At 58.2% G+C, this 54,695-nt stretch carries 58 protein-coding genes, 2 tRNA genes, 1 pseudogene and 1 riboswitch (1 of these 62 running past the window's edge); of the genes and pseudogenes, 31 read left to right on the top strand and 30 right to left on the bottom strand.

The features are described 5' to 3' along the window. Positions 1–687, bottom strand: partial view of an RNA-guided endonuclease InsQ/TnpB family protein gene (locus tag ACVWYY_RS06170; RefSeq protein ID WP_457439883.1) — the 5' portion only. The gene continues 507 nt to the left of window position 1, outside the view; only the first 687 of its 1,194 coding nucleotides appear in the window; it begins with the start codon at positions 685–687; its stop codon lies off the left edge, out of view. Between the two features lie 75 nt (positions 688–762). On the opposite strand from ACVWYY_RS06170, the pseudogene ACVWYY_RS06165 reads away from it, so the two are divergent. Next, positions 763–1,338, top strand: a pseudogene (locus ACVWYY_RS06165) (pyruvate kinase); the annotation flags it as partial. A 12-nt stretch (positions 1,339–1,350) separates the two neighbouring features. Here the strand turns inward: ACVWYY_RS06165 and lptB are convergent. Beyond that, the gene (gene lptB, locus ACVWYY_RS06160) at positions 1,351–2,079 is read right to left on the bottom strand and encodes an LPS export ABC transporter ATP-binding protein (protein WP_011433949.1); all 729 of its coding nucleotides are present in this window, start codon (positions 2,077–2,079) and stop codon (positions 1,351–1,353) included. A gap of 265 nt (positions 2,080–2,344) precedes the next feature. On the opposite strand from lptB, the gene ACVWYY_RS06155 reads away from it, so the two are divergent. Both ACVWYY_RS06155 and ACVWYY_RS06150 read left to right on the top strand, forming a co-directional pair. Next, entirely contained in the window at positions 2,345–2,641 is a 297-nt protein-coding gene (locus ACVWYY_RS06155; RefSeq protein WP_457439881.1) for a hypothetical protein, read from the top strand. Positions 2,642–2,808: 167 nt separating this feature from the next. Beyond that, the gene (locus tag ACVWYY_RS06150) at positions 2,809–3,300 is read left to right on the top strand and encodes a pentapeptide repeat-containing protein (protein WP_041436730.1); all 492 of its coding nucleotides are present in this window, start codon (positions 2,809–2,811) and stop codon (positions 3,298–3,300) included. Between the two features lie 76 nt (positions 3,301–3,376). Here the strand turns inward: ACVWYY_RS06150 and ACVWYY_RS06145 are convergent. The 6 genes from ACVWYY_RS06145 to ACVWYY_RS06120 all read right to left on the bottom strand — a co-directional run bounded on the left by ACVWYY_RS06145 (position 3,377) and on the right by ACVWYY_RS06120 (position 6,680). Further along, positions 3,377–3,457 (bottom strand) — tRNA-Leu (locus tag ACVWYY_RS06145). A gap of 90 nt (positions 3,458–3,547) precedes the next feature. Continuing rightward, entirely contained in the window at positions 3,548–4,471 is a 924-nt protein-coding gene (locus tag ACVWYY_RS06140; RefSeq protein WP_011433945.1) for an NAD(+) kinase, read from the bottom strand. 273 nt (positions 4,472–4,744) lie between these two features. Continuing rightward, a complete protein-coding gene (locus tag ACVWYY_RS06135) occupies positions 4,745–5,311 on the bottom strand; it encodes a response regulator (protein WP_457439879.1) in 567 nt (188 codons plus the stop codon). Positions 5,312–5,577: 266 nt separating this feature from the next. Then, complete coding sequence (locus tag ACVWYY_RS06130; protein ID WP_414391043.1) at positions 5,578–5,913, bottom strand: DUF3007 family protein; 336 nt, start codon at positions 5,911–5,913, stop codon at positions 5,578–5,580. A 28-nt stretch (positions 5,914–5,941) separates the two neighbouring features. Continuing rightward, on the bottom strand, positions 5,942–6,163 hold the full coding sequence (ndhL, locus tag ACVWYY_RS06125; protein ID WP_414331907.1) for an NAD(P)H-quinone oxidoreductase subunit L: 222 nt from the start codon (positions 6,161–6,163) through the stop codon (positions 5,942–5,944). 112 nt (positions 6,164–6,275) lie between these two features. Continuing rightward, complete coding sequence (locus ACVWYY_RS06120) at positions 6,276–6,680, bottom strand: NIL domain-containing protein (RefSeq protein ID WP_414331905.1); 405 nt, start codon at positions 6,678–6,680, stop codon at positions 6,276–6,278. Between the two features lie 295 nt (positions 6,681–6,975). On the opposite strand from ACVWYY_RS06120, the gene ACVWYY_RS06115 reads away from it, so the two are divergent. Together ACVWYY_RS06115 and ACVWYY_RS06110 are read left to right on the top strand one after the other, a co-directional pair. After that, positions 6,976–7,146, top strand: coding sequence for a hypothetical protein (locus ACVWYY_RS06115; protein WP_187147233.1), 171 nt, complete (start codon positions 6,976–6,978; stop codon positions 7,144–7,146). Between the two features lie 7 nt (positions 7,147–7,153). After that, a complete protein-coding gene (locus tag ACVWYY_RS06110; RefSeq protein ID WP_457439877.1) occupies positions 7,154–9,589 on the top strand; it encodes an endonuclease MutS2 in 2,436 nt (811 codons plus the stop codon). Between the two features lie 95 nt (positions 9,590–9,684). Here ACVWYY_RS06110 and ACVWYY_RS06105 read toward each other — a convergent pair whose 3' ends face one another. The 3 genes from ACVWYY_RS06105 to ACVWYY_RS06095 all read right to left on the bottom strand — a co-directional run bounded on the left by ACVWYY_RS06105 (position 9,685) and on the right by ACVWYY_RS06095 (position 11,144). Then, positions 9,685–9,939 carry a hypothetical protein gene (locus ACVWYY_RS06105; protein ID WP_011433939.1) on the bottom strand — a complete coding sequence of 85 codons (255 nt, stop codon included), beginning with the start codon at positions 9,937–9,939 and terminating at the stop codon, positions 9,685–9,687. Positions 9,940–10,363: 424 nt separating this feature from the next. Beyond that, positions 10,364–10,792 (bottom strand): urease subunit beta, encoded by a 429-nt coding sequence (locus ACVWYY_RS06100; protein ID WP_457439875.1) that lies wholly within the window; start codon positions 10,790–10,792, stop codon positions 10,364–10,366. 49 nt (positions 10,793–10,841) lie between these two features. Continuing rightward, the gene (locus ACVWYY_RS06095; RefSeq protein ID WP_011433938.1) at positions 10,842–11,144 is read right to left on the bottom strand and encodes an urease subunit gamma; all 303 of its coding nucleotides are present in this window, start codon (positions 11,142–11,144) and stop codon (positions 10,842–10,844) included. 427 nt (positions 11,145–11,571) lie between these two features. Here ACVWYY_RS06095 and hrcA point away from each other — a divergent pair, with 427 nt between their 5' ends. Together hrcA and tilS are read left to right on the top strand one after the other, a co-directional pair. After that, positions 11,572–12,723: a heat-inducible transcriptional repressor HrcA gene (gene hrcA, locus ACVWYY_RS06090; RefSeq protein ID WP_414344420.1), complete on the top strand. Its 1,152-nt coding sequence runs from the start codon at positions 11,572–11,574 to the stop codon at positions 12,721–12,723. A 53-nt stretch (positions 12,724–12,776) separates the two neighbouring features. Beyond that, positions 12,777–13,760, top strand: coding sequence for a tRNA lysidine(34) synthetase TilS (gene tilS, locus ACVWYY_RS06085; protein ID WP_457439873.1), 984 nt, complete (start codon positions 12,777–12,779; stop codon positions 13,758–13,760). A 300-nt stretch (positions 13,761–14,060) separates the two neighbouring features. Here the strand turns inward: tilS and arsB are convergent, their stop codons facing one another. Then, a complete protein-coding gene (gene arsB / locus ACVWYY_RS06080) occupies positions 14,061–15,071 on the bottom strand; it encodes an ACR3 family arsenite efflux transporter (RefSeq protein WP_457439871.1) in 1,011 nt (336 codons plus the stop codon). 450 nt (positions 15,072–15,521) lie between these two features. Between arsB and grxD the strand changes: the two genes are divergently transcribed. From grxD to ACVWYY_RS06050, 6 genes are all read left to right on the top strand, one after another. Then, positions 15,522–15,863: a Grx4 family monothiol glutaredoxin gene (gene grxD / locus ACVWYY_RS06075; protein ID WP_011433932.1), complete on the top strand. Its 342-nt coding sequence runs from the start codon at positions 15,522–15,524 to the stop codon at positions 15,861–15,863. 29 nt (positions 15,864–15,892) lie between these two features. Further along, positions 15,893–16,183 (top strand): BolA family protein, encoded by a 291-nt coding sequence (locus ACVWYY_RS06070; RefSeq protein WP_414329320.1) that lies wholly within the window; start codon positions 15,893–15,895, stop codon positions 16,181–16,183. Between the two features lie 44 nt (positions 16,184–16,227). Then, the gene (locus tag ACVWYY_RS06065) at positions 16,228–16,584 is read left to right on the top strand and encodes a phage holin family protein (protein WP_457439869.1); all 357 of its coding nucleotides are present in this window, start codon (positions 16,228–16,230) and stop codon (positions 16,582–16,584) included. Positions 16,585–16,911: 327 nt separating this feature from the next. Further along, entirely contained in the window at positions 16,912–18,468 is a 1,557-nt protein-coding gene (locus ACVWYY_RS06060) for a B12-binding domain-containing radical SAM protein (protein ID WP_457403309.1), read from the top strand. Positions 18,469–18,510: 42 nt separating this feature from the next. Next, positions 18,511–19,680 (top strand): SpoIID/LytB domain-containing protein, encoded by a 1,170-nt coding sequence (locus ACVWYY_RS06055; RefSeq protein WP_457439867.1) that lies wholly within the window; start codon positions 18,511–18,513, stop codon positions 19,678–19,680. Between the two features lie 37 nt (positions 19,681–19,717). After that, complete coding sequence (locus ACVWYY_RS06050) at positions 19,718–19,885, top strand: hypothetical protein (RefSeq protein ID WP_457403307.1); 168 nt, start codon at positions 19,718–19,720, stop codon at positions 19,883–19,885. A 93-nt stretch (positions 19,886–19,978) separates the two neighbouring features. On the opposite strand, the gene topA is transcribed toward ACVWYY_RS06050, so the two are convergent. Next, the gene (gene topA / locus ACVWYY_RS06045; RefSeq protein WP_457403306.1) at positions 19,979–22,774 is read right to left on the bottom strand and encodes a type I DNA topoisomerase; all 2,796 of its coding nucleotides are present in this window, start codon (positions 22,772–22,774) and stop codon (positions 19,979–19,981) included. A gap of 195 nt (positions 22,775–22,969) precedes the next feature. Between topA and ACVWYY_RS06040 the strand changes: the two genes are divergently transcribed. The 3 genes from ACVWYY_RS06040 (at position 22,970) to ACVWYY_RS06030 (ending at position 25,865) form a co-directional block, all read left to right on the top strand. After that, entirely contained in the window at positions 22,970–23,395 is a 426-nt protein-coding gene (locus ACVWYY_RS06040) for a VOC family protein (protein WP_457403304.1), read from the top strand. A gap of 578 nt (positions 23,396–23,973) precedes the next feature. Then, positions 23,974–24,942, top strand: coding sequence for a CobW family GTP-binding protein (locus ACVWYY_RS06035; protein WP_457403302.1), 969 nt, complete (start codon positions 23,974–23,976; stop codon positions 24,940–24,942). 44 nt (positions 24,943–24,986) lie between these two features. Further along, positions 24,987–25,865, top strand: coding sequence for a hypothetical protein (locus ACVWYY_RS06030; RefSeq protein ID WP_457403300.1), 879 nt, complete (start codon positions 24,987–24,989; stop codon positions 25,863–25,865). Between the two features lie 315 nt (positions 25,866–26,180). Here the strand turns inward: ACVWYY_RS06030 and ACVWYY_RS06025 are convergent, their stop codons facing one another. Next, entirely contained in the window at positions 26,181–27,149 is a 969-nt protein-coding gene (locus ACVWYY_RS06025; RefSeq protein ID WP_011433921.1) for a 30S ribosomal protein S1, read from the bottom strand. A gap of 195 nt (positions 27,150–27,344) precedes the next feature. On the opposite strand from ACVWYY_RS06025, the gene obgE reads away from it, so the two are divergent. The 4 genes from obgE to ACVWYY_RS06005 are packed head-to-tail and all read left to right on the top strand — an operon-like array spanning position 27,345 to position 30,228. After that, positions 27,345–28,388 (top strand): GTPase ObgE, encoded by a 1,044-nt coding sequence (gene obgE, locus ACVWYY_RS06020; protein WP_457439865.1) that lies wholly within the window; start codon positions 27,345–27,347, stop codon positions 28,386–28,388. A 60-nt stretch (positions 28,389–28,448) separates the two neighbouring features. Continuing rightward, positions 28,449–28,823, top strand: coding sequence for a hypothetical protein (locus ACVWYY_RS06015; protein WP_238376778.1), 375 nt, complete (start codon positions 28,449–28,451; stop codon positions 28,821–28,823). Between the two features lie 18 nt (positions 28,824–28,841). Next, entirely contained in the window at positions 28,842–29,555 is a 714-nt protein-coding gene (locus ACVWYY_RS06010) for an L-threonylcarbamoyladenylate synthase (RefSeq protein ID WP_457439862.1), read from the top strand. A 55-nt stretch (positions 29,556–29,610) separates the two neighbouring features. Beyond that, entirely contained in the window at positions 29,611–30,228 is a 618-nt protein-coding gene (locus tag ACVWYY_RS06005; RefSeq protein ID WP_414357585.1) for a PAP/fibrillin family protein, read from the top strand. Between the two features lie 8 nt (positions 30,229–30,236). On the opposite strand, the gene ACVWYY_RS06000 is transcribed toward ACVWYY_RS06005, so the two are convergent. The 6 genes from ACVWYY_RS06000 to trpC form a co-directional block, all read right to left on the bottom strand. Then, positions 30,237–31,130 (bottom strand): hypothetical protein, encoded by an 894-nt coding sequence (locus ACVWYY_RS06000; protein WP_457439860.1) that lies wholly within the window; start codon positions 31,128–31,130, stop codon positions 30,237–30,239. Positions 31,131–31,227: 97 nt separating this feature from the next. Next, the gene (locus ACVWYY_RS05995; RefSeq protein ID WP_457403294.1) at positions 31,228–32,271 is read right to left on the bottom strand and encodes a sirohydrochlorin chelatase; all 1,044 of its coding nucleotides are present in this window, start codon (positions 32,269–32,271) and stop codon (positions 31,228–31,230) included. A gap of 30 nt (positions 32,272–32,301) precedes the next feature. Then, positions 32,302–32,437, bottom strand: a riboswitch (cobalamin riboswitch). Between the two features lie 127 nt (positions 32,438–32,564). Then, a complete protein-coding gene (locus ACVWYY_RS05990) occupies positions 32,565–34,880 on the bottom strand; it encodes a heavy metal translocating P-type ATPase (RefSeq protein WP_457403293.1) in 2,316 nt (771 codons plus the stop codon). Positions 34,881–34,992: 112 nt separating this feature from the next. Further along, entirely contained in the window at positions 34,993–35,187 is a 195-nt protein-coding gene (locus tag ACVWYY_RS05985; protein WP_099813329.1) for a heavy-metal-associated domain-containing protein, read from the bottom strand. Between the two features lie 59 nt (positions 35,188–35,246). Next, complete coding sequence (locus ACVWYY_RS05980) at positions 35,247–35,486, bottom strand: DUF5340 domain-containing protein (protein ID WP_041436722.1); 240 nt, start codon at positions 35,484–35,486, stop codon at positions 35,247–35,249. Between the two features lie 63 nt (positions 35,487–35,549). Continuing rightward, the gene (trpC, locus tag ACVWYY_RS05975; protein ID WP_457403291.1) at positions 35,550–36,470 is read right to left on the bottom strand and encodes an indole-3-glycerol phosphate synthase TrpC; all 921 of its coding nucleotides are present in this window, start codon (positions 36,468–36,470) and stop codon (positions 35,550–35,552) included. A gap of 263 nt (positions 36,471–36,733) precedes the next feature. Between trpC and hmpF the strand changes: the two genes are divergently transcribed. From hmpF to fabD, 4 genes are all read left to right on the top strand, one after another. Then, complete coding sequence (gene hmpF, locus ACVWYY_RS05970; RefSeq protein WP_457403289.1) at positions 36,734–38,461, top strand: pilus motility taxis protein HmpF; 1,728 nt, start codon at positions 36,734–36,736, stop codon at positions 38,459–38,461. Between the two features lie 208 nt (positions 38,462–38,669). Beyond that, on the top strand, positions 38,670–39,794 hold the full coding sequence (plsX, locus tag ACVWYY_RS05965; RefSeq protein WP_457403288.1) for a phosphate acyltransferase PlsX: 1,125 nt from the start codon (positions 38,670–38,672) through the stop codon (positions 39,792–39,794). Further along, positions 39,781–40,782 carry a beta-ketoacyl-ACP synthase III gene (locus ACVWYY_RS05960; protein WP_457403287.1) on the top strand — a complete coding sequence of 334 codons (1,002 nt, stop codon included), beginning with the start codon at positions 39,781–39,783 and terminating at the stop codon, positions 40,780–40,782. Before plsX ends, ACVWYY_RS05960 begins: the two co-directional genes overlap by 14 nt. Positions 40,783–40,786: 4 nt before the next feature. Further along, a complete protein-coding gene (fabD, locus tag ACVWYY_RS05955) occupies positions 40,787–41,653 on the top strand; it encodes an ACP S-malonyltransferase (protein WP_457403286.1) in 867 nt (288 codons plus the stop codon). Between the two features lie 35 nt (positions 41,654–41,688). Here the strand turns inward: fabD and ACVWYY_RS05950 are convergent, their stop codons facing one another. Beyond that, entirely contained in the window at positions 41,689–43,227 is a 1,539-nt protein-coding gene (locus tag ACVWYY_RS05950) for a glycoside hydrolase family 3 protein (RefSeq protein WP_457403285.1), read from the bottom strand. 791 nt (positions 43,228–44,018) lie between these two features. Here ACVWYY_RS05950 and ACVWYY_RS05945 point away from each other — a divergent pair. Then, positions 44,019–44,702, top strand: a complete 684-nt coding sequence (locus ACVWYY_RS05945) for a hypothetical protein (protein WP_457403284.1) — start codon at positions 44,019–44,021, stop codon at positions 44,700–44,702. A 35-nt stretch (positions 44,703–44,737) separates the two neighbouring features. Here the strand turns inward: ACVWYY_RS05945 and ACVWYY_RS05940 are convergent, their stop codons facing one another. The 6 genes from ACVWYY_RS05940 to ACVWYY_RS05915 all read right to left on the bottom strand — a co-directional run bounded on the left by ACVWYY_RS05940 (position 44,738) and on the right by ACVWYY_RS05915 (position 48,239). Next, on the bottom strand, positions 44,738–45,988 hold the full coding sequence (locus ACVWYY_RS05940; RefSeq protein ID WP_457439858.1) for a class I SAM-dependent methyltransferase: 1,251 nt from the start codon (positions 45,986–45,988) through the stop codon (positions 44,738–44,740). 34 nt (positions 45,989–46,022) lie between these two features. Next, positions 46,023–46,196 (bottom strand): hypothetical protein, encoded by a 174-nt coding sequence (locus ACVWYY_RS05935; protein ID WP_414331502.1) that lies wholly within the window; start codon positions 46,194–46,196, stop codon positions 46,023–46,025. A 47-nt stretch (positions 46,197–46,243) separates the two neighbouring features. Continuing rightward, positions 46,244–46,795 carry an NAD(P)H-quinone oxidoreductase subunit J gene (locus ACVWYY_RS05930; RefSeq protein WP_011433902.1) on the bottom strand — a complete coding sequence of 184 codons (552 nt, stop codon included), beginning with the start codon at positions 46,793–46,795 and terminating at the stop codon, positions 46,244–46,246. 1 nt (position 46,796) lies between these two features. After that, a complete protein-coding gene (locus ACVWYY_RS05925; protein ID WP_457384275.1) occupies positions 46,797–47,531 on the bottom strand; it encodes an NADH dehydrogenase subunit K in 735 nt (244 codons plus the stop codon). Next, entirely contained in the window at positions 47,528–47,890 is a 363-nt protein-coding gene (ndhC, locus tag ACVWYY_RS05920; RefSeq protein WP_414331498.1) for a photosynthetic/respiratory NAD(P)H-quinone oxidoreductase subunit C, read from the bottom strand. Before ndhC ends, ACVWYY_RS05925 begins: the two co-directional genes overlap by 4 nt. A gap of 100 nt (positions 47,891–47,990) precedes the next feature. Further along, a complete protein-coding gene (locus tag ACVWYY_RS05915; RefSeq protein WP_011433899.1) occupies positions 47,991–48,239 on the bottom strand; it encodes a hypothetical protein in 249 nt (82 codons plus the stop codon). 642 nt (positions 48,240–48,881) lie between these two features. Here ACVWYY_RS05915 and ACVWYY_RS05910 point away from each other — a divergent pair. The 3 genes from ACVWYY_RS05910 (at position 48,882) to ACVWYY_RS05900 (ending at position 51,113) form a co-directional block, all read left to right on the top strand. Beyond that, complete coding sequence (locus ACVWYY_RS05910; protein WP_457403281.1) at positions 48,882–49,541, top strand: XRE family transcriptional regulator; 660 nt, start codon at positions 48,882–48,884, stop codon at positions 49,539–49,541. Between the two features lie 151 nt (positions 49,542–49,692). Next, positions 49,693–50,508: an OmpA family protein gene (locus ACVWYY_RS05905; RefSeq protein WP_414342005.1), complete on the top strand. Its 816-nt coding sequence runs from the start codon at positions 49,693–49,695 to the stop codon at positions 50,506–50,508. 119 nt (positions 50,509–50,627) lie between these two features. Further along, positions 50,628–51,113: an ATP-binding protein gene (locus ACVWYY_RS05900; RefSeq protein ID WP_457439856.1), complete on the top strand. Its 486-nt coding sequence runs from the start codon at positions 50,628–50,630 to the stop codon at positions 51,111–51,113. Here ACVWYY_RS05900 and ACVWYY_RS05895 read toward each other — a convergent pair. Then, positions 51,110–52,240: a geranylgeranyl reductase family protein gene (locus tag ACVWYY_RS05895; RefSeq protein WP_414352097.1), complete on the bottom strand. Its 1,131-nt coding sequence runs from the start codon at positions 52,238–52,240 to the stop codon at positions 51,110–51,112. The genes ACVWYY_RS05900 and ACVWYY_RS05895 overlap by 4 nt on opposite strands. A 110-nt stretch (positions 52,241–52,350) precedes the next feature. Here ACVWYY_RS05895 and ACVWYY_RS05890 point away from each other — a divergent pair, with 110 nt between their 5' ends. The 3 genes from ACVWYY_RS05890 (at position 52,351) to ACVWYY_RS05880 (ending at position 53,564) form a co-directional block, all read left to right on the top strand. After that, positions 52,351–52,671 (top strand): hypothetical protein, encoded by a 321-nt coding sequence (locus ACVWYY_RS05890; protein ID WP_457439854.1) that lies wholly within the window; start codon positions 52,351–52,353, stop codon positions 52,669–52,671. Positions 52,672–52,782: 111 nt separating this feature from the next. Further along, positions 52,783–53,070 carry a hypothetical protein gene (locus ACVWYY_RS05885; protein ID WP_011433893.1) on the top strand — a complete coding sequence of 96 codons (288 nt, stop codon included), beginning with the start codon at positions 52,783–52,785 and terminating at the stop codon, positions 53,068–53,070. A gap of 182 nt (positions 53,071–53,252) precedes the next feature. Next, positions 53,253–53,564, top strand: coding sequence for a hypothetical protein (locus ACVWYY_RS05880; RefSeq protein ID WP_457403278.1), 312 nt, complete (start codon positions 53,253–53,255; stop codon positions 53,562–53,564). 236 nt (positions 53,565–53,800) lie between these two features. On the opposite strand, the gene ACVWYY_RS05875 is transcribed toward ACVWYY_RS05880, so the two are convergent. Continuing rightward, a tRNA-Ser gene (locus ACVWYY_RS05875) sits at positions 53,801–53,891 on the bottom strand. A gap of 155 nt (positions 53,892–54,046) precedes the next feature. Next, positions 54,047–54,595, bottom strand: a complete 549-nt coding sequence (locus ACVWYY_RS05870; RefSeq protein WP_457439852.1) for a hypothetical protein — start codon at positions 54,593–54,595, stop codon at positions 54,047–54,049. Positions 54,596–54,695 lie beyond the last annotated feature (100 nt).

The following is a 54,695-nucleotide window of genomic DNA, read 5'->3' as shown; positions in this document are numbered from 1 at the left end:
CAGTTCTCTGCATCTGCGCCGCGAACTGCGGGTGCCCTTACTGGCTTTGCGTTGGAGTACCGCCCTCAACCGGGAGTAGTGGTCTCGGACTCGGTTCAACTGTTGTCCATTCCAATTGTCCCCGTCTGACGTATGAGCAATATCCGTCCTTCCCAAGTCCACCCCGATCACCTTGTCGGTATCTTGTTGTTTGGGTGTTTTTTCCTCTACGCAAATCTGGATGTAGTAGGAGCCATCTTTGCGCTTGACCAGGGTGGCAGCTTTGGGGTTGGAACCAGCCAGCATCCCACGCTGGTAGTTGCCAATGGCTAGTTCAAAGCGTTCTCTCCCTTCCACCGTGGTCAGCGACACCGTCCAGTCTTTTTGACGGAACGAAAAGATGCGAGCGTCGTAGGTAGCGAAGCCCCCTTTGAACGCTTTGACGGGGCGGTTTTTCTGTTGGGCAACTTTACGGGCGCCGGCCAGCCGTCTGCAGACCTGCTGAGCCAAGTTACTGGACAAGTCGAACCGGGCTCGAATCTCGTAGTAGCAAAGGGATTGCAGCTTGACCGCGTTGACGATCTTCTCCGGCGTGTTCTGGTTGACCCAATTCAAGGCTTGGCCAAAAGCCTCCATCGTCGCGTCCAATTTGGCGGCTTGCGACTGGGGTACCTTGAGCTTGCAGGAGACGGTCAGGACTTGGGTCATGGTTATATTGTAACCTCGCATTCCTCCCGGCACTGACCCTATGGGTACAGTGCGGGGCTCCTGCGATTTCTAGCTGACAGTCAGCTCCAGATCCGTTCCCTTACCGACAAAGACTGCCAAGACCTGGACTTTGTGGTGCGGCATGCCGACTTGGTGGGCTATTCCTTTGTCCAGCAGCCAGCGGACTTGCAGTTGCTGGTTTCTGAGCTGGAGCGGCGGCAGGCTCGCCCCGATTTGGGCTTGATCCTCAAGATGGAAACGCAGCGGGCGGTAAAAAATCTGCCGGCCTTGATCGCGACCGTTGCCGGCTGCCGGCCCCTGGGGGTGATGATTGCCCGTGGCGATCTGGCTGTGGAGATCGGTTGGCTGCGCTTGGGCGAGATCCAGGAGGAACTGCTGTGGATCTGCGAGGCAGCCCAGGTGCCGGTGGTCTGGGCTACCCAGGTGCTGGATCAGCTCACCAAGGAGGGCTTGCCCTCGCGGCCTGAGCTTTCCGATGCGGTGATGTCTGCCCGCGCCGAATGTGTGATGCTCAACAAGGGCCCCTACCTGCTGGAGGCGGTTGCCCTCCTGGACGAGCTGCTGGCTCGGATGCAGACCCACCAGCACAAGAAAAGCCAACGCCTGCGAGCTCTGTACTCCTGGAGGTGACCTGGAGCTGCCCTAGAGACGGAACTTCTCCCCCAGGTAATACTTGCGCACCAAGGGATCCGCCGCCAGCTCCGCCGCCGTGCCCTTGGCCAAAATGGCCCCGTCGTTGAGGATATAGGCCCGGTCGGTGATCTCCAGCGTCTCCCGCACGTTGTGGTCAGTAATCAAAACACCGATGCCCCGTTGCTTGAGCTTGGCCACCACCTCCTGAATATCCGCCACCGCGATGGGATCCACCCCCGCAAAGGGCTCATCCAGCAGCAGAAATTTCGGCCCGTGGATCCCAGCGGCCAAGGCACGGGCGATCTCCGCTCGGCGACGCTCCCCCCCCGATACCTGCAGGCCCAGGCTGTGGGCCACGTGGGCGATGCGAAACTCCTCCAGCAGTTGGTTGAGCCGCTGCTGCCAGAGGCGGCGAGGCACCCCCGTTTGCTCCATGATCAGCAGCAGGTTGTCTTGGATGCTGAGGCGACGAAAAATACTCGGCTCCTGGGCCAGGTAGCCGATCCCCAATTGGGCCCGGCGATGCATGGGCAGGTGGGTGATGTCTTGGTCATCCAACCAGACATGGCCGCGGTTGGGCTGGATCAGGCCAGTCATGATGTAGAACGTGGTGGTTTTCCCCGCCCCATTGGGGCCCAGGAGCCCCACGATTTCCCCCTGCTGAATGTTCAGGCTAACGTCGCTCACCACCTCACGGCGGCCATAGCGCTTACAGATGTTTTCTAAGTAGATCTGCATAGGGCCGGCACAGGGCTGCTGATCAATGCTTACTGATTCTGTAGGGCTGATTCTCTCCAACCGACAGGGATCCCGGCTGCCGCAGCGCACAGGCTACTTCCTCAAAGATGCCCCAAACCCCGCCCACAATCCAGGGGAGTGTAGGCAAAGTGGATCCCTCTCAAGCCAACCGGAGGGATCCTTAATGGGGTTCTCATATAGCTCACGGCAACTGCTCGCCCCCCTCAAAATGGGATCATTTCACTAGGGGATCCCTGGCCTTCCCATGCTTCGCTGCCCAGCTTGCTACTGGCTCAACTCCAACTCCGATTATCGCTGTCGTCGCTGTGGGCACTTTTTGCGCCATCGCCCGCTTCCTGTTGTCGAGAAACTCAACCCAAGAAGGCCAACAACCAGCCCTGCCGGCTGGCGGGAAATCCGCTGGGATCGCGTCCTGACTTCCTCGGCAATACTCGGGGTTTTGGTGGGGTTGGGGCAACTGTCTTGGCATTGGGTGCAGCCGCTGCTCAAAGATCCACCCCTTCCCAGTGTTGGCAACGGCCCGGCAGCTTCGGGACGATAGGACTCCAAACGTCATCCCGCCCTGAGAGAGCCTGCTATCAGGTGGGCCAGACAGACCTGCGGAGTGGCCGAAGCCAGAAGATGCCACTATCATGTGACCAGCGCAGAACCATCCCCCTCTGCTGTGTCCCTTCACGTAAACCTTCAAAATTGTGAGGCTTGGTAACCATGAACCTCAATCTCAAAGTTCCCGCCATTTGGGCACTACTGGCCACGGCAGCCTTGGCTTCCTCTGCCGCAGCCACAACCTACAACTCTTGTTTTATGCGCTACCTCATGGCTTCCCGCACCTGTCCCAACTGCCGCCTGGGATCCATTGAGCTGAGCAATCTGGATTTGGCGGAGGCCAATTTCAGCGGTTCCGATCTCATCGAGGCCAATCTGGAGCGCACCATCTTGACGGGCGCCGATCTCAGCCAGTCTTACCTGGTGGGGGCCAATTTGCGGCGGGCTCAATTGGGGGGAGCCAACCTGAGTGGCGCTTACCTGGAGGGGGCAGACTTGCGGGGGGCCAACCTGCGGGGGGCCGATCTCTCTTCTGCATCCCTGTACGGCGCCGACTTGCGGGGGGCCGATCTACGCGACGCCAACCTGGTTGGGGCTGACCTGCGCTTTGCTCGCACCTGGGGCGCACGCCTGCAGGGTGCCGTTCGGGAATAGTGCCAAAGGCCGAAGCCAGCTTCCCCTCTCCCTCTCTGGGAGAGGGACTAATGAATAACGCGTACTAATTGCGTAATGCGGATGGCGAGACTCGAACTCGCAAGGCAAAGCCACACGCCCCTCAAACGTGCGCGTATACCAATTCCGCCACATCCGCTTCCGAGCCTAACCATCATAGCGACAGAGGGGTGGAGTTGTTAAGGGCATTGGCCATTTTGCAGCTATGGCTTGTCCTGCCTCGGCAAAGTTAAGGCAACTCCACCGACGTGGGCTTGGAAGCGTGGGGCAGTCCCCACCCCAACTTCTCTCGCATAACCCGGAAAAATTCCGGTCGGCGCAGGCGCATCAAATCTGTCCAATAGGGGGCACGTACCACCCGAATCTGGTCTTCCGGCATGATGTAGCAGCCGGCATTTCCATCTACCACCAAAACCAGTGGCTGAGGGGTAACGGGGCTAATCCATACCTCCTCCGAATCGGGGAAGACCAAGGCCCGCGACGCCATGGAATGGGGGCAGATGGGAATCAGCTGCAAAACCGGCACCCCCGGTGTGATCACCGGCCCACCCGCCGAGAGGGCATAGGCCGTCGAGCCGGTGGGAGTAGCCAAGATGACTCCGTCGGCAGCCACATCCAGAGGTGAGTGATCCCCGATGGTGATCTCGAAGTGGCACATGCTGGTCAAAGGCTCGCGGTGCAACACCATCTCGTTTAAGCTCAAGACCTCCCAGCGCAATTCTTGCCCTCGGTAGGCTTGCACCAGCAACATGCTGCGGCGATCCAGGGTGTATTCCCCGGCAATGGCGGCACTGGCTGCCTCTTCTAGGTGAGGAAGGTAGGTCTCCGTCAGAAAGCCCAGATGGCCCGTATTCACCGCCAACAAGGGGATCCCTTTGGGGGCCAGTTGCCGTGCTGCTGCCAGGACGGTGCCATCTCCCCCCAACACCACCGCAAACTTCATGGTTTGATCAAATCCAGCCGGGGCCAGGCTATCTACTTTGGTCAGGCAGATGGGGCTGTCGGGCTTGGCATAACCGAGGATACCGCCCCAGTTGGGGGCCACACAGACTTCCCAGCCCTGCTCCTGAAACCAGCGGGCTAGGGTTTCGCTGCTGCGTTTGGCGGCGGGTTTGGCGTCGTTGTAGAGGATCCCGGCTTTGGGCTTGGTCATGGGCAATGGGAAGGCAGAGGTGCCAAAACTCTATCAGTTCTGCAGGCCCCTCTGCTGGCCAGGTGATCCATTCCACAATTTCTGCCAGCAGACTTCGCTGATACATTGACGCTGAACAAGACGGGTAGCTTGCACGGCGAGGCCATACACTGCTGCCCGGGGCTGCAGCGATTGCATCCTGCTCGTTGCCAATCGGCAGCTTAACCCTGGCAGGGCAAGAAGCTACGAGAAGCTACGAGGAAAAACGAGTGACGGCAGGTTGGAACGAGTACCTCAATCGACAGGGCGACCCCGGTACATCAGTCGGTACTTCACCTGCGGGGTCAAGTCTTTTTGCCCTGGATCCCCTTCCGCGGTGATGGGTTGTGGAGGGGCGGTGGGAGAGTGGGCGCTCGGCTGCGGGGGAGGGGTGGAAGAAGATGTACGGCTGACCTCCGCCGGCCATAAGCCCGCTTGCTTCAGAGCCCTGTGGAGCGCCTCCGTGTCAATAGGCAAAAACCACCTGGCAGCCTCGTAAATCCGTTCGAGGGAGTGGAGAAGGTCGCCGGCCTCCGCCAAGCCAGGGATCACATCTGCTGCCCCCTGATAAATTGCCCAGCGCCGCTCTGCAGGCTCGATGTGGCGGCGGGGGTGATGAGTCAGGATAACAGGGATGTTGGGCAGCTTACTTTGGCACTCTCGACAAAAGGCATAGGGGTTAAACAGCCCCGTCGTCATGTCCACCACCATCAGATCCAGCGGCTGGCTTGTTGCCGCCTCTAGCAGATCTTCACGTGGGGAAATCGGCACCACAGAGTGCCCCTGAGACTCCAGCCCCAACTGCCAGAGATGAGATTGCAAGGGCTGGCCCTGAGCTAGCAGTATGGTTTTTCTCACAGTGGATGGAGATATGCGAGTAGAAGGAAAGGCAAAGGCTTGCACCACTTAATAATCCGTCGTACGCCAGAATCTTGTGCGGGGCGTAATGTAGCATTCTTAGGGGAAGCAAATGGTAACCGGATATACAGATATACAAGTGTTGCGGTTTAAGCCCGACGCTCCATACCCTTAAACCTGGATCCCCAGCAGCCGACAGCCAATTTCTGGGTGCGGCCTGTCCAATGGCCTCAATGTTTCTCCTGCTCAACCCAATCCGGGATCCCTTCTTTCTCACTTTCCAATTCAGCTTGCAGGGCCTGCAACTCTTCTGGGGAGAGGGAGCGGAGCCTCTCTTGAATCTGCTGGGTCTCGAAGCTGGCCCATTGAGCCTTCAGGGTCATTTCCCCACGCAGCACCCGCTTCAGGTAGCCAAAAGTCCACCCCAAGCAGGCCAATAGAAGCACCACGCTCGATATCTGCTGCGCGGCCCCCGTATCCAAGCCCGCCCAAAGCAGCAGGCCGTAGAGGATCCCTCCCCCCAGCAGCAGGGCCAAGCCTATGCCAAGAACGTCCAATCTGCGCATGGCTCAGTGGATCGACAAACGGCTGACCTTACAGCGACCGAGGCTTGGGCCGAAACGTCATGAAGGGAGCCAAGAGCACCATGCCGGGAAAGAAAAACAAGACCAAGAAAAACATCAGCACCTTTTCCCAAGCACTGCCTGAAGTCCAGCGTTTGTCCACGTACAGCAGAGACAACAGAGGCAGCACCAGCAAATAGAGAACAGCCAAACCGGCATAAGTTAACCCAATCAACGATGTAGTAGAAGCCATGTCGAGTGCGCTCCGCAGCTATTTGACCTGTGTCCAGCAAGTCTAACAGCATTGTTAACGGCATTGTGAAGAGATTTGTCGGCTGAAGGAAGTCGGTAACTCGGCCAACTGACTACAAGCTGGTGCTGATCGCCCCAACGGGGCAGGTGGGTACGCACTGTTCGCACATGACGCAGCGGTTGCGAGAGAACTCCAGCTTCCAGCTGGGAGCAGAAATCTTCAGGGCCTCGGTTGGGCAAACTCCCGTACACAATCCACAGTCCACGCACAAGTCTGGGTCGATTTGAATTTCCTTGGCCCGTTCAGTCACCTCAATGCCCAAAGACTGTACCCATTCCAATCCTGCTTCCACCTGGTCGATATCCCCCGACAGCTCCACCACCAAAGTACCCACTTCGTTGGGGGCTACCCTGGCGCGCACGATATTGGCAGCCACATCGAAGTCTTTGGCCAACCGATAGGTGAGAGGCACATTCACCAAATGGCGGGGGAAAATGAGGGTGACTCGTTTGCGCACGGATCTTGAGTGTTTTGAGTGCAGCAACTTCCTTCAGTATGGCAGGCTTGTGAGGTTCAGTTTGGCCGTGAATGCAGCTCACTTCCACCCTCCACAGGACACCCAAGGCGAACCCCACAGCGGTAGGGCGGGGCTTTGAACCCAGTTTTTCGGTGAGCTCAGCTTCTTGGGAAGATCACCAGAGGCAGCGCGTGAGACAACGGCGCCATTATCAGCGTGCCCCTCTCACCAAAAGCTATCTGTGGAAGCCGACCCAGAGCCTGCCACAATAGGATGGAGAGCGTCCCCGATCCCTATGAACCCATCTTTTGCTCAGCCCCGCCTCAACTCAGAGCAGTACCGCCAGATGCTGGTGCGGGATGGCGAACGTCGCTTCCGCGAGTGGCACACTGCCTTCCTCAAGTATCAACAGCAGTTTTTGCAAGAGATGAAGCAACTGCGTCTCCAGGGTTCTTTGCATCGCTGAATGGTTAATGCCCACTGTCCCCACCTTGCACCCGCTGCCAGTCTTCTCCAAGCCCGATCCCTCCCCAAGGCCTACGGCCTCCCAAGGCGAACGGCAAGAAACCTTGGAATTGCTGGAGTGGCCCCGCCTTTGTCAGCACTTGGCCACCTTTGCGGCCACACCCTTGGGCCGCCGCGCCTGCTTGGAGCTGGATCCCTGGCAGAGCCGCGCCGACAGCGAAGCCTACCTTGAGCAGACGGAAGAGGCGATCCGCCTCGATCGCACACAGGCGGGGGGCCTTTCCATGGCAGGGATCCACAACTTGCTGCCGGCTTTGGAACGGGCCGAACGGGGGGGGATCCTGAGCGGGGAAGAGCTGGTGCAGATCGCTACAACTCTGGGGGCAGCCCGCCGCATCCGCCGCCTGATCGATGATCATGACCATCTGCCCCACCTGCAGGCCTGGGTGAGCAACCTGCGCACCTACCCGGAGCTGGAGCAGGAGATCTTCCGCTGCCTGGAGGAGCATGGTGAGGTGCGGGACAGCGCCAGCCCTACCCTTGCGGATCTGCGCCAGCAGCAGCGGCGGCAACGCAGCCAGATCCAAGAGCAGCTGCAACAATTGATGAGCCAGTATCCCCAGGCGCTGCAGGATACCCTGATTGGCCAGCGGCAGGGACGGTTTGTCCTGATGATCAAGGCCACCCATCGGGATCTCATCCGCGGCCTTGTGCACGACAGCTCTGCCAGTGGAGCCACCCTCTATGTGGAGCCCTACGCTGTGGTGGAACTGGGCAACCGCTGGCGAGAAACCCAAGCTCAGATTCAGGCGGAGGAAGAGCGGATCTTGGCCGCGCTCTCGGCTCAGGTGGCAGCCGTGGCCACCGATCTGGAGCATCTGCAGGGGGTGATGGTGGGGTTGGATGTGGCTCTGGCTCGGGGTCGCTACAGCCTCTGGCTGGAGGGCAATCGTCCCCAGTTTGTCTCGGCAGGATTGCGCCTGCGTCAGGCCAAGCACCCCCTGCTGCTCTGGCAGTCCCGCGCCGCTGCCCCTTCGGAGGGTCAAGGCTCTGCCGTTGTCCCCATCGACTTCACCCTCGCGGACTCCATTCGTGTCGTGGTTATCACCGGCCCCAACACCGGCGGCAAAACCGTTGCCTTGAAAACCCTGGGGCTGTTGGTGCTCATGGCCAAGGCGGGGATCTTCCTGCCGGCTCAGGATCCGCCCCAGCTGCCTTGGTTCGACGGGGTTTACGCCGACATTGGGGACGAGCAGTCGCTGCAACAAAATCTCTCCACCTTTTCGGGGCACATCCGCCGCATCAGCCGCATCGTGCAGGCCCTGCAGTCTGCTCCGGAGCCGGCCCTTGTCCTGTTGGATGAGGTGGGGGCGGGCACGGATCCCACCGAAGGAGCTGCCCTGGCGGCTGGGCTATTGGAGTACCTCTCGGAAAGGGCACTGCTCACCCTGGCTACCACCCACTACGGCGAGCTAAAGGCCCTGAAATACCAACATCCCGGCTTTGAAAATGCCTCGGTGGAGTTCGACGAGGTCACCCTGGCCCCCACCTATCGCCTCTTGTGGGGGATCCCAGGCCGCTCCAACGCCTTGGCCATTGCCCAACGGCTGCAGTTGGATCCAGAGATTCTGCGGCGGGCCCAGCGGCACCTGCAAGGGGAAAGCCAGGTGGATAGGGTCATTGCCGGCCTGGAAGCGCAGCGGGCTCAATTGGAAGAGCGGGCGGCCCAGGTGGGATCCCTGCATCGAGAGCTGGAGAGCCTACATCAACAAATGCAGCAGCGCAGCCGCCAAATCGCCGAGCGAGAAGCCCGGCTGGAGCAGAAGCAAAACCAAGAACTGCAAGCCCTGTTGGCTGCTGCCCGTCAGGAAGTGGCTGCCGCCATCCGCAAATTGCAGCAGGGAGAGGATCCCCAACGCATTACTGCCGAGCTGGCGCAAATCCAGCAGCGCTACTCTCCCCCACCGCCGCCCGTGGATATGGAGTTTGTGCCAGAGGTGGGAGATCGGGTGCGGCTGAGAGGCTTGGGGCAGACGGGAGAGGTGATCGCCATCGAAGGAGATGTATATGTAGTGCGCAGCGGCATCCTCAAATTCACAGTGCCACGGGGACAGTTGGATCCCATCGATGAACACCAGGCCAAGCAACGCCAACGCCCCAAAGCCCCACCTCCCTCCCCTGCAGCCACCGCTCCCCTGAACCTGCGCACCAGCCAGAACACCCTCGATCTGAGGGGGAAAACCGTTGCTGATGCTGAGGCCATTCTGGAACAGCACTTTGCCCAAGCTCCTCCCGGCCCGGTTTGGATCATCCACGGCCACGGCACAGGGCGCCTGAAAGCCGGCGTCCAGGCTTATCTCCAAAATCACCCGCGCGTTCAGCGTTTTTCAGCCGCTGATCCCGAAGACGGCGGTACTGGAGTGACTGTGGCTCATTTACAGTGAGGCTTGTACAGTGAGGCTTGCCAGTGCCAGAAGGGAGTAGGGGTGGTCGCGTTGGCATTCTCGAGTCGGAGACCGGACAAGTGCCGGGCAATGTCTCAAGCTTGACTGTGGAGCACTGCCGCTGCTGAGCTGACGGGCTGGGATCCCTTCTGTTGCCGCTGGCTTTGCCAGAGCCAGTAGCCCCGCACCAGTTGGCTATCCCCAATGAGCTTCAACATCACCGCCACCGTTGCACCTGTCCAACTGAGAGGCCCAAAGGCGGCGCCTGCTGCTGCCAACAGCGCCAACCCAGAAAGATTTAGCCCCAAGCCTTGCACCCACATCCACAAGACAGTCTCGCGCTCTGACATCTGTCAGCTCCTAGAGGAGCATGACTCTAGTCAATAATAAGCTCAACTATACTGAAAGTAATGTATAATATGTTCAGTACGGATTACTACCAGTTGATCTTTCTGTTTACTTTCGAGTCTGCCAACATGGTAGCCAAAGCAAAGCAGAAAATTGGTAGTAAGACGACACGGAAACTGCGCTTTGGGTATTCTACTCAAAGCTTTGCGGGATACCGCCATTCTGTTTGGACTCCGTCCCGCTAACGCGAATGGAAACAAACAGAATGCTATCGCTGCATAGTTGAACAGTGATGTTCAGCAGTGTTCAGCGTAAATGTATCAGAAATAGGATAGCCCTACTGTCCTGAATCTGAGCAGAGACGGGGATGGGGTTGAGCCTTGACACCGCTGCCCAAAGCTGCACACTTGGGGGGGGCGGTACTCCCTAGGGATTGGCTGCTTGACTCATCCACTCCTGCAATCGGGCCAGGGCCAGCCGCTTTTGGGCGGCAGAGCGTACCGTACCCTCCGTGAGCCGATTGAAGCCATGCACCAACCCCTTGCCCCCCAAAGCCACCAGCGTTACCCGATGGGTTTGCCCTGGCTCAAAACGCACTGCGTTGCCGGAAGGGATGTTGAGGCGCATGCCAAAGCTGGCGGCGCGATCGAAAACCAGGGCTCGGTTCACCTCAAAAAAGTGAAAATGGGATCCCACCTGAATGGGCCGATCCCCTCGGTTGGTAACCTCCAGGGTCACGGTGGCCCGTCCGACGTTGGCTTGGATGGGATCCTCTGCCAGCAACAGTTCCCCTGGGATTAGGGCTGGCTCCGCGTTGGCGCCAGGCGTGGTTTTGGATTTGCGGCCAGAGGGCATGGGGACAACCTCCTGAAGTTTTTCGGTCTTTGGAGCATCTGGGGGATCCCTAGCGAATGGGGTGGTGTAGGGTAACCAGCTTGGTTCCGTCGGGGAAAGTAGCCTCCACTTGAATTTCCGGGATCATCTCTGGGATCCCGGGCATCACGTCCTCGCGGGTCAGCCACGTCAGCCCCTCGCTCATCAATTGGGCGACTGTTTTCCCCTCCCGCGCCCCTTCCAAGACTGCTGCGCTCAAGTAGGCCACCGCCTCAGGGTAATTGAGTTTGAGGCCCCGCTGCCGCCGATCCCGAGCCAACTGGGCAGCCAGGTAGATCAACAACTTGTCTTTCTCCTGGGGGGATAAGTACATGGGGCAACCTCAAAGATAAAAAAGGATACAAAGAGGACAGCAGCAGGCCCAGTTGGCCTAGAGTTGACCGAACTCATGCGCAGAAATCCCCAGTCTTGGCGCAGCGGACTGTTGCTACGCAACAAGGTGGCTAGCCGTAGTTCATCTTCTACCACCTCTGGGCAAAAAAGGGGAGCCCAGGCTACAAGAGATTTCACTCTCTCCTGCACAAGCAGCAGTCTCAACCTCTTCCGACATCGGGTTTTGCAGCTTCCTTCCTAGGCAACCCGCTATATAAAGAGTAACAATAGATGCATATAGATTAGAAGATGTAAAAGTCTGTCTGGATTCCTATCTCAGCTCTGAGTTGGTTTATCCTGGAGCAATTTACCGGCTCTGTATTAACAGTTTTCTTTGATAGGCGTTGACTGGGTTCTTTTGATCGGCTATGAAACTCGAACTGACTCCCCGCCAGCGGAAGATTCTCTGGGCGACAGTGCGTAGCTACATTGCTACAGCTGAACCTGTCGGTTCCAAAACCTTGGCCCAGTCCTATAACTTTGGGGTGAGCACGGCCACCATTCGCAACGACTTGGCCACCCTTGAGCAAGTGGGATTGCTGTTTCAGCCTCACACCTCCGCCGGACGGGTTCCTTCCGACTTTGGCTATCGGGTTTATGTCAACGATTTGTTGACCTCTGCCAACAGCGGTGGGATCCCCCACGATGCTCCTCAGCCGGATCCCCATCCCGCTCTGCAACAGTTGATGGATCAGCTTGGCCGTGAGCTGGGAGACGACCTAGACAGCCTCCTGCAAAGGGTAGCTCAGCTTTTGGCCCATCTGAGCGGTTGCATTGCTCTCATCACTCCTCCTCAGGGGCCGGTGGTAGCCATTCATCATGTGCAGTTGGTGTCGGTAGCGCCAGGGCGGGTGATGGTGTTGGTGGTAACCGACTCCTATCAAACCCATTCAGCTCTGGTCAGCCCCCCCGACTGGCCCAGCGACTCCCGAGAGGATTTGGAAGATGAATTGCAATTGCTCAGCAACTTTCTCACCCTGAAGCTGCGGGGCAAAACCTTTGCCGAGTTGCAGGATCTGAGCTGGCTGAAACTGGATGAAGAATTTCGTACCTACGGCCATTGGCTCCAGCAACTGCTGCGCTCGGTGGTGCAACGCTGTCTACAGCCCTCTCTGGGGCAGGTGTTCAGTGCCGGTATGGCCGAGTTGATGCGTCAGCCGGAGTTTTCCCAGGCCCGGCAGGTGCAGGCAGTGATGCAGTTGATCGAGGAGGGAGCCAAGCAACTTCAGGGGATGATTGGGCTCCATTTTGCCGATGGGGGTTTGCCCTCTCTGCCGAGCTCAACGGAGATGGATCAGGAGTCGGGACAGTCTGCCCGCAAGACCCCGGTGATCATCTACATTGGCAGCGAGAATCCACTGGAGTCTCTGCACCACTGTACGGTTATCGCCTCCACTTACCACCGTCGCTCAGCTCCTCTGGGTACGGTCACCTTGCTGGGGCCGACCCGAATGGCCTACGAGCGCAGCATTGCTGCTGTGCAGGCGGTGGCCTCTCATCTGACCCGAGCTCTTGCCTAAGGGATCCCATGAAGGCAGGCAGGGTCTGGGTTGCACCTGAGCAATAGCAAGCTGTGGCCAGGCTCTCTCCTCTCCACCTGCGGGTACAGTGCGCCATTCGGCAGCGGCAACTTCTTCACCCTGGCCAGCGGCTGCTGGTGGCTTTTTCGGGCGGGCAAGATTCTTTTTGCCTGCTCCAGATCTTGCGGGATTTGCAGCCTCGCTGGGGCTGGCAGCTCTTCGTTTTGCATTGCGATCACCGCTGGTCGGCAGATGAAACGGAGTGTGCCCGCTTTTTGCAGGGGTGGCTGCAGCAGCAGGGACTGCCTCATGCTGTTGAGACTGCGGATCCCATCCGCCGAGACGAAGCAGGGGCCAGGGCTTGGCGCTACCAACAACTGGAGAAATGGGCCCGCACCTGGGACTGCAGCGCCGTGGTGATGGGGCATACGGCCAGCGACCGGGCCGAGACATTTTTATGGAACTTGCTGCGAGGGACAGGAGCCGCCGGGCTGAGCAGCCTAGATTGGCAGCGTCGCCTGGACGACCGGGATCCCACCTCTGCCCAGATGGTGCGACCCCTGCTGGGTCTATACCGTTGGGAAACCGAACAATTTTGCCAGCAGCACCAATTGCCGGTCTGGCCGGATCGCAGCAACCAAGATCTGGCCCATTGCCGCAACCGTCTCCGCCTGGAGGTGATGCCCTACTTGAAGCAGCACTTTAATCCGCAACTGGAAGCGGCCCTGAATCGGGCTGCCACGCTGCTCCAAGCAGAACATGAGCTGGTGGTAGCCCAAGCAGCTCAGCTATGGCAGCAGGTGTATGAGCCCGCTTTGCCAGGGCTGCGACGGGATCCCTTGCGGGCTGCCCCCTTGGCTCTGCAGCGGCAGGTGATGTTTCAATTTTTGTCTTTGGTGCTGCCCCACCACCCCACCTTTGACCAGGTAGAAGCCGGGATCCAGCTCTTAAAAGCAGACCGAGGCAGCCGTAGCCCCGATTATCCAGGTGGGCACTGGCTGGAAGTGAAAGGGGATCACTTGGTTTGTTTCCATTAATTTTTCCATTAATTCCACTTCCCCGAAGGGAAGCGACTGATTCATTAATAGTAAGTATCACCACTGATTGTGGCAATACTTGGATACGATTAGCATCTTATGGTAATAATACAGGCCCGAGTCCATTGGCTACAGCACCTGATATGACCACTGCATTTGTACCTACCCCATCACAATGGGCAACCAAGACAATCAAGACAATCAAGACAATAGATTTAAGCCCGTATGCTTCTCAAACCGCCGCCAGAATCAGATTCCAATTGCGAAGTGGATGGGGAAATGTTACTTATCTGGATTTATTTAATACCTCCAACTGTTAGCGATGGCTACCAACGATAACATGATGGGTACTTCTATGAGTACACCAACCACCGTGGCTAACGACGCACCTGAATTAAGACCAAAAAGTGATATGGCCACGGCAACTGCGAGTTCAAAAAAATTACTGGCACCAATCATCGCAGCCGGTGCACAAACCGGATGTGATAAACGGAGCAATTTTCCACCCAGCCAGGTTATAAAAAATATGAAGTAGGTTTGAATGGTCAGTGGTATGGCTATCAACAAAATGGTGTATGGATGATCCAGTATGTGTTCGCCCTGAAAGGCAAAGAGTAAAACCAGGGTTGAAAGCAATGCTAGTATGGAAACAGGACGAAGTGCCGGAAGAAATTTTTGTTCAAACCAATCCTTTCCTTTTCGTTGAGGCAATATCCGATTGGTCAGATAGCCCGTAGTTAGCGGTATAACAACAAAAACAACCACCGAAGTAATCAGTACTTCATACGGTATCTGTATGTTGGTTACTCCCAGCAGCCATTTTACAATGGGTACAAATGCAACCGGCAGAATAAGATCGTTGACTGAAACTTGTATTAACGTATAATTGGCATCGCCTTTTACCAAATAACTCCACACAAAAACCATGGCTGTGCAGGGTGCGGCACCCAGCAGAATGGCGCCTGCCAGGTACTGGTCTGCATCTTCCGGAGTGATCCAGGTAGCATACAGATTTTTAAAGAAAATCCATCCAAACAATGCCATGGTGAAAGGTTTGATCAGCCAGTTTACAGTAACTGTCAGCGCCAGCCCTTTCCAATTTTTTGAAACACCGCCTATCGATGAAAAATCAACCTGTACCATCATCGGGTAGATCATCATCCAAACCAACACCGCTACCGGAATGTTGATGGTATATATCTGCCAGCTTTCAAGCACCGAAACAGAATTCCCCAGTATTTTCCCAAGACCAATGCCTGCAGCAATGCATAGCGAGACCCAAACGGTAAGGTATTTTTCAAAAAACTTCATGGGTTGAAATTTAATTACAGCGTTTCCATTAATTCCACTTCCCCGAAGGGAAGCGACTCCCCCCCATTATAACCCTTGCCCAGAGGTCTTGTTTTCGGCTGCAATTTCCCCTTGTTTTTCTCCGCCGAGGGGCCTGAAACCCTTGCCCAGAGCGGGATCGACCGGGTCAACGGAAGAATCAGGGTTTGAGGTTTGTCGCCGACCCTGTCGCTAACCATGTTGGTGTAGAAATTAACATGGATCCTGGGGTCGCTGCCTGGATAGGTTGGGGGCTTGGGCCAGCCCTGGGCAATGGGGCTTGCTGGTGGCGTCCGTAGAACAGAGTCTATGAGAGAATCTCTCGGCCCAACCGTGGGAAAAGTGTCGAGCATGTTAAAAGTAGACGAAAATGAGATCTCGATAGGATGCCAGTTTGCCTATCGACTGTTGTCGCTATAGTGGCTGAACACCATGCTGGATCCCCTTTTGGAAGAGAAAATCCGTGAGCAAATCCGCACCCACAAGGTGCTCATCTACATGAAGGGCACCCCGGAAATGCCCCAATGTGGGTTTTCCTATGCCGCCGTTCGTGTGCTGGATAGTTTGGGCTTCCCCTACACGGCGATTAACGTACTCGAGGATCCTGAGATCCGCCAGGGGATTAAAGAGTTTTCCAACTGGCCTACTATCCCGCAGATTTATATTGATGGGGAGTTTGTGGGCGGTTGCGACATCATCCAAGAGATGCACGCCCGCAACGAGCTGCGTCCGCTGGTCGAGGCAGCCTTTGCTAAGGCCACGGCTCAATCTTAAGGGATCCCATCTCATCCAGAGGGGTTGCCATGCTTACCCCCGACTACCTTCGGCAGCACCTGATGGAGAAGCTGCAGGCTCTTCATGTGCAGGTGGAGGATGAGTCCCACCTTCACATCGGCCACGGGGGCGGGACAGGAGGGCACTACCGAGTTCAAGTAGTGTCGCCTTCGTTTGTCGGCAAAACGACCCTACAGCGACATCGCCTGGTGTATGCCGCTCTGGCGGAACACATGGGGCGGAGCATTCATGCTTTGGCCCTGCAAACTTACAGCCCTGAAGAGGTTTCTGCGCAAGGGATCCCTGAGGAGATCAGCTAGCATAGAGGGCAAAATCGCGGCCCCATCAGGGCAGAGGAGGGAGCATGGCAACTCTTTTGGCCACCTGGCTGATGTCAGCCTTGAGTGTAATGATCCTGGCTTGGCTTTTGCCCGGGATCCACGTCTCCGGGTTTGGCGGGGCTTTGGTGGCGGCTCTGGCCATTGGTCTGGTCAATGGTTTGGTTAGGCCGATTCTCCGGATGATCACCCTGCCGATTACGGTTCTTACCCTGGGTTTGTTTTGGCTGATTTTGAACGGCATTTGTCTAGCCATTGCCGATAAGCTGGCCGGGAATGCTTTCAACATCGATAATTTCGGCTGGGCGTTTATCGGCGCAATTGTACTTTCCATCGTCAGCGGCTTGGTTCAGCAGGTTTTTGAGCAAGGTGCGCCGAACTGACTTCGTCCCCAGCCGTGAGAGGGCAGGGTTTGGTTCAAGATTGCAGAGGGTACGCTAGGGGAACGTCAACACTCAGCCCGACGATAACCAAAACCAACTTTAAGGGATCCCGATAAGCTTTACTCCATTGGCCCTGCCCGCTAAGTTTTTGCCGCAGAACCATAGGATTCTCCACAGATAGCCTGCACAAGATCTGCCAATGGCTAACATCAGCAGGATATTGCGAGCAGGCGTTTGATCTGTGGCTGCTTTATCTAAGCCTAGCAAATCGATAGGAAACCAGTAGGGGATCAAGTTGGTCGATCTGCAACTCAGGAGCTGGTCGGTATGAAGGCATTGCTGCTCTATCCGCGTTTTCCTCAATCATTCTGGTCTTACAATCGCACCATTGAGATGGTGGGGCTAAAAGCGCTAATGCCACCTCTGGGCTTGATCACCGTTGCTGCTTTGCTGCCCCAACACTGGGAGATTCGCTTTGTGGATCGCAATGTAGCTGATGAAACAGAAGCCGATTGGCAGTGGTGCGATCTGGTGATCTTGTCAGCCATGTTGGTGCAGAAGCAGGATTTCCACGCCCTCATTCGCAAAGCGGTGCAGTTGGGCAAAAAAGTAGCGGTGGGCGGACCCTATCCAACTTCTGTGCCACAGGATGCCCTGGAATCTGGTGCTCACTATTTGGTTTTGGATGAAGGGGAAGTGACCATACCGGCCTTTGTCAAGGCTCTAGAAGCTGGGCAAGAGTCGGGCATTTTTCGGGCTGCGGAAAAACCGGATGTAACCCAAAGTCCTTTGCCAAGGTTTGATCTGCTGCCCATGGATCAATACTTCATGATGTCAGTCCAGTTTTCACGAGGTTGCCCCTTCAATTGCGAGTTTTGCGATATCATCTCTCTTTACGGACGCAAGCCAAGAACCAAAGAGCCAAGTCAAGTGCTAGCTGAGCTACAGGCCCTCTATGACTTGGGCTGGCGGGGTTCGGTATTTGTAGTGGATGACAATTTTATCGGCAATCAGCGCAACGTCAAGCGATTTTTACGAGAGCTGATCCCCTGGAGCCAGAAGCGCAACTATCCATTTACCTTTATGACAGAGGCTTCAGTCAACCTGGCCGAAGATGAAGAACTGATGAGGTTAATGGTAGAGGCGGGTTTCTATGCTGTCTTTTTGGGCATTGAGACCCCAGACCAAGACAGCTTACAGATGACTCAAAAGCTACAAAATACCCGTCACCCTTTGGTGGAGGCCTGTCGCAAGATCAACGAGGCCGGACTGCTGATCTATGCTGGGTTTATTCTGGGCTTTGATGGAGAGCGGCCAGGAGCAGGGGAGCGCATTCAGGCTTTTGTCGAGCAAACCGGTATTCCTCAGCCGATGTTAGGCATTTTACAGGCTTTGCCAAACACGCAACTCTGGAATCGCTTGAAGAAGGAGGAACGTTTGCTGGAAGGGATCGGCGTGACTGAGTTCGGCGATCAAAATACGCTGATGAATTTCATTCCCACCCGTTCTCTATCGGAGATTGCCCGAGAGTATCTGGAAAGTTTTTGGAAACTGTATGATCCTGCACGATATTTGTCTCGCTGCCTGCAACAATGCCTGAATATCGGCATCAAAGATGGCCGGCGGCAAATGATGAAGCTGCCCCTTCGCAAAGGGATCCATCTGCTTCTACAACTCATCTGGCGGCAAGGGATCCTTCATCCCGAAATCCGCGCCCAATTTTGGCGGCAGCTATGGACGATTTGGCGACAGAAACCGAGCCTGCTGAACCTATATTTGGGCCTCTGCGCTGCAGGAGAACACTTTTGGGAATATCGGGAATTGGCCCGCGCCCGGCTTACCCAGCAACTGGGATACGATCCTTTGCTGGCCAGCTCATCTTGACAGTATTTCTGGGGGAATGGTCTATCGATAGAGGATGCCCGGATGGGGCCTATGCGGCGACGACAGTTGGGGGCGATGGTGCTGGGATCCCTGTGGGCTGTTTGGGGAGGCTCTCGGCAGGCCCAAACGTCCGGGCGCGGAGATTGGCTGGCCGTGGAGCTGTTCAGCCGCTGGAGTGCGGATCCCTTGGTCGAGTTGGAGCTGATGGGCCCTTTTGTTTTAAATCAGCAGCCTTTTCCAACAGGCACCTGGAAGTTACAGGTTCGCCGCCAAGAGCTCCTTCTGACCGGGCCGGGACAGCCTCGTCGCTACCAGGGATCCCTTTGGCTACAGGGGGGAGCCCTGCGCCGCTTCGCAGGGGAGGAGCGTCGCTATCGGGGTTGGGTACAGATTTGCCCGGAGGGTTCAGGTCGCCTGCATCTGGTGAACTGGGTCAAGTTGGAAGACTATCTGCTGGCTTTGGTGCCCAGCGAAATGCCTGCCGATTGGCCAGCCGCCGCCTTGCAGGCGCAAGCCATCTTGGCCCGCACTTTGGCCATTCCCCATCTGCACCCCGGCCCCAGAAGAGAATGGCCCTCTGCCCCGATAAGGCCATTGCAAGACTCCACCGCCCACCAGTTCTATGGTGGCCTGGCCTATGAGACGGCGGCGACCACTGCTGCGGTGCGGGCAACCCGAGGGCAGATCCTAACCCATGCCGGCCAGCCGATAGAGGTTCTGTTTCACTCCACCTGTGGGGGCCACACCAGCGCCAATCAGGATATTTTTGCCCCACCCGCCCGCCCCTACCTACAAGGGGTGATCTGTGACGGGTGTCGCGCCTCTCCCTTCTATGGCCCTCACAGCGTCCGGCTCAGCCGACGGGAGTTGGAGCCAGCCTTCGGCAACGGCGATCTGGAGATTGTGCAGTCGGATCCCTGGGGTCGCCCCCTGCGCATCCGCGTTGGATCCCAACTGTTGACTGGCCAAGAGTTTGTGCTGCGCCTTGGCCAAACCCTGGGTTGGGGGATCCTCCCCAGCAACCGCTTCACATGGGAACGTCTCCAGCCAAAGGCCGGCCAGCAGGAAGTGTACCTTTTTACCTATCGCGGAGCCGGGCATGGGGTGGGACTGTGTCAGTGGGGATCCCGCGGCTTGGCCGAGCAGGGCTACACAGCGCCGCAAATCCTCAATCACTACTTCCCCGGCACCCAGGTGATAACGTTGAGCTGAAGGCTGTTGGCCCCGACTCCAACTCTCATTTACTCCCGTGTCCCTTGCACACCCCCATCGTCGCCATCCTGCCTACTGCTACTGCAGTGAGCTGGAACATGCCCAGATTCTCAAGCGCCAGCAGCAGGATCCCTTGCCGTTTGCAGAAGCAATGGGTTGCATTGCCAATCGGGAAGCCGCTGTGGCCGCTGCTTGCGGCCCTTGAAGCAGTTGTGTCGTCAGCAAAACTGTTACATGGCTAACCCCTAAGCCACCTTGAGCAGGCGACCTTGGGCCATCGCACCCCAAGAAGCTGACCTCAGGCGGGGGCTTTGGGGGTGATCTTCACAATGGTGGGACGGGATCCCACCTGGGCTGACCCATTCGCTTGCGGCTCTTTGGCCATCCCGCCGCCGGTGGAAGTGGTTTGTGCTTTACGCCGCTTCTGCGGCACAGCATCTCCAGCCGGCTGGGCTGTAGGGCTGCTGGAGGCAGTTTTGGCTTGGGTTTTACTGACCGAGGAGCCCGCTTTGCCGGTCGAGCGGCTTTTCCCCTTGACCTCTGCAGAAGAGACTTCTTTTTCAGCCAGCACCTGCAGGGCCATTTCCAGGGTAACCGCTTCGGCAGGGATCCCTTTGGGCAAAGAGGCATTGACCTTGCCATGTTTGACATACAGCCCATAGGGGCCGTCGTGCAGATGAACCGGCTCGCCATCCTCAGGATGGGATCCCAGCTCCCGCAAGGGCTTGGCCGAGGCGCGCCCACGGCTTTTCTTGGGCTGGGCCAGCAGCTCCAGCGCCCGCTCCAGGCTGATGGTCAGCACATCCTCCTCGGCGGGCAGAGAGCGAAAATCGCCATCACAGACTACGTAGGGGCCGAAGCGGCCAATACCGGCCTGCACCTTTTTCCCCGATTCCGGGTGTTCCCCCAAGGTGCGAGGCAAGCTCAGCAACCCCAAGGCAATCTCTGGCGTGACCTGATCCGGTTTCAACCCTTTGGGCAGGGAGGTGCGCTTGGGTTTTTTGTTGTCCTCAGAAACTTCCCCCAACTGCACATAGGGGCCATAGGGGCCCTGCGGGATCACGTAGATGGGCTCTTGGGTTTCCGGGTGAAAGGCAATGGGCTTGGGGCCTTCCTGCTTCCGCTGGATTAGCTCCGCAATGTGTTCTGCGCTCAGATCGGCGGGGGGAATATCCTCCGGCAAGTTGGCGCGCACCTCTCCAGACTCAGTTTCAACTGCTACATAGGGGCCATAGGGGCCAATGCCGATCTTGACAGGCAGGTTCTCCAGATGGATGGAGCGGGCCAGGCCGGAATCAATTTCCAGCTCGCGCGCCTTCACCTGTCCCTCGAGACCCTGCTCGCCCAAGAAGAAATGGCGCAGATAGGGCAGCCACTCCGCCTGTCCAGAAGCAATGTCGTCCAGCGTTTGCTCCATCTCGGCGGTGAAGCGGGTATTCACCAGGTTGGGAAAGTATTTTTCCAGTAGCTCGGTGACTGCAAAAGCCGTGTAGGTGGGCACGAGGGCATTCCCCATCGGCCTGACGTAGCCACGGCTCATGATCGTATTCAAGATGGTGGCGTAGGTGCTGGGGCGGCCAATGCCCTCACTTTCCAACACCTTGACCAAGGAGGCTTCCGTATATCGGGCTGGAGGCTGGGTTTCGTGGGCAACGGGTTCCAGCTTCTGGCAGCGGAGGGGATCCCCCTGCCGCAACAGGGGCAGATGCACCTCCCGATCCTCTAGGGCAGCATCGGGGTCGTCGGATCCCTCCACATAGGCGCGGAAAAAGCCGGGAAAATCGATGCGCTTGCCGCTGGCCCGGAACACCGCATCGTCTACGGCGATGAGTACGATGGTGTGGGTCTGCCGCGCCTCAGCCATTTGGCTGGCGACGGTGCGCTTCCAGATCAGGTCGTAGAGGGCCAGCTCCTGGCCGGAGAGGGGGGTTTGGCTGGGCAGGCGAAACTCTGATCCAGCAGGACGAATGGCCTCGTGGGCTTCTTGCGCCCCTTTGGTTTTGGTGGTGTACTGACGGGGCTCGGGGCTGAGATATTCTCTGCCGTACATCGACTCCACGCAGGCGCGGGCAGCGCGGATGGCCTGCTCCGACAGGTGGACCGAATCGGTGCGCATGTAGGTGATGTAGCCCTCTTCGTAGAGCTTTTGGGCAATGCGCATCGTCTGCTGGGCCGACAGGTGCAGCTTGCGGTTGGCCTCCTGCTGCAGGGTGGAGGTGGTAAAGGGAGGGGCAGGTTTGCGGGTGGAGGGGCGCTCTTCCACAGAGCTGACGATCCAGGCTTTTCCCAGCAAGCGATCCCGCAGGGCCTCGGCCTGGGCCTGATCCAACAACACCACATCCCGCCCGGCAATGAGCTGGCCGGTGCTGGGATCGAAGTCTTGCCCATTGGCCAGGCGTTTGCCACCCAAGCTCACCAGCTCTGCTGGAAAGACAGCCTGCTGGCCGGCGACGGTCGTTTTGGGCTGCAGCTCCGCTTTGAGATCCCAGTAGGAGGCTTTTCTGAAGGCGCGCCGCTCCCGCTCTCGATCCACCAAAAGCTTGACCGCCACCGACTGCACCCGCCCTGCCGAGAGTTTGGGGGCAATTTTTTTCCACAGCAGCGGCGACAGGGTATAGCCCACCAGGCGATCCAAGATGCGGCGGGTCTCCTGGGCACGCACCAGTTGTTCATCCACCTCACGGCAGTTTTGCAGCGCCTCCTGAATGGCCTCGCGGGTAATCTCGTGGAACACCATGCGGCGGGTGGGCACTTTGGGTTGCAGCACCTGCTGCAAGTGCCAGCTAATGCTTTCCCCTTCGCGGTCTTCGTCGGTGGCCAGGATCAGCTCGTCCGCCTTCTTGAGCGCTTCCTTCAGCTCCTTGACCACCTTTCTTTTGTCCTTGGGGATGACGTAGAGGGGCTCGAAGTCGGCGTGGACATTGACCCCCAGGCGGCTCCACTCTTCTCCTTTCAATTCTTCTGGAATTTCAGATGCCGAATCGGGGAGATCCCGCACATGTCCCATCGAGGCCTGAACTTCGTACCCTGCGGGCAAGAATCCACGGATGGTACGGGCTTTGGTGGGAGATTCGACAATGACCAGCTTAGGCATAATTGAGGTTGGCAGCAATCGGCTTAGGTTGTCGCATTTCCCGCCCCAAGGATTGGGCGGGCCAGCATACACTGCAAGAGGTGCTTAAGATAGACAGCCTACTTTTCTGGAGCGTAGCAAGTCTACCTGCGCTTGACCAGCCGTCATCGGCGATGATCCGAGCGGTCTGGCCCCATCTGGCTGCTTTGCAGGACGATGAAACTACACCATTTTTCCATTCGCACCGCCGATATCTTCCGCTCCATCGCTTTTTACGAGGGGCTGGGCTTTGCGGTGGAAGAACGCTTTACTGCCGGGATCACGCTGGCCTGCTGGATGCGTGGTCCCTGGGGGCGCTTAGAGCTGATGCAGGTGCCGGATCCCCGGCCTGCCCCGGATCCCTTTGGGGATCCCCACTATGTGGGCTACTACCATCCCGCTTTGGAGATCGAGCCTGCATGGGAATCCTTGGCCGCTTATTTGGAGCATCTGCAGGCGCAAGTGCCGTTCACCCTGCTGCTCCCGCCCCAGCAGCAGCAAATCGGCAATCAAATCTACGAGGTGGCCTTCATTGCCGATCCCGATGGCCTACCCATCGAGTTGCTCCGCCTACAGGGATCCCCAAAATCCGAACGGGGTTAGCAGTCTGCATTCGGCAAGGGGAGTGGTTGAGGCTTTCACCCAGAGAAGTGGCGCCGACGTTTGCTGAGCTGCCGATCCTTCTGTTGGACTTGCCATTGGGTGGAATCCAAAATTATGGTTATGGTTGTTTCAGGTTAAGATGGGGAACCTGAGCTACTGAGAAAAGCCTTCTGGCCCCCTATATTGCTTCGCAACGCTGACGCGACGACGCGACCAACGGTTTAGGTGTGGGCAAAGTGTCCTAGTTTGAATCGAAATGACTGTAAGTCTAAGGCTAAGCTGTTGATATCCCCCCTGCCCGAAGGAAAGGGATTCTGGTTCCTGGTTCTGCGATAGCACTAAAACCTATTTAGTTTAGGTTGGATCCAGTCGCGAGACTGTCGGGTTTTTATAGCGCTCCGCGCCGCCGTAGGCGAGAGCAGTTGACTACCCTGCCCCTGCTAACAAACACATATAACTATAACAAACGTATAAAGTAGTACAAAGCTGCCCTGGAAGGGCGGGGCTTTAAACCCAGTTTTCTTGGTAGAGCCTGTGGGGAACTAGAGAGGATTTGTTGGTTGTAGACCGAATTGGCAATGAAAACTCAGCTTCCGGTTACCCTCTTGACGGGCTTTTTGGGCAGTGGTAAGACTACCCTACTCAAGCGCATCTTGGAGGAGGAGCATGGGTTGCGCATTGGAGTGATCCTCAACGAGTTTGGCGAAATTTCCATCGATGGAGAGCTGATCAATCTGCCCGAAGAGGGGCTGATGCAGCTCAGCAATGGTTGCCTTTGTTGCACGGTGCGAGAAGATTTTGAACAGGCAGCCCGAGAGCTGCTGCAGCGTGCCCAGGCGTTGGATTACCTGGTGGTGGAAACCAGTGGGGTAGCGGATCCCAGGCAGGTGACGGAGCTATTTGTGCAGAGGACTTTTCATGAGGAGTTGCGCCTGGATGGTGTGGTGACGTTGGTGGATGGGGCCGAATACTGGCAGAATTTCCGGCGCTCGCAAACTGCTGCCCACCAGATCAGCAGTGCCGACATTGTGTTGCTCAACAAGGTGGACTTAATCGGCGAAGCCGAACGAGAGCGGATCCTTCTGGATCTGCGCCGCTACAACCCCGATGCCCCTTGCCTGCTCACCACCCATGCCCAGGTGCCCTTGGCCCGCATCTTGGATGTGCATGCCTTTCGTCCGGAATTGTGGGATCCCAGGCTCCCCAATGCAGAGACTGAGGCCCACCATAGCCATCACCTCGAGGAAGACGGGATCCAATCGGTGAGCTTTCAACTGCAGCAGCCGCTGGATTTGGCGGCTTTTCGCGATTGGCTACAAGACATGCCCGAGACCCTTTTTCGCGCCAAGGGGGTGCTGTGGGTTGTGGATGAGCCGCAGCGGGTTATCTTTCATCAGGTGGGCCAGCGGCAAACCCTTTTTCTGGAACGGGACTGGGATCCCGATGAGCCCCGCTTGTCCAAAATTGTGTTGATTGGCAAAGGGCTGGAGCCGGAACAGCTGGCTGCCGGCCTCAGCCGGGTGTGTGGGGCAACCGCCGCTGGCTAAGGATCCTCTTCAGTTTTTTCGGTTTTTGGATTGGGTGACCTGGGATGGCTCGCAGCAAACTTTCAGAGCAAGAACAACAGCAAATTGTTAGCGCCTACCGCGGCTCAGCAGCGACCGCCGTCGAATTGGCGGAGCAATTTCAGGTGAGCATCACCACCATCACCCGCGTGTTGAAGGAAAATATCGCTGCCGATGAGTATCAGCGGTTGATCCATCTCAAACGCTCGGCTGCCCGCCGCAAAGACATGGGGGAAAAAGCTGTTGTTGGCGGGATCCCAGCCCCAGAGCAGCAGATTTTGCCGCTGGAGCCGGAGTTGCCTTCTCCATGTCCCTTGCCGGAGCCCCCCGCAGAGCCGAACGCAAACGAGGAAGGCGAGGATAACACCGCTGGAACAGAGTCTCTGCCAAAACTGCCCCCAGAAGAACTGCCGTTGGCGGCTGGGCTTCGGGAAGATCTGGAGGATGTGGAGGAAGAGACCGAAGAAGACCGTGACCTTGAAGACGAGGACGAAGATGAGGACGACCCTGACTATCTCCTAGAAGATGAAGATGGGCCAGAAGAGGATCCCCTCACCGATCCCAGCTATCAAATTCAGGTATTACCCCTGGAAGAGCTCACCCTACCGGAAACCTGCTATGTCGTTGTTGACCGCTACCAAGAACTGACCACCCGCCCTCTCAAAGAATTCTTTGGCTCGGGATCCCTGCCCATCGAAGGGATCGACAACGCCAATACGCTGCCCATTTTCGACAACCACAAGGTGGCCCGTCGCTTTTCCGAAATGAGCCGTCGGGGCAGCAACACCTACCCGCCCTACCGGGTGATCCAGTTTCCCGGCTACATCCTGGAGATTGTGCGCACCCAACTGCAAAAGAAAGGCATCACCCATCTGCTCATGGATGGGCAGATCTACAGTCTTTGACCATCTCCTCAAGCTCAGGAGCGGGGGATTCCCGTTACTGGCGCAGGTTTGCAGCCCTGCGTGAGCGCCGTCGGCCTACTTCGCCACAGCAGCAGTACCCGTCTCTTCGGACATTTGGACTGCCCCCGCCCCCACGGGCTTATGGATCGCTCCTCAGCTCCCCACTCACACTGATGGAACCAAAGGCTCATGCCGTGACATACTTCCGCACTCATGCTGATGCAAAGCGCTCCGCGCCGCTAAAGCGAGAGAGGGCCGGGCTTCTCGGCGGCCTAGCTAAGCCTTGTAGCAGGCAGAAATACGCAAAGTTTGTGATCATTCCACAGCCGTCGCCGCGTATTCCAGCTCCTCTTCCACCACTTCCGGTGGGGCCTCTGCCGCTTGTCCTTGCTTAGCGGCCAGCAGTTGCTCACGGTACTTGGCTGCCATTTCCTCAGCCTTCTCGTAAACCAGCTTGGGATCCCGAATCATGTCGCCGGGATTGGGCTCCAGTTGCTTGGTGGACAGCGAGATCCGCCCCCGCTCCGCATCCAGATCGATGATCATCACCTTCACTTCGTCGTTGACGTTGAAGACGCTGTGGGGCGTGTCAACATGATCGTGGGAGATCTCGGAAATGTGCAGCAGGCCGGAGACGCCGCCAATATCGATAAAGGCACCATAGGGCTTGATGCCCCGCACCGTGCCAACCACCACCTCGCCCACTTCCAGCTTGTTCATCTTCCGCTCCACCAAGGCGCGGCGATGGCTCAACACCAGGCGGTTGCGGTCTTCGTCCACCTCTAAAAACTTCAGGGGCAGCTCTTCGCCCACCAGCTCTTCTTTTGGCTTGCGGGTGCTGATGTGGGATCCGGGGATAAAGCCCCGCAGCCCCTCAATCCGCACCAGGGCTCCACCTCGGTTGGTAGCAAAAATGGTTGAGCGAACGGTGGCATCTTCTTTCTGGAGCTGCCGTACCCGTTCCCAGGCCCGCATGTACTCGATGCGACGGATGGAAAGAGTGAGTTGTCCCTCTTCGTTTTCTTCGGTGAGGATAAAAAACTCGCGGGTTTCTCCCGGCTGCAGCATCTCGTGCGGGTCTTCCAGGCGGCTAATCGACATCTCCTGGAGCGGCAGAAAGGCAGCCGTTTTGGCCCCAATATCGATCAAAGCACCGCGTGGCTCCACCGAGAATACTGTACCCGCCACAATTTCGCCAGGGCTGAAGTGATAGTCGTACTTATCCAGAAGGGCGGCAAAGTCTTCAGTGGTAAAACCTACATCGGCAGCAGTGAATCGACTCATAGGGGTGCAGTAACAGATCAGTTGCGCGGGATAAAGGGTAGAAGGCCAATCGAGTTTGGCAGGATCCCACTTCCACTTTCCCACCTGGGGAGGATGTGGCTGGGAAATACCATCGTAGCTTAGAGGAGCGTCTTTTGTGGCAAGTTTCCCGGCATCTTGCCAAGCTGAAAGATAGAAGATTCGGAGGAAGAGCAATTGCACTTTATCGACCAAGCCGAAATTGAAGTGCAAGGGGGGAATGGCGGAGATGGCATCGTTGCCTTCCGCCGTGAAAAGTATGTGCCGGCTGGGGGGCCATCCGGCGGCAATGGAGGGCGGGGCGGCTCAGTGATCCTGGTGGCAGATCCTGGCCTGCAAACTCTGTTGGATTTTCGCTTTCAACCGGTGATCAAAGCGGAACACGGGGCCAAAGGGGGGCCCAACCATCGCAGCGGGGCCAGTGGTGCGGATCGGCTGGTGCGGGTGCCCTGCGGTACTGTGGTGTTCAATGCGGAGACGGGGGAATTGTTGGGCGATCTGGTGGGCAAGGGGGATCAATTGCTGGTAGCCCGTGGGGGCAAAGGCGGCTTAGGCAATGCCCATTTTTTGAGCAACCACAATCGCGCCCCCCGCCAATTCACCAAGGGCGAAGCGGGAGAACGGGTGCGCCTGCGCCTGGAGCTGAAGTTGATTGCCGAGGTGGGCATTGTCGGCCTGCCCAATGCGGGCAAGTCCACTCTGATTTCGGTGGTCTCCTCTGCCCGGCCCAAGATTGCTGACTACCCCTTCACCACGTTGCAGCCCAATTTGGGGGTGGTGCCCCATCCATCGGGAGATGGGGTGGTGTTTGCCGATATTCCGGGGCTGATCGAGGGGGCGCACTTGGGGGTGGGGCTGGGCCATGAGTTTTTGCGCCATGTGGAGCGTACCAGGGTACTGATTCATTTGGTGGATGGCACGGCGGCGGATCCCGTCAAGGATTACCAGGTTATTCAGCAGGAGCTGCGCGCCTACGGCCACGGGTTAATCGATAAGCCACAAATCCTGGTTTTGAACAAGATCGATGTTCTGGATCCCCAGCAGGTTGCCGAGCGCGCCCAGAGGCTGTCTGCTGCTGCCGGCACTTCGGTGGTGACCATTTCTGCGATTGCCAAGCAGGGGCTGGATGCCCTCTTGCAGCGGGTGTGGCAGTGCCTGGGTCGGGGATCCCAACAGCCTGCGCGGTTGGATCTTGTGGGGGCAAAATCCATCCAGTCCTAGGGCAGAAGAATCTTAGAATAGGAAAGCCCCTGCCTTCCCAGAACCCAGAGACGAGTGGCCATGTATATCTCGGCGGAGGATCTGCCACCGGATTTGCGTCAGATCATGTTGGCTGTTGAACAGGCGGCTCAGGCGAGGGCGGGAGCGTGTGTGGAGCTGCTGATGCTCCTGCGGCTGCTGGAGGAGTTGCACCGCGCGATCCTGGAAGGTGCCTTTCGGGAGTCTTTGCCCAATACCCGTCAAGCTCTGTATCGGGTGCTTCAAGATTTGGAAGAAGCGGGCGACTGGCCCTATCTGCCCCGTCTGCACATCCAAGCCCTGATGCAACAACTGAAGGACTGGCCCGAATCTCAGGGATCCCCGCCCGCGTCGGTGCCACCGACCCCCCGCCCTCTTGTGGAAAACCCCCTGGGGGGTAGCTGCTCCCAGTCTTGACCTCTTCCCATCTGCCCGATGGCCGAGTACTTTAAGCTGCATCCGCAACAGCCCCAGGCCCGTTCCATCCGGCGGATTGCGGCGGCTTTGCGGGAGGGGGCGGTGATGCTTTACCCCACCGATACAGTCTATGCCATTGGCTGCGACGCGACCCATAAACAAGCAGTGGAGCGGGTACGCCGCATCAAGCACCTCTCCAACGATAAACCCCTCACCTTCTTGTGTCCTTCTCTCTCGCGCATTGCCCAGTATGCCCAGGTCACCGATTCAGCCTATCGACTGATGCGGCGGCTGATCCCCGGCCCGTTTACGTTTCTGTTGCCAGCAACCAAGCTGGTGCCCAAGTTGGTGATGGAGCCCAAACGGAAAACCACCGGCATCCGGGTGCCCGATTCTGCCATTTGTCAGGCTTTGCTGGAAGAGTTGGGCAATCCAATTGTCTCGACCTCTGCCAAGCTGGGGGGGGATCCCGTCGGATCCCTGGGCTTAAGTTTTGGGCAAACCTGGGAATGGGAGAGCGATCCCTGGGATGAGGGTGGGATCTTTGCGGCTGAGGAAATGCGGCAGTTGGAAAAACAGGTGGATCTGGTGCTGGATGACGATGCCCCCCGCCGGGCCAAGGTCTCTACGGTAATCGATTTGACTGGATCCGAGCCGCTGGTGGTGCGGGCCGGGCTAGGGTATGAGCAGGTGGCAGATCTGAACCTGAAACTGGTGGGAGAAGACGGTTAAGGGCAGAGGGATCCCGCGTTCTCTAAAATAGGGTCAGTGCCTTCGGAGTGTGCCCATGTCTGAGGCCCTGGCTCAGCAAAAATCGGCTCTGCTGCACCTACTGGAGGCGACCGACCGGGGCCGGAAAGTTTCCCCTGACCAAAAAGCCCAGATTTTGTCTCAAATTGCCGTCCTAGAAGCGCTCAACCCCACCCCCAAGCCAACATCGGCTCCTGAAGGGTTGGAGGGGAACTGGCTCACCCTATTTACCACGAGCACAGCTCTGCTGCGGCTGGCACAGTTGCCTTTTTTGACCACCGGCGAGATCTACCAGTGTATTCGGGCCAAGGCTGGACGGGTCTTCAACGTGGCGGAGATCCAGGGATCCGGCTGGCTGGGGGCTTGGGTGCCACGGGGAATCTTGGCGGTATCGGCACGCTTTTACCCCGAATCGGAGCGTCGGGTGAGGGTGATTTTCGAGCGATTGGTGTTCGGATCCCAAGCTTTGATGAGCTACGAGATCGAGAGTTTTCTCTATTTGCTCGAGCGGGCTCCGGAGCGGATCCCGGCTATTCAAATCGATATTCGCCGCCGCGAGCCAACGGGCTGGCTGGATATCACCTATTTGGATGAAGATTTGCGGATGGGCCGGGGCAGCGAGGGGAGTGTATTTGTCCTGAAACGGGTGAGTTGAGACTTCGGCTAGCCGGAGGGCTTAGAGGGTTCCGTTTCGGCTATTTTGTGAGATAGGTTTTGGGTTAGGGTGAAGCCTATTTCCTGGAGAACTTGCAAGGCGCGGTAGGACTCCCGCAAAGCTTGCAGCTCTTGCTGAGTTTGCTCCAGTTGCCGGGCTTTTTGCTCCTGTAAGAAGCGCAGCCTTTGATTTTCGGACGCCGTGCGACGCAGAACGTGCTTGAGTTTCTGCTTCTGCTGCTGAAGCCGAGTCCGCCTCACCTCCAACTGCTGCAGTTGGATTTCTTGGAGTTCCAGTTCTATTTTCAGAGTGGCGACCTGCATCTGGAGTTGGCGAAGTTTTTGGTTGAGCTCTGGCTCTGGTGTGGGTTTTGCCGACTCAGGGCTTGGGGAAGAAGGTGATGACAATTCTTGTAGGGGCTGCAACTGTTGGGCCTTGGCCTGCGAAGCTTGATCCTGGTGCTGCTCGCCCTGCAGTCTTACTTGAGTGTGTTCGCTTACTTCGGTTTCAGTTTCCGTCTGCTGCTCAGCTTGATCAAGAATTTGTCGATCGCGGATCTGGGTTTGAGGATCCTCGTCAACCGACTGCAAAGGGAGAGAATCCTCCTCGGGTTGCCGAGGGTTGCCGCCATAATCGGCGGGATCAAAGGGAGACAGAGCCGCTACCAGCGAGGCCCGAAAATCAGTCCAGGAGCCCGACTGCAGACCCATCTGAACCACCCGCCAAACCCCATAGGCAGACCCAATTCCAGCCAGGATCCCAGGGATCCCGGCCAAGGATAAGGAAACCCTGGGCAGGGTTGGCAGGATCTGATCCAACAGCCCCACCACCAGGGCGAAAACAAAGATCCCGCTCCCCGCGGCAGCGGCACCTGAAACCCAAGAGGAGCGGGAGAGCATCATCGTTTTTTCGTCATCACAACCGCTAGAGCGGGAAAACCAGGTTCAAAAATGGCCTGTCTGCACTCAGTTTATCCCGCCAGCAGCCTCTGTTTCCCTCTTAGGGCACCTGCCAAGCCCGTTGGTGGTAGCCCTCTAATTGGGCCCAGGGATCCCCAGCCGCTGCGTGGGTGTGGCCGTGCTGAGGGTGATGGTGAGAATGAGGGTGGTGATGGGATCCGTGCCCGTGATGGTGGTGATGATGCTCGTGAGGATGGTGATGGGTATGCCCAGCTCTGACCTCTGCGCTCACGGCCAGGCGAAACTTGCACAGGTGGCAGTTCATCGGGGTTTGGCCCTGCAGGGCTTCCTGCTCCAGTTGCTGCAGGCTGTGCAGCACCGTATCCACAAGGCCCAATTCCGGCAGCATCAGCCAGTCGATTTCCGGCTGTCGTTGTCGTTGTTTCTCCACTGCCGCCTCGATTTTTTTCACCAACACCCCCGTAAACAGAAAGTAGGGCAGCACGATCACCCGGCGCGGCTGCCAGGACAAGGCCCGCTCCAATCCCACGGGCAGGCGGGGATGGGTAATGCCGATAAAGCAAGTTTCCACAGCGGCAAACCCAGATCCTTCCCAAAGCAACCGGGCCAGTTTACAGGCTTCGGCATTGGCCTCGGGATCGCTGGAGCCGCGACCCACAAACAGGAGCACGGTTTCTGCTTCTGGGATCCGCTGCGGTTGGGCAGCTATCAGAGCAGCCAATCGGTCTCGCAGCAGTTGCAGGATCTCGATGCGGATCCCCAGCGGCCCACCGTAACGAATGCGCAACTGGGGATAGAGGGCCTGCAGGCGATCCAATTCCATCGTCACATCGAACTTGTTGTGGCGGGCCCCAAACAGCAACAGCGGCAGGGCCACGATCTCCTGCCACCCTTGGGCCAAGCACTGCTCTACCCCCTGGGCAATGGTTGGCTGGGTCAGCTCCAGAAAACAAGGGATCACCGGTCGATGGGGAGTGAGGGATTGGTAGACTTGGGCCAACTCCAGAAAGGCTTGCCGCCCTTCAGGGTCGCGGGATCCGTGGCCGATAAGCAATAGGGGCAATGAAGGAGAAGCAAGCTGCCCAACCGAAAGGGGAGGGGAAACACTGAGGGTATTCAACACAAAAAACTCCGTTCCTTGTGAATCGCAAGGGGTACAGGACAACGGCAGGTGGGTGTTCTGGCTGAGGGAGGGATCCCATCACAGTTGCGTCACAGTGGCGGACTTGCACCGCGCTTTCCCCAGTCTGCCTGAGCCTTTTAGGTTAGCTTGCCGCTTGCCATTCACCAAGCTCCCGGGGGGGATGTTCTTGCCTGCCAGAAGATAGCCCTGAGGCATGAGCGGTACGGCAGACTCATGCTCAAAGGGCAGCAAAACTGTTGCCGCGCTAATCCCCCTTGCCCCTGGGAGAGGGCCTAACGCCGGCCCGCTGGTCTGGGGGGCTGAAAGTGTCGCAGGCGCAGGGCATTGGCGACCACCGAAACGGAACTCAGGGCCATGGCTGCCCCCGCCAGCATGGGGTTGAGCAGCCAGCCTGTAAAGGGATAGAGCGCCCCAGCGGCAATCGGGATCCCCAGCGTATTGTAGATAAAGGCGAAGAAGAGGTTCTGGCGGATGTTGTTGAGGGTGGCCCGGCTGAGTTGAATGGCAGTGGCGACTCCCCGCAGATCTCCCGACATGAGGGTAATATCGCTGGCGGCCATTGCCACATCCGTACCCGTAACGATGGCGATCCCCACATCCGCTTCTGCCAGAGCCGGAGCATCGTTAATGCCATCTCCCACCATCGCCACCCGCCGTCGCGGTTGTCTTAGGCTGCGTATGTAAGCGGCCTTCTGATCCGGACGGACTTGGGCAATTACCCGCTGAATGCCTGCCTGCCGGGCAACCGCTTGGGCCGTGGTGGGGTTATCCCCGGTTAGCAGGATCACCTCTAGACCCATCTGTTGCAGCTGTTGCACTGCCTCAGGAGAGGTGGGTTTGAGCGGATCGGCAATGGCCAGCAGCCCCACCAGGCTCTGGGATTGGGCTACGCCGATCACCGTTTTGCCCTGGCTTTCCCAATTCTGAACCCGCTCTGACCAAGAGGGATCCCAAGGGATCCCCATCTCCTGTAGCCAGCTCAGCCGACCGATGCGGATCCACTGGTCTTCCACCCAGGCTTCTGCCCCACTGCCTACCCTTGCCTGAAAGTGCCAGGCAGGAGGGATCACAATTTTTTCGGCTTCGGCTTTCTGCACCACCGCCTGGGCCAAAGGGTGTTCCGAGTGCCGCTCTACTGCCGCTGCCAGGCGCAACACCGTCAGGGGAGAGGAGCCATTAGCCCAAATATCGGTGACGGTAGGGCGACCTTCGGTCAGGGTGCCGGTTTTGTCCAAGACCACCGTGCGCAAGTGGTGGGCCAATTCCAGGCTGTCGGCACTTTTCACCAGGATCCCCAATTCTGCCCCTCGTCCCGTGGCCACCAGGATCGAGGTGGGGGTTGCCAACCCCAGCGCGCAAGGGCAGGCGATGATCAGCACCCCAATCGTGTTCACCAAGGCCAGCGTCAGGTTGTCCGCCAACACCCACCAGAGCACAAAAGTTAGAACTGCCACCCCGATCACTGCCGGCACAAACCAGGCAGTCACCCGATCCGCCACCTGTTGAATTGGGGCTTTGGATCCCTGAGCTTCCTGCACCAGGCGCACGATCTGGGCCAGAACTGTGTCTTTGCCCACCCGCCGCGCCTCCATCACAAAGCTGCCCGTCTGATTCAGCGTTGCCCCAATCACCTCATCCCCCGCCGACTTGAGTACAGGCAGGCTCTCGCCGGTCACCATCGACTCGTCGAGGGTGGAGGATCCCTCTAGGATTACCCCATCCACCGGCACCTTCTCGCCGGGGCGCACCCGGATCCGATCCCCCACCTGCACTTCCCGAATCGGAATATCCTGCTCCACCCCATGGCGAATTACCCTTGCCGTTTTCGGTTGCAGCCCGATCAGCTTGCGAATGGCCTCAGAGGTTTGCCTTTTGGCCCGTTGCTCCATCCACTTACCCACCAGAATCAGGGTGGTGACCACCGCCGACACTTCGTAATACACATCGGGATGCAGTCCCTGCCGATGGAAAGAGTCGGGGAAAACCGTTGGGAAAATGGAATAGAAGAAAGCCGCGCTCGTCCCTAAGGCCACCAGCGTGTTCATATCCGCCGAACGCCGTTGCCAAGCGGCCCAAGCGCCTCGATAAAAATGCTTGCCCACCCAAAACTGCACCGGAGCCGTCAGCAGCAACTGCAACCCAGGATTGTGCAGCCACATGGGAAAGCCCGGGATGTCCATCCCCAGCATCATCGGCAGGGATCCGATCACCAGCACCGTGCTGATGCCCACCCCTATCGCCACCTTGAGCTTCAGTTCCCGTTCTGCGGCCCGTTGGGCGATCCGCTCTGGATCCGACAGATCGTCCAGCTGCCAATCCTCCTGGATAAGGCGCGCCCGATACCCCGCCCGCTCCACCGCCCGAATCAACGCCTGCGGATCCACCAGCCTGGGATCCCCTTTGACGGTGGCCTGCTCGCTGGCAAAATTCACTGATCCGTGGGACACCCCCTGCACCTGAGCGAGGGCCTGTTCGATGCTGCGGGCGCAGGAGGCACAGCTCATCCCTTGCAGGGCCAACTGCCAAGTGCCCTCAGGAGAAGGCGCAGAGGCCGATAGTGCAGCCGATGACTTTTCAGGGGCAGGCATGGCAACACCTTGTTGATGAAACGACAGCTACTCTCCACCCTGGGCAGGGCGAAGGCAGCCATCTGTACAGGAATTCAAAACAGACGCCCGACCGTTCTCGACCCAGCCTTGACTAGGCCGGGGGATATCCCACCTGGGTGAGGGCCTGCCGCAAATCGCCCACAGGCCGCTCAGAAGTAATCCGCACCTGTTTGGTTTTGGGATCCCCTTCCACCTGCGCCTGGGGATCCAGTTGCCGCACCGCTTGCGCAATGGTGTCTATACAGGCCCCACAGGCCAGCTTGGGCACCGTCAAAACAACCTGCATCTTGGAAAACCCCCCCAATGCCACTGAAAGGATGCTAAACCTTACAGTGGGCTGGAAGGTCAAGAGGGAGGCTGAGGCTCGTCCATATTCCAGCGGTAGTCCACCTGATAGCCCCGCTGTCGCCACTCTTCCTCCAGTTGCACCTGTTGGGTGAGGGCTTTGCGCAGGGAGTTGATCAGCTCTTGCGTGCGGCCTCGGTTGCCAAAATCCTGTTCTTCCACTGCCGGAAAGGTTTGCCGCTCCAACACCCGCAGCAGAAATTCGTAGTGGATATGAGCCGGCACAGGAATACGTTTCATCGATCCAAGCAATCCTTAGAGATCAATTGTTCTCGCAGAGATCCATTGATAAATGGTTTTCATTCACTGAGATGACAACAGGTGGCGCACAGCTTGGCCGGGATCCGGCTGGGTCACCAGCGCTTCCCCCACCAGCACAGAGCGCACCCCCCAGGCCCGCAACTGCTGCAGATCGGCGGGGGTATGGATGCCGGACTCGCTGACCACAGGCAGATCGCCAAGGAGCTCCGAGTGGGCGGCCAACAGGTTGCGCGTTGTGTTTAAGTCCACCGCAAAGGTTCTCAGATCGCGATTGTTGATGCCAATGAGCACCTGCCCCCTGGAGTCTTGCAGTTGAGGCAAACGCAACACCCGCTGCAACTCTTGGGAAGTGTGCACCTCCAGCAGAGCCGCCATGCCCAATTGCCGAATCAGCTTGAGAAAGTAGCCCAAATCCGCATCCGAGAGAATGGCGGCAATCAAGAGCACCGCATCTGCCCCCAGGCTGCGGGCCCAGAGGATTTGGTAGGGGTAGAGGATGAACTCCTTGCAGAGGATGGGGATCCCTACTGCCTGACGGATCCGGCGCAGATACTCGCCGCTGCCCTGAAAGAACCGCTCATCTGTGAGCACCGAGAGGCAACTGGCCCCACCGGCTTCATAGCTCTGGGCAATGGCTACCGGGTCAAAGGGATCCCGGAGAACGCCGCGGCTGGGGGAGGCTTTTTTGACCTCGGCAATCAAGGAAACAGGGTGAGGCGACTGGGTAAGAGCCGCCACAAAATCCCGCACCGGCGGGGCTTGATCCAGTTGCCGTTGCAATTGCTTCAGGGGAAGCTGCTCCCGTTGGCGCTCCACCTCCTGTTCTTTGTGCCAGACGATCTCTTCCAAAATGTGGCGCGGCTTGGCTTCCGGCGCTGTTGTCTGGTACACCTGAGAGGCTACGACCACCGGCGGGGCAGGAGAACGCCGACGAATAGAAAGCGGCTCACCTTGCAGCTCCATACAAACCCTGAGCAGAACCCTACACCACACCCTAGACTACCTTAGTGCTCCGCCACCGGTTTGAATAGCTACCCCAGGCATCCCCAAAACTCATCTGGCGAAGGCGTTTTTTTTACCCTATGGTTGAGTCTAGAAAGGTGGTGTAGTCTTTGTGCGCCTCGGCGAGCCATGTTCTGGCGGCCGTCCATTTTTCCCCGGCCAGGGGCAGTGGCTCGGTGGGGTCAAGGCTGGTCCTGTCCATGCTGTTTTAGAGGAGTTCAGGCGTGCTGTACCTAGCAGAGCTATCCAAGCCGATTGGATTTGCCAAGTCGTCTCTGCAATTGCTGGCCAAGCAGCAGCAGGACAATACCTGGGTGGCCGTGAACGAAGAATCCATTACCTTGGAAGGCCGCATCGCCCAGGAGGCTGGGCGCTTCAAGGATGGGTCATTGGTGCTGGCGGAAATCTCCGGCAACCGTCAGGTCGCCCGCATCAGCGAAGCCGCTCGCCAACTGGTGACCTATCTGCAAAACTTCAGCCAACTTCAGCTCAGAGCCCGCAGCCAGGAAGAGGAGATCGAGGTTTGGAAACAGTCCCTCACCTTTCAGGCGCATGAGCTTACCCGCCGCGAGATGGAGCTAGCAGCCCAGGAAGAAGAGGTGCAGCGGCTGTATGAGCAATACAAGAGTGTGGAGGAAGATCGCAAACTTCTGGACAGCCTCAAAGAGGAACTGGCAGCCCAGCAAGCTTACTTGGCTGAACAACAGCGCCTGCTCGGAGAGCAGCGGGAAGCTCTGAATCGGCAGCGGCAAGAGTTGGAAGCCCAGTTGCAAGAAGCTCGCTCCAGCCGCTTGGGGGAGGCAGAAGCAGCGCAGCTACAGGCTTTGGTGCAGCAGCTCCAGGAGACTCTACATCCGGCTGGGGATCCCTTGGCGCTTCTGCAAAGCTTGAAAAGCCACATTCAGCAGCAGCAGGAGCACTTGAATCAACAGATTGCCCAACTGGAAGCAGAACGTCAGCAGGCCCAGGCCCGGCAAGACGAGCTGGATCGAGACTACCGCGCTTGGCAAGAACGCCACACCGCTTGGTGGGGATCCCGACAATCCCTGGAGCAAAGCCAAGCAGAGTGGCAAACTCGACGGGGATCCCTGCGAGCCCATCAAGAGCACCTGCAGAGGATTCTCCAGCAGCTGCAATCTCAAGAGAGCCTATACCAGAAAGCCTCTCGTCTGGTGCAGGAGTACGACTTTATCGTCGATGGCAGCAGCAACGGCAGGGCTGGGGAGCCGGCGATCTCGGTCGAGGAGCTGGCGGCTTTGGTCAGCCAACTGCGCCGAGATTACGAGCAGCGGGCGGCCCAGGTCAGCCAGCAGCGGGCCGAACTGGAGCAAAACCGGCAAACCCTGCGGGAGCTGCAAGAGCGGCTGGCCACCGCCTCTCCAGAGGAGCGGTTTGACATCGAGATGGATATCGACTATGCCCAGTCTGCCTGCAGTGCTTTGGAAGAAGCCCTGCTGCCTCAGGAAAAAAACCTGCAGCGAGAGTATGAAGAGTTGACCCGCCAGGAAGCCCGCCTTAGACAGCTGCAAAATCAAGCTGCTGCCCCGGTTCAGGTCGATATTGGGCCGCTCCTGGAACAGATCGGCAGCCAGAAGCAGGATCTTCTCCAAGAAAAAGGTCGTCTGCAAACCCTCATTCAACAACTGGAATCGTCCTTGCCTTCTCAGCAGGAGCAGCTCGCCCGCCAACGGCAGGAATTGGAGCAGCAGTGGCAACACCTGGAGCAAGAGGAGGGATCCCTGCGGGCGCGCGCCCAGGCCATGGCAGAAACCTGGGGTCGCCTCAATCACCTGCAGGCCACCCTCTACCCAGAGCGGGATCGGTGGGCAGCGTTGGCGGGAGAATTGGCGCAGTTGGAGACGGAGCTGAGCCAACACCAAGCCAGAAACTCCACCGCACGCGACCACGTCCAGCAGGTACACTCTCTCTTGGCTACCCTCGCGCAGGCGTGAGGGAGTTCACGTTTCCTGTGGGGGGTGGGGAGAACCGGCGCAAGCGGAACTACGGCCTTAATTGAGGAAAACAAATCTGGTAAAATTCGCTAGCACCCTGCAGCCACTGGGGCTCCCAATTCTCGGGCGAGGGGACTGCAGAGGTTAGTGCGTTTTGCCCCGCTTCCTGCTTGCAGTTGCCAAGGATATTCCAGTGTGAGGTCAGCTTGTGCGAATTGCGGTCGATGCGATGGGGGGTGACTACGCTCCCGAAGAGATCATCAAGGGCGCCCTGCTGGCCCATCGGCAGCTCCGGGTCGGGATTGCACTAGTCGGTCGTCCAGATTCCCTCAAGCCCTTTCTGCCCCAACCCTTGCCTGCTGGGATCACCATTGTGCCTGCCGAAGAGGATGTGGGCATGGCGGAAGAGCCGCTGATGGTGCGCAAAAAGCCCAAAGCCTCCATCAACATCTCGATGCAACAGGTGCGCTCCAACCAAGCGGATGCCGTGGTGGCCGCCGGGAATACCGGAGCAGCGATGGCTGCGGCCTACCTGAATTTGGGCCGGCTGGCAGGGATCGATCGCCCGGCCATTGGCGCTCTTTTGCCCACTTTGAAAGGCAAGCCGGTGCTGCTGCTGGATGTGGGGGCCAATGTGGATTGCCGGCCCCGCTTTTTGGAGCAGTTTGCCCGCATGGGATCCCTCTACTGCCAGTGCGTGCTGGGGATCGAGCGTCCGCGGGTGGGCCTGCTCAACATCGGCGAGGAGCCCAACAAGGGCAATGATTTGGCTCTGGCCACCCACCAGCGTCTGGCCCAGTTGCCAGGGATCCATTTCGCCGGCAATGCCGAGGGGCGGGATGTGCTGACCGGGGAGTTTGATGTGGTGGTGTGTGACGGCTTTGTGGGCAATGCCCTCCTCAAGTTTGCCGAAAGTGTTGGCCAGGTGATCACCCAGGTGCTGCGGGAGGAGCTGCCCCGCGGCTGGCGCGGCAAGTTGGGCTGCTGGCTGCTCCGGCCCAACCTCAAGCAGGTAAAGCGGCGCATGGACTACGTGGAGTATGGCGGTGCTTTGCTGCTCGGCGTCAACGGCATCTGCGTGATTACCCACGGCAGCTCCAAGGCGCCGATGGTCTACCACGCCATTCGCCTGGCCAAAGAGGCGGCAGAACAGAAAATCCTACAGCGGCTGCAGGCGGAAATGGTTGACCCTCGCGAACCTGAATCCAACCCCAGGCGGCGCACCCGGCCCCTTCAGGTCTACTCTGGCTCTGGCCCGGAAGTCTTGCCGTTGGGATCCCTGGAAAGGACTTCCTCCCGCTGTCCCGAACCCGTGGAAGATGCCCAGCCATAGCCTCCCGACCGTGCGGCTGGTGGGGGCAGGGGCTGCCCTGCCGGATCCCTGCCTGAGCAACGACGATCTCGGCCAGATCGTCGAAACTTCCGACGAATGGATCTGGCCCCGCACCGGCATTCGTCAGCGGCGCATTCTGCCCCCTGAGCTGAGCTTGGTGGATTTGGCGGTCCAGGCAGCCAAGGCCGCTTTGGCTCAGGCCGGGATCTTGCCTCAAGACCTGGATTTGATCCTGCTGGCCACTTCCACCGGTGTCGATCGGTTTGGCTCGGCCCCTCAGGTGCAGGCAGCTCTGGGAGCAACGCGGGCGGTGGCTTTTGATCTGACGGCAGCCTGCACAGGCTTTGTCTTTGCAGTGGCCACGGCAGCGCAGTTTTTGCAAACCGGGCTGTACCGGCGGGCCTTGGTGGTGGCGGCGGATGTGCTCTCCCGCACGGTGGACTGGGCAGATCGCACCACCTGTGTCTTGTTTGGAGATGGGGCCGGGGCGGTGGTTCTGGAGGCGGGGGAAACCGGCGGGATCCTCAGCATTGAGCTGCGCAGCGATGGCAGTGGCAGCCAGCTGCTCAGCTTGTCCATGGCTACAGAGGCCAAGCCCCTGGTGAGATCCCTGCAGGTGGGGCAGTATCGCTGCTGCCCCATCACCATGAATGGCCGCGAGGTGTACAAGTTTGCCGTCCAGGCGGTGCCGGAGATCATCGAGAAGGCTCTCTTTCGGGCTGGGATCCCGGCGGAAGCAGTACAGGGATATTTTATTCATCAGGCCAACCAGCGCATTCTCGATGCGGTAGCCAAGCGTTTGCAACTGGATCCGCAGCGGGTGGCCAGCGTCTTAGAGCATTACGGCAACACCTCGGGCGCTTCGGTGCCGATTGCCTTGGCCACTTGGATCGAGCAGGGACGCTTTGGCGCCGGCGATCTGGGGGTGATGGCGGGCTTTGGCGCCGGCCTTACCTGGGGGGCGATTGTGTTTCGTTGGGGGAAATGAATTGATGACCGTTGCCTGGATCTATCCCGGCCAGGGATCCCAAGCGGTGGGCATGGGAAGGGACTTGCGGAACTGGCAGGGAGCAGCCCAGAAGTTGGCTTTGGCCCGTGAGATGTTGGGATGGGATCCCTTAGCTCTGTCGGAAGACCAGATCCACCAGACCGGCTACACGCAACCGGCTTTGTTCACCGTATCGGCCCTGTTGACGGACTATCTCTACGCCCAGGGACAGGCTCCTGCCTGCACTGCTGGCCACAGTCTGGGCGAATACAGCGCCCTCTACGCTGCCAGCGTGTTTGATTTCGAAACCGGCCTACGGCTGGTGGCGCTGCGGGGCCAACTGATGGAAGCCGCAGGGGATCCCCCGGGCAGCATGGCGGCAGTGATGGGGTTTGACCGCGACAAGCTGGAGCACCTGTGCCAGATGATCCCCGATGTCACCCTTGCCAACGACAACAGCCCGGATCAGGTGGTGATCAGCGGCTCAGTGGAGGGGGTGCGGGCCGTCTGTGAGCAGTTGCAGGCCAAGCGCACCGTTCCCCTCAAGGTAAGTGGCGCCTTTCACTCGCCCTTTATGCAGGCTGCTGCCGAGGAGTTTGCCCACACCTTGCGCGCTGTTGACTTTCAGCCGCCGCGAGTGCCCGTCTACAGCAACTGCACTGCCACCGCCAGCCGGGATCCGCAAGCCCTTAAGCAGGCGCTGCTGGCCCAGATGACTGCCCCTGTCCGCTGGCGAGAGACGGTGCTGCACATGGCTGCCGACGGCATCCAAGAGGTGTGGGAAATCGGCCCCGGAAATGTTCTGACGGGCTTGGTGAAGCGAACGGTGCCGGCCCTGGCACGGCGCACTGTCAGCAGCCTCAGCAGTTAGTGGATCTGTTTTTAACGGGAAAGAGCTCTGTCCCGCTAACGCGACCAGGATCCCTCCAAGTGGGATCCAACCGGCAAGCGACCCTGGGCCGGGATCTGTCCCAACAACACCTGCAGCAACGCCTGTAGAGAGACGGGGGTAGTGCCGTAGCAGGCCAAATAGACCGGGATCTGGGGCAGGGCAAAGGCGTCGTAGGGGGATCCCAAGGCCAACCCAATCACCTTTTCCGGCGGAAGGGATCCCAGTAAGTCCGCCAGCAACTCCTTCTGAAGCGGGTAACGAAACAGATCAAGGGATCCCACCAGCACTTGGTCAGCTCTTGACGCCCCTTGCAGGGTTGTTTGCAAATCCTCAGGGGTAGGCTCTGGGCTGATCTTGAGAACCTGAGCACCGGGCCAGACATTTTGGAAAAGATCCCCCAGAAGAGGCACAGGGGTAATGAGCAGCGGGTCGGGGGCTAAGGGGGGCAGGGATCCCCGTACTAGGGTGATGCTGTCTTGGGCGATTTGGCGGGCCAGTGCCCGGTGGTTTTCCAAGCCGGCAGGGGGGAAAGGGGGGCAGGGGGATCCCAATCCGTAGCGCCGCTTCAAGGTCAAAATTCGCTCCACTGACCGATCCAACTGCTCAACCGACAAACGACCGGCACGGAACTCCCGCAGCAGATGGGCATAGGCTTCTTTTTGGATGGCCGGGCTAAAGCCGGGATCTGCCCCAAACACCAGCACATCGGCCCCTGCCCTAAAGGCCAGTTCTGCCGCTTCGGGAATGCCGTAGGTGCGGGCAATGGCCCCCATGGTCAGGGAATCCGTCAGGACAAGACCCTTGAAACCCAGCTTCTGCCGCAGCCAGCCGGACACCACCTCAGGGGCCAGCGTTGCCGGTTGCAAGGACTTCGTCCCGCTGTCGCCGACGGATCCCAGAGCCGGCATCACCACATGCGCCGTCATCATCGCCTCTGCCCCTGCCCGGATCAAAGCCTGAAACGGGCGCAATTCCGTGGTCTGTAGCGCCTCCAGAGGGCGATCCACCCGCGGCAACCCCAGGTGGGAATCCATATCGGTGTCCCCATGGCCGGGAAAATGTTTGGGCGTACAGAGGATCCCGGCTTGCCGATAGCCGCGCCACAGGGCGAGGCCGTAATCTGTCACCTGTTTCGGGTCTGACCCAAAGGCTCGGATGCCGATGATGGGGTTGTGGGGGTTGCTGTTCACGTCCACAACAGGGGCGAAGTTGAGGTTAAACCCCAAACTTTTCAGCTCCGTTCCCACCGCACGGGCCATAGCTTCCGCCTTTGCCAGGGATCCCGCTGCTGCCACTGCCATGGCGCTGGGGAACACCGTCACCCCCTCGGTAAGGCGCACCACCGGCCCCCCCTCTTGATCAATGGCTATCCACAGGGGGACAAGGGCTTGTGCCTGAGCCGCGGCAATGAGCTGGGCCACCTGAGGCAACGTTTGAATGTTGCCGGCAATCGAATAGAAGATCAGCCCGCCCACGTGGTAGTCCCGGATCATCTCCTCGAGAGCGGAGGAAAACTCAGCTCCCTCAAAATAAACCAGAAACAGTTGCCCCACTTTCTCCTCAAGGCTCCAAGCCCTGGGATCCACTGCGGCAGCGGGACGGGGTCCTTTCGCGTCAGCGGGACGGAGTCCTATCGAGCATGTCAAAGCAGATGTCCTTGGGCGTCGCTGCCAAGAAAGCCGGTCAGGATGAGCGTAAACTACCCGACACCAACCGCTAGGCGGTACGGAGCGGGCTTTTAGTAGCCCTGCAGTTAGCAAGCCAACCACGAGCCTCTGGGGTGGTTTACAGCACCCCCAATCGACCGTTACCAGTGCCTTAAACAACCGTTTCTGGTGCCCGCAGTATTATTATAGCATTCCTCCCGACACCGACCCTACGGGTACAGTGCGGGGCTCCTGCGATTTCTAGCTGAAGTGGCTCTTGCAGGTTTAGAGTGGCGATTGACTTGTAGTTGTGGCCATACTGGAGGGATGGCGTAAAGAACTGTAACCTCAGCAGTACACCAGAGTCATCTTGAAGTGCAGTGATGAAGTGCAGTGAAATAGTGCAGTAAAATTGTCTCTAAGGCGTTCTTTGTTCTTTGTGTTGGTTCTAGCTCCCCTTTCTCCTTAAAAAAAGAGGAGTTGTGAGTGAGAGAAAACCTACCCAAACATTACCTATGGTCAAAACAATCTTCAAGACAATCTCCTCTTCCACCCTGGGGTCGATGATGTTGCCTTTCTCCTGCCGCCAGCTTTGGATAACTGCCTTTCCCGCGTTGGCTGGAGTTACGGTGGCTATTGGCGGCCTTGGGGCGGGAGGATCCCTGTGGCAGGCAGGAGCAGCAGGTTTGGCCACGGGGATGACGGGCTATGTGGCTTCTGCTCTATCTGGAAGCGAGGCCAAAGCCAAAATCCAGCTTCTGCAGCACCTCGAAAATCGACAGAAGCAAAACGAAATCACTCCTTCAGACCTACAGCAACTGCAAAGCGAACTGGCCAACCTGCGTGCTGCCCTTGAAGATTGGGCAAAAGTCCAGCAGAAGGGGGTGGCTGCTGCCCAACCTTATGATGAGGCTCGTTCGCAAGCTCAAACTCCTCAGCTTCATTTTGAAACAGAGATCCAGATCCAATCTCAAGAAGAACGACTTCCTCAGTTACGCGCAGAAGAGCAAAGCCTGAAAGCCTCGATTGAAGATTTACAAGCCAAGAAAAAAAGGCCCATTCAGTCCCTCAAAGAGGGCATAGCCAAGGTGGAACAACTCCAATCAAAACAGAATCTCCTCAAGCAAGATATTGCCCCCCTAACCCAGGCTGATCCCTCAACAGCTGCTGGCAACTTCGCGGAACGGCCATCCGTTCCCAAAAAAGGATCTCCAGACGTATCTCTCAACTTGGCCCGCACGACCAAAGCTGCCGCCGGCGTCGCATGGGCCGACAAATATGACGAAGTCTTTGCAACCCTCGAGGAGCGAATCGACAACCTGGAAGATAGCGCCAGAGCAATGGCAGAACTGGCATCGATGGAAGGCAACGGTAGCCGGTAGGGGCAGACATCCCATCCCAATAGCACCGAAACGGTTCACAGCTCTGGCTCGCCAAAGCCCCGCAGAGGGTGAGCGTGTTCTGAGGGGATCAAGCCCTTGGCCTGCACCAATACCCCAAAGCCCCCCAACCCCATGGGATCCAGCAGCGCGTGAAGAGCATGTCGCCGCCGCAAAACCTGGCCCACATCCACAGCTTCGCCATCAACCGGGTTCCCCATTTGGCTGAGGGCAGCCAGCCGCTCGGTCAATCCCAGGTTCACCAAAAAGTTGCTCTGCCGGGTGAACCCCAGGCATCTTAGCCCCAGAGATTCTCCCACTTGCTCTAGGGTCGTAAAGTCCACATGAGCGGTGAGATCCTGGGATCCCACCCGAACATAGGGGTCCGTATAGCTGCCGTGCTGTCGGTAGGCCAAGAGCGTACCTTGGGCGCGGTGGGGGCTGTAGTAGCTCTGGGCGGTGTGGCCGTAATCGATGGTGAGCACGTAGCCTCGCCGCAGCTTACGGGCCAGCAGCTGCAGCCACTCCAAGGCTTTCAGGTTCACCTCGGTTTGGTAACCGGACGGATAAGTTTCTACAGGGATCCCCAAGCGGGCAAAATACTCCCTCAGCTCAGGAGTGGACAGATCCCCCAGCACTTCCCGGAAGTTGGCTTCTGCAGCCTCGCCGCAATCGACATAGATTTCTCGCAAAGCCCCATCCTGCACCTGCACCCGATGCACCGGAAAAGCATCCACCAGCTCATTGGAGAAGAAACAGCCTGTGACCGACTCATCCGGGATCCCGTCCCAATCCAACCAGCGCACCTTCTCCCCAAAAGGGGCCAACCGCTCCTGCTGGAGCTGCCGCAGATGGGCAGAACGCTCCAAAATCCCATAGTCCAGCGCCTGCCAAAAAGAGGGCTGTTCGCGTAAGCGGGCCGCAGGCCTTGCAGAGCGCACGTAGGTCAGCCAATCCTGGGCCAAGCGACCGCTGCCTGCCCCCATCTCGATGACCGTGAAGGCAGAGGGGGATCCCAAAATGTGCCAGAACTGGTGGATTTGCTCCGCCAACAGTTGGGCAAAGTCCGCCGCCAGGTGGGGGGAGGTGAGGTAGTCGGGGCCAATCGGGGATCCCTGCTCGTAATAGCCCAACCCTGGCTCGTAGAGAGCCCACTCCATAAACTGGGCAAAGGTCACCGGTCCCTGAGCGCGAATGCGGCTGACAATCAACTCCCGCAACTTCTGCGTGGCCTGAGGTGTCGATAGAGAAAGACTCGGGTCGCGTAGGTGTTGCTCAGGAGCGATCACAGGTGAGGATTCCAGGGATCCAGACTCACTCAACTTACTTGTTCAGGGGACGACGCCAATTTTGGCGAAACTGACGGTTTGAGAGCAGCAGCACCGGCCAGAGGGCCGATACCACCCACTTCCCGGAGCCCGAATAGATGCGATCCGCCTTGCGGGCCGAGTACCAAACTCCACCTGCATAGATTGCCAAGAGCAAAAAAGGCCACATCTCAACCCATCCTGTTCAACGCTGCTCACCGAGTCAGGGATCCCCAATCAGTAGGCATCCTGCAGCTCATAAAAATCAGGCGTGATGTAGTCCTTGCGCAGGGGCCACCCTATCCAGTCTTCCGGCATTAAAATCCGCTTCAGGTTCGGGTGTCCCTCGAAAACAATGCCATACATGTCGTAGGTTTCCCGTTCCTGCCAATCCGCCGACTTCCAAATCCAGTATACGGAAGGTAGGCGTGGATCCTGGCGAGGCAACTTTACCTGGAGCCGCACCTCCTGAGGGCGATCCGCCCCGTCTGACAGCTTGATCAGGTGGTAAAGGCTGACCAGTGGCTGCCCTGCCCCCAGGTCATACCCGCACTGGCACTCCAGGTAGTTAAAGCCGTAGGCATAGAGGGCGGTACACAAGGGTAGGAGAAAGTCCCGCTCCACCTCCAACAGCTCTACCCCCGCTGCGTCTCTCCCCAAATACTGGTGCTCGAAGCCGTTGTCGGCCAGAAACTGGGAAACCGGGCCCCGCTCCAACGTCACCAAGGGTTCCGACTGCTCGCCTGCGGATGGCGGCGCTTGTTTTTCCTGGGCATTCTCCTCTGCCATCTCACACTCCTCCCTGCAAGGCTTTGAGCTGCTGTTCCGCCCGCTTAAAGTCGGCGGTTTGCAAGGCCGGGGGCACTGGCAAGCCAATGGCCGCAGCCAGCTCTGGCGGGGGAGCTTGGCGGGTCTCGCTCTCCAGATACTTGCCGGTGATGATCTCCGGCACAGGCTTGAGGTTGTGCTTAACCGTGTAGTAGCGGTGGGTTTGCTGCAGACGGCCTCGTTCCCGCATGTCCTCGGCGGCGATCTTCTTGCGCAGCTTGACAATGGCATCCATGATCGCTTCTGGACGAGGAGGGCAGCCGGGAATGTACACATCCACCGGGATCAGCTTGTCCACCCCCCGCACTGCCGTGTAGGAATCGGAGCTGAACATGCCACCGCTGATGGTGCAGGCCCCCATGGCGATCACGTACTTCGGCTCAGCCATTTGCTGGTAGAGCTTGACCAACGCCGGAGCCATCTTCATGGTGACCGTGCCCGCCGTGATGATCAAATCAGCGGTGCGTGGCGAAGAACGAGGCAACAGGCCAAACCGGTCGAAGTCAAAGCGGGATCCCAGCATGGCAGCAAACTCGATGAAGCAGCAGGCGGTGCCGTAGAGCAGCGGCCAGAGGCTGGACATCTTAGCCCAGTTGTACAGGTCGTTCACCGTCGTCAGAACGACGTTGTTGGAGAGGTCGGTAGTCACCTGGGGGGCAGCCCCCGGAAACAAGACTTGCGATTTCTCAGACGTCATGACCATTCCAATGCTCCTTTTCTCCAGGCGTACACAAGACCCACCACAAGGATGGCGATGAAAATCAGGGCCTCCACAAAGGCCAACAGCCCCAAGCGGTGAAACGCCACTGCCCAGGGATAGAGGAACACCGTCTCTACATCGAAAATGACGAAGACCAGTGCGAACATGTAGTAGCGAATGTTGAACTGGATCCAGGCTTGCCCAAACGGCTCCATGCCCGACTCGTAAGTGCTGCGCCGCAGGGATCCCCGCCGCTTTGGCGCCAAGAGTGCAGAAGCCCCCAGAGCCAAAACCGGCAGCAGAGAGCAGAGGATCAGGAAAACCAGCAAATACTCGTAGCCGGACAGAACAAACACGACGCCAGACTGCCTCAGTTGCTCAACATTTAGATACGTTTCCAGTATAGAGCCAGTCTGTGGCTCCCCTGCGCCACGGGATCTTCAGTTCTATTGATGATCATGATTGTTGGGAGCGGCGTTTTTCCAGCCAGCCCCACACTCCGCTCACCACCGCCCCGGCCATCAGGATCCCCAAAGCCGGCTGAAACAAAGGCAGCCAGAGCCGCATCCAAAGTTTGTAGCCCAGTGGGATCCCAAGAAAAGCCCCGGTTACGGAAAAGACAAACCAGACAAACCCGGCGAACACCAGAAAGACAACGGCAATCAGGAAGTTATCCAGCCAGCGCTTGAGGTCAGAGGAAACCATAGGGATTGAGGCAGAACAGCTTGAAGTAGACCTAGAGGCAATCTGGGAACCGAACCTTTTGGGCCGCTAATGCCGATATCTCAGCTAGAAATCGCAGGAGCCCCGCACTGTACTCATAAAGTCAGTGTTGGGAGGAATGCGTGACTTTATTTGTTTTATGTTATAATAATAATGCGGACACCAGAAACGGCTTTTTAGGGCACTGGTAACGGTCGATTGGGGTTGTCGTAAACCAGCCCAGAGGTCCGTGGTTAGTTTACTAACTGCAGGGCTACTAAAAGCCCGCTCCGTATTGCTTTAGCGGTCTGAGTCGGGTAGTTTACCATCTTTCACCCAGACAGACTGCCGGAATAAGTTCAACAGACAGGGTAGCTTACCCCAGCACTTGGTGAAGATCCCACGTGCACCTTTTTGGGTAGAGTAAGCTGTGCCGGCCCGCTGCTGACCCGCTGTGAACACAACCCAAAACCACGGTAGCGCCAGTAGGATTCCCCAGCCAGCCTGCTAACAATAAGTGAGATTTCCCTTCTGCCGCTTGGTCAGCTCAGGTTGAAGATTGTCCCCAAATGGCTGCACCGGTTGTTGACTTGTCAAGATATAGTGGTAAAAATCTGCTTATACACAATATGTAGCGTTAAGCCGATGTCCATCTCCTCTGGCTCTTCTTTTGCAGACCGCTTGCGATGGGTGATTGGCGATGAAGCCGTCTATGCGTTTGGGCGACGGGCCGGAATTAGCGATACGGCCTTGCGCAGCTACCTGAAGGGATCCGTGCCCAGCATTGACAAGGCCGTGAAAATTGCCCAAGTGGGCCAGGTCAACCTCAATTGGCTGATTACAGGGGAGGGATCCCCGCAGTTGCATCCCGACGCGAAAGCAGAGTATGTGTATGTGCCTTTTGTCGATGTAGCCGCCTCTGCCGGAGCGGGGGTGTTGGTGCGCGAAGAATCGATCGAATCGGTGGTTGCTTTTGAGCGAAACTGGCTGCGGACGCACTTGAAGGGAAACCCTGCCGATCTAAGTCTGATTCGGGTGCAGGGGGATAGCATGTCTCCCACGTTGGAGGATGGCGACTGGATCTTTGTGGAACGGCAAGAGGGCGGGGATCTAAGCTGTGAAGGCATTTACGTCTTTCAGATGGATGGGGATCTGTTGGTCAAACGACTGCAGCGCCTGCCCGGATCCCAGGTGAAGGTGATCAGCGACAATCCCCGCTTTCCCCCTTTTGTGGCGGATTTGGCGGATCCCATCAACGGCCTAACCCTCATAGGGCGTTATCGAGGTCGCATCAGTTTTGATTAGCCTCCCACAGCAGATGGCGGGAAGTGGCAGTTGGACCGACCGAGAATCCCCTTGGCGAGATCGGGTCGCCGGTTAGGATGGGTCTTGAGGGTTGAGTTGAGAGGAGTTCCTGCTCCTTGCCTGCGCCCATCCAGCCGGAGGTTTGCCTGCAATGGCTCGTTCGTCCCAGCTCCTAACAGTCGCTCTCCATTCCCTAAGCGGGATCCTCTTGGTCAGCAGCGGAATCTGGGTCGGGATGGTGCTTCCCCAGCAGGCCCAACCTCAGCCCCAGCCGGAGACCAACATCTCTCCCACTCAACCCGCTTCTCCCACACCACCGATCCTGCCCACCTTGGCTCCGCCCCAGGCCAATCCTCCGGTGGCCAGCCCAACAGCAGATGCAGATCCAGAGGAAAATCATGAGAGCCCCACGGATCTGGAGGCAGAGATTCGGGAGATCCGCCAGCAGGTGATCCAGCTCTTGATCAGAATTGAGGAATTGGAGTCGCGGCTGCAACGGCTGCGTTCTCAAACAGCCCCTGAGCCTGTCAGGGAATCTTCCACTGCTGCCGAGATCGTCCCAGGAGAAGAAAGCACCCCAGCCCCGACCAAAACGCCGACCTCTTTTCAGGTGGGAACCCAAACCATCAGCCTGCCGGGCGATTTGCTGTTCGATTTTGACAAAGCCGAGATTCGACCTGAAGCAGCCTCGCTGTTGGCCCAGGTGGCCAAGTCCTTGGAAGCTATGCCCGGCGCCCGCGTTCAAGTGAATGGCCACACCGATAACATCGGGCCCTTAAACTACAACTTGGCCCTTTCTCTGCGCCGCGCCAATGCGGTTAAGGACTATTTGACGAAGCTGCTGCCGGAAGGCCATCCCATCAGTTGGACAACCTCTGGCTTTGGTCCCACCTTGCCCGTTGCCGATAACGACACAGAAGCCGGACGGCAGCGGAACCGCCGTGTGGATTTGGTCATCGCTCCCTAGCTGCACCCCCCAAAGTGGGGGATGACACGTTCTAGCAGGGCTCTGGTCTAGAATCTGGTAGGGTCAATCCGGCCAGGATTGATGGGCTTGAGTTCAATCCTCATCGTTGGGGTTCGGTTTTGAACGCGGCAGGGATCCCTCTGGACAAGAGGCAAACGTTTGCGCTGAGGGTTGACACAACCCTGGACGCGCTTGACCAGGTTTTGACCTGGTTTGAGTCTTTCCGAAATGCGGGCATCCCGGATCCCATTTGGGCGGAATGTCAGTTGGCTTTGGTAGAGGGGTTTACCAACGCCGTTCGCCACGCCCACCGCGCTCTGCCGGAAAGTACGCCCATCGACATTGAGCTGCTGCTGATGCCGCAGGGGTTGGAGTTGCGCATCTGGGATCGGGGTCAGGAGTTTGATCTGGAGGGATTTGCCCGGAACGTGTCGGATCCCACATCGCCCAACGCCAATCTTGAATCCGAGGGGGGACGGGGTATTTTGCTGATGAAAGCTCTCTCTACCCACTTGAGCTACACCCGCCAGGCCGATGGTCGCAACTGCCTGGTGATCGGCAAGCGCTTCGACGATCCTGTTCGAGTCTGTCGGTGCCGGGCCTAGGCGAGCAAGCCGCCGCTTAACTTGCGAATGGCCGAGCTGGCTACATCGCTGTAGCGCAGTTCACCGGCCAGGATCTGGCCCATGCGCCGAGTGGCTCCCGGTCGCTTAACGCCCACCCTATAGCCCACGCCCGGAAAGCGATAGAACAACGCCGCAATCCGCTTGGCCCAACGCATCTCGGAGCCCCATTCCTGCTGGACGCGGGCGGAGTAGTTCTCCAGAGCTTCTGTATCCCCACCCAGGGCTTGATCGATGGCCTGGGCCGCCAACATGCCGGTGAGAAGGGAAGGGCGGATCCCTTCGGCGGTAAACGGATCGATGACGCAGGCGGCATCTCCCACCAAGAGGGCATTTTGGGTGTGTAGCGGTTGATCTTCGTCCCAGAGGCAGATGGGATGGCCAAATGGCTTGACCGATTTCAAGTCCACACCAAAGCTTTGGGCATATTGGGCGGCAATTTCCCGCAGGTTTTGTTTTTCTCCACCCCGAAAGGTGCCCGCTCCAATTGAGTAGCCATCGGCCTTGGGGAAGTTCCAGATGTAGCCATTGCTGACGGCACCGAAGTCAAAATGGGCGGCTGCAGTTTGCGGCTGCGAGAGGGGCACTTCTGCTTCCAAGGCGGCAGCCAGGCGACGACGGCGTTCCTGAAAGCCCAGCCACTTGGCCATCGAGCCTTTTGCCCCATCGGCCCCAATCACGTACCGACCCCAGACTGGGCCGGCGGATGTCATCACCTGCCAGTGGTCACTTTGCCACTCAAGGCCGGAGACGGGGCATTCTGCCTGGAGCGCAGCCCCTTGCTTTTGCGCCTGCTGAATCAAGTAGTGGTCGAAAATATCCCGCCGCACCATCCAAACGGGCTCTTTCAAATCCAAATCGACCACCACCGGATCGCCGCCGCGCCAGGTGTAGCGGATTTGCCGGATCTTGAGGGAAATGGCGGGGCCAAAGTCGAAGTCAAACCAAGCCGCCACCATAGGAGAAACTCCCCCCCCACAGGGTTTGTAGCGGGGCAAGGGATCCTTTTCCAGAACCAGCACCGAGCGTCCCCGCTTGGCCAGATGGTAGGCGGCAGATCCTCCAGCAGGGCCGGCGCCGACGATGACACAGTCGTAGAGTTGCGGCATGGTTTTCGATACTCCAGGCCCCCCCATCCTGGGTTTTGCTCACCAGCTTCTAGCCTATTATGGCTACAGCGAATTGCCTGCACGTTGCTTGCCTTTTTGTCGGGAAGACCATGCGAATTCGCTGGCAGCGCCTTGCCAACCAGCCCTCAGCTTGCTACTGTGCCGCCTGCGGAAAGCGTTTTGCGGGCGGGAAGCGAGTTCGTTGCCTTTTCAACGATAGGGGTCTGAATCTCGGCCCTATTTGCCCAGAGTGCTTTGCCCTTCCCCCAGTTCAGTTGCGAGAACAGATCCACCGCTATGCCTATTTGATGCGCCTGAATCGTCTGCGGGATCCCGGCAGCCAAGACCACGCCCATCATCTGGAACAAGCGGCCTGGGAGCGCTCCATTCGTTATCCGGGCCTGTGGGGCTGGCTGCGGCAGTGGTGGTAGCGTTGGCAAGGGGATTGGGCATTCTGGAAAAGATGCAGGAAAATCAGGAGAGGTTGCCTTCGGGATCCCAGACCCGTTGGCTTGTTTGCTCTCGTTGGTTGAGGAGCCCCCATGCACGACCTGGACAGTTTGCCAGAACCAGTAGCCGATGCCTTGATCAAAAGCCTGCTTACGGACGTGGAGCGGCTGATCAACCAGCACGGACTGTCAGAGGTTCTGGTGGGGTTGGCCATGTATTGCAACGTGCAGTTCAAGGCCAAGTTCAATAAGCCCAACCGCACGGAGAAGGATGAGGAGTTGGGGTTTTATTTCCGCGACGCCGCCAAAGCTCTAGAGGTGGCTGCCAGCCTCACCTATCGCACCATCGACCGCTCTCAATCTGCCCGGCCCAGCACCTAGCCACTGGGATCCCTTTTTGGCCTCCACCCCCAAGCCCCTCTCCCAGGGGGAGAGGGGGGCAGGCATTTAACCAGCAAACCGTTTCACCGCAATGGGAAGGGAAGGAACGCGGCATCTTGGGGTGGCAAGGGATCCCCCTGGGTTTTTATGCTGGTGGGCAACAAGTTGCATTGAGGCTGAGCGTGAGAATCGTCTGGGAACGCAGCATTTACGGGGGCAATGGCCGAGTGCCCTGCATTATCTGTGGGGGATGGGCCAACCCCATCCAGAAAAAAGGGCACCAAGTGTTGCTGGCGGTGGTCTATAACGACCGCGGGCAAATCTACGGGGAAGTCTGCCGCAGCTGCCTCGGTTTGGGGGCCAAAGGCATCAAAGAGTGCCTGCAAGAGCGGATCGCCCGTTTGCGCAAGCAACTGGAAGATTTGGAAGAGCTGGAGCAGGGAGAGGTGCAACTGCCTACATTGGAGGAGGAGTTGAGCGCCTATTTGGATTGAGGACTACACCCCTCTGAAAAACTTACGAAACCCCAATAGGAGGTGACGTCTCTGATTTCTTCCTGCTTCCACGACCCATGACTGGTAGCGGAGTTGGCCTCTATGGTCGTTTCAGGTTAGTCTGAGACGCCCGAGCTACTGAGAAAAGCCCCGCCCTACCGCTATGGGGAAGTAAGCTAACGGCGCGCAGAGGACGTCAACAACCTTGGTCAGCAAATATGGACAGCAAATATGGACGGAGAGGGAGGGATTCGAACCCTCGACGGAGCTTTTGGGCCCCGTAACTTCTTAGCAGGAAGCCGCTTTCGACCACTCAGCCACCTCTCCAGGGCCAGGAAGGGCAATGGCAAGCTGGGATCCAGACACCAGTTCACTCATTGTAGGGGATGGGATCCCACCCGGCAACTGCCCCCTGACCCGCCCTGCAAAGACTCCGTCCCGCTATCGCGATCAGCCGGGATCCCTCCTGGGGTTGGGTGAGTCTAGCTCACCACCTGCAGGTAAATATCGAAGCTGCCGCTATTGTCGCCGTAGCTGCCCTTGGCGTCATTGATGTTGAAGGCAATATCCAGGTTGGGATCCAGATCCACCTCTTGGGGCTGCTCTGGCGAGGACTCGAAAACCTGATGGGCCACCAGTTGGGCGTTGGGTTGAAACAGCACAATCCCGTAGCGGCAGAGGCCCGGGTAGCGCCACTCCTCAGGGGTCGGGATCCCTTTGCCAAGGGGCGAGCGGATGCTGGTGGAAAACGAGAAACCATAGCGCCAAGCCACATTCCTGGCGAAAAAGCGGATACGGCTGGCCCGCAGCGGACGCCCTTGCCAGCGTAGAATGTTGCCCGTCTCTTGGTTCACCCGCAGGTCACGGAAAGCCATCCAAGCTCGCAAAGCCTCTTCTTCAGGTTGGATCCCTTCGATGGCCAGAGCCTGGATCCAATCCAAGTCACTGCCATCGCAGGTGATCTGCCGCGGAATTTGCGCCAAATCCAGTTGTGCCAACCCCAGAGTATCAGACGCAGATTGGGTAAACATCTATCTCTGATACATTTACGCTGAACACTGCTGAACATCACTGTTCAACTATGCAGCGATAGCATTCTGTTTGTTTCCAACCAGAATGGCGGTATCCCGC

Source organism: Thermostichus sp. MS-CIW-34 (assembly GCF_054060435.1).
Note: the sequence above shows the minus strand (reverse complement) of the source record. Positions and strands in the feature narration are given on the sequence as shown.

What these genes read in the sequence shown, in the direction of transcription:
- lptB (WP_011433949.1), bottom strand. Translation starts at nt 2,079, where the DNA reads ATGCAGATCTACTTAGAAAACATCTGTAAGCGCTATGGCCGCCGTGAG.
- ACVWYY_RS06155 (WP_457439881.1), top strand. Translation starts at nt 2,345, where the DNA reads ATGCTTCGCTGCCCAGCTTGCTACTGGCTCAACTCCAACTCCGATTAT.
- ACVWYY_RS06150 (WP_041436730.1), top strand. Translation starts at nt 2,809, where the DNA reads ATGAACCTCAATCTCAAAGTTCCCGCCATTTGGGCACTACTGGCCACG.
- ACVWYY_RS06140 (WP_011433945.1), bottom strand. Translation starts at nt 4,471, where the DNA reads ATGACCAAGCCCAAAGCCGGGATCCTCTACAACGACGCCAAACCCGCC.
- ACVWYY_RS06130 (WP_414391043.1), bottom strand. Translation starts at nt 5,913, where the DNA reads ATGCGCAGATTGGACGTTCTTGGCATAGGCTTGGCCCTGCTGCTGGGG.
- ndhL (WP_414331907.1), bottom strand. Translation starts at nt 6,163, where the DNA reads ATGGCTTCTACTACATCGTTGATTGGGTTAACTTATGCCGGTTTGGCT.
- ACVWYY_RS06115 (WP_187147233.1), top strand. Translation starts at nt 6,976, where the DNA reads ATGAACCCATCTTTTGCTCAGCCCCGCCTCAACTCAGAGCAGTACCGC.
- ACVWYY_RS06110 (WP_457439877.1), top strand. Translation starts at nt 7,154, where the DNA reads ATGCCCACTGTCCCCACCTTGCACCCGCTGCCAGTCTTCTCCAAGCCC.
- ACVWYY_RS06105 (WP_011433939.1), bottom strand. Translation starts at nt 9,939, where the DNA reads ATGTCAGAGCGCGAGACTGTCTTGTGGATGTGGGTGCAAGGCTTGGGG.
- ACVWYY_RS06100 (WP_457439875.1), bottom strand. Translation starts at nt 10,792, where the DNA reads ATGCCCTCTGGCCGCAAATCCAAAACCACGCCTGGCGCCAACGCGGAG.
- ACVWYY_RS06095 (WP_011433938.1), bottom strand. Translation starts at nt 11,144, where the DNA reads ATGTACTTATCCCCCCAGGAGAAAGACAAGTTGTTGATCTACCTGGCT.
- hrcA (WP_414344420.1), top strand. Translation starts at nt 11,572, where the DNA reads ATGAAACTCGAACTGACTCCCCGCCAGCGGAAGATTCTCTGGGCGACA.
- arsB (WP_457439871.1), bottom strand. Translation starts at nt 15,071, where the DNA reads ATGAAGTTTTTTGAAAAATACCTTACCGTTTGGGTCTCGCTATGCATT.
- grxD (WP_011433932.1), top strand. Translation starts at nt 15,522, where the DNA reads ATGCTGGATCCCCTTTTGGAAGAGAAAATCCGTGAGCAAATCCGCACC.
- ACVWYY_RS06070 (WP_414329320.1), top strand. Translation starts at nt 15,893, where the DNA reads ATGCTTACCCCCGACTACCTTCGGCAGCACCTGATGGAGAAGCTGCAG.
- ACVWYY_RS06065 (WP_457439869.1), top strand. Translation starts at nt 16,228, where the DNA reads ATGGCAACTCTTTTGGCCACCTGGCTGATGTCAGCCTTGAGTGTAATG.
- ACVWYY_RS06060 (WP_457403309.1), top strand. Translation starts at nt 16,912, where the DNA reads ATGAAGGCATTGCTGCTCTATCCGCGTTTTCCTCAATCATTCTGGTCT.
- ACVWYY_RS06055 (WP_457439867.1), top strand. Translation starts at nt 18,511, where the DNA reads ATGGGGCCTATGCGGCGACGACAGTTGGGGGCGATGGTGCTGGGATCC.
- topA (WP_457403306.1), bottom strand. Translation starts at nt 22,774, where the DNA reads ATGCCTAAGCTGGTCATTGTCGAATCTCCCACCAAAGCCCGTACCATC.
- ACVWYY_RS06040 (WP_457403304.1), top strand. Translation starts at nt 22,970, where the DNA reads ATGAAACTACACCATTTTTCCATTCGCACCGCCGATATCTTCCGCTCC.
- ACVWYY_RS06035 (WP_457403302.1), top strand. Translation starts at nt 23,974, where the DNA reads ATGAAAACTCAGCTTCCGGTTACCCTCTTGACGGGCTTTTTGGGCAGT.
- ACVWYY_RS06030 (WP_457403300.1), top strand. Translation starts at nt 24,987, where the DNA reads ATGGCTCGCAGCAAACTTTCAGAGCAAGAACAACAGCAAATTGTTAGC.
- ACVWYY_RS06025 (WP_011433921.1), bottom strand. Translation starts at nt 27,149, where the DNA reads ATGAGTCGATTCACTGCTGCCGATGTAGGTTTTACCACTGAAGACTTT.
- ACVWYY_RS06015 (WP_238376778.1), top strand. Translation starts at nt 28,449, where the DNA reads ATGTATATCTCGGCGGAGGATCTGCCACCGGATTTGCGTCAGATCATG.
- ACVWYY_RS06010 (WP_457439862.1), top strand. Translation starts at nt 28,842, where the DNA reads ATGGCCGAGTACTTTAAGCTGCATCCGCAACAGCCCCAGGCCCGTTCC.
- ACVWYY_RS06005 (WP_414357585.1), top strand. Translation starts at nt 29,611, where the DNA reads ATGTCTGAGGCCCTGGCTCAGCAAAAATCGGCTCTGCTGCACCTACTG.
- ACVWYY_RS06000 (WP_457439860.1), bottom strand. Translation starts at nt 31,130, where the DNA reads ATGATGCTCTCCCGCTCCTCTTGGGTTTCAGGTGCCGCTGCCGCGGGG.
- ACVWYY_RS05990 (WP_457403293.1), bottom strand. Translation starts at nt 34,880, where the DNA reads ATGCCTGCCCCTGAAAAGTCATCGGCTGCACTATCGGCCTCTGCGCCT.
- ACVWYY_RS05985 (WP_099813329.1), bottom strand. Translation starts at nt 35,187, where the DNA reads ATGCAGGTTGTTTTGACGGTGCCCAAGCTGGCCTGTGGGGCCTGTATA.
- ACVWYY_RS05980 (WP_041436722.1), bottom strand. Translation starts at nt 35,486, where the DNA reads ATGAAACGTATTCCTGTGCCGGCTCATATCCACTACGAATTTCTGCTG.
- trpC (WP_457403291.1), bottom strand. Translation starts at nt 36,470, where the DNA reads ATGGAGCTGCAAGGTGAGCCGCTTTCTATTCGTCGGCGTTCTCCTGCC.
- ACVWYY_RS05960 (WP_457403287.1), top strand. Translation starts at nt 39,781, where the DNA reads ATGCCCAGCCATAGCCTCCCGACCGTGCGGCTGGTGGGGGCAGGGGCT.
- fabD (WP_457403286.1), top strand. Translation starts at nt 40,787, where the DNA reads ATGACCGTTGCCTGGATCTATCCCGGCCAGGGATCCCAAGCGGTGGGC.
- ACVWYY_RS05945 (WP_457403284.1), top strand. Translation starts at nt 44,019, where the DNA reads ATGACGGGCTATGTGGCTTCTGCTCTATCTGGAAGCGAGGCCAAAGCC.
- ACVWYY_RS05935 (WP_414331502.1), bottom strand. Translation starts at nt 46,196, where the DNA reads ATGTGGCCTTTTTTGCTCTTGGCAATCTATGCAGGTGGAGTTTGGTAC.
- ACVWYY_RS05930 (WP_011433902.1), bottom strand. Translation starts at nt 46,795, where the DNA reads ATGGCAGAGGAGAATGCCCAGGAAAAACAAGCGCCGCCATCCGCAGGC.
- ACVWYY_RS05925 (WP_457384275.1), bottom strand. Translation starts at nt 47,531, where the DNA reads ATGACGTCTGAGAAATCGCAAGTCTTGTTTCCGGGGGCTGCCCCCCAG.
- ACVWYY_RS05915 (WP_011433899.1), bottom strand. Translation starts at nt 48,239, where the DNA reads ATGGTTTCCTCTGACCTCAAGCGCTGGCTGGATAACTTCCTGATTGCC.
- ACVWYY_RS05910 (WP_457403281.1), top strand. Translation starts at nt 48,882, where the DNA reads ATGTCCATCTCCTCTGGCTCTTCTTTTGCAGACCGCTTGCGATGGGTG.
- ACVWYY_RS05905 (WP_414342005.1), top strand. Translation starts at nt 49,693, where the DNA reads ATGGCTCGTTCGTCCCAGCTCCTAACAGTCGCTCTCCATTCCCTAAGC.
- ACVWYY_RS05895 (WP_414352097.1), bottom strand. Translation starts at nt 52,240, where the DNA reads ATGCCGCAACTCTACGACTGTGTCATCGTCGGCGCCGGCCCTGCTGGA.
- ACVWYY_RS05890 (WP_457439854.1), top strand. Translation starts at nt 52,351, where the DNA reads ATGCGAATTCGCTGGCAGCGCCTTGCCAACCAGCCCTCAGCTTGCTAC.
- ACVWYY_RS05885 (WP_011433893.1), top strand. Translation starts at nt 52,783, where the DNA reads ATGCACGACCTGGACAGTTTGCCAGAACCAGTAGCCGATGCCTTGATC.
- ACVWYY_RS05870 (WP_457439852.1), bottom strand. Translation starts at nt 54,595, where the DNA reads ATGTTTACCCAATCTGCGTCTGATACTCTGGGGTTGGCACAACTGGAT.